Consider the following 56,752-nt stretch of genomic DNA (forward strand, 5'->3'; position numbering starts at 1 on the left):
ACGCAACGGTCGAGACCGGACGGCACATCAGGAGCGGCCAGCGACACGAACGCCGTCTCCACACCCGCGTAGCCCCGGCCCTCCCAGAACAGCCGCGCCGCCTTGTACACCTCGGCGTTGGCATCCGGGTCGGTGGAACCGCGCCCCACCAGCAGGATCGTCACCTCCGACCGGTCGGTGTCGCCCAGCACCTCGTCGACCCGCCGCTCCAGCACGTTGAGCAGCGCCGGATGCGGGCCGAGCGGGCGCCCGTAGGTGTAGGAGATGCCCGGGTGGCGCTCCTTCTCACGGCTCAGGGCCGCCGGGATGTCGCCCTTGGCGTGCCCGGCCGACACCAGCATCAGCGGGACGGCGGCGAAGCGCCTGACGCCCTGCTCGACGAGCTCGGTCACCGCGTCGCCGAGCGGGGGCGGCGACAGCTCGATGAAGCCGCCCGCGACGGCCAGTTGCGGGTTGCGGGCGCCGAGCTCGGCCACGAAGTCACGGAAGGCGGCGGCCCCGCCCTCGTCCCGGGTGCCGTGGCCGGCGATGAGCAGTGCGGGCTGGGCGGACGGGGTGATCACGGGGTCTCCTCGGTGTTCATGGGCGGCGGGAGAGAGGCGGCGGGCCGGTTCACGGGGCCGTCTCCCAGGCCGGGGCGGTCGTGGCCGACTGCCAGCGGTAGCCGCGCGGGGTGACCATGCGGCCCGCGATCTCACGGGTGGCCGTGTTGCCGACGGTGACGACGGTCATCATGTCGACCGTCGCCGGGTCCAGGGCCGCCAGCGAGGTCACCCGGCTGCTCTCGTCGGGGCGCGAGGCACTGCGTACGACCCCGACCGGCGTGCCCGGCTCCCGGTGTTCGGAGAGGATCGACAGTGCCTTGGGGAGCTGCCAGTCGCGGCCCCGGCTGCGCGGGTTGTAGAACGTCACGATGATGTCGGCCTCGGCCGCGGCCCGTACCCGACGCTCGATGACCTCCCACGGCGTGTGCAGATCGGAGAGGCTGATCGACACATGGTCGTGTCCCAGCGGGGCGCCGAGGATCGCTGCCGCCGCCAGTGCGGCCGTCACACCGGGCACACCCACCACATCGATGTCGGTACCCGCCTCGGCCAGCGCGGGTGACGCCATCGCGTACACGCCCGCGTCGCCACTGCCGATCAGGGCCACCGCATGCCCCTTGCGCGCCTCGGAGACCGCGGTACGGGCCCGTTCCTCCTCGGCACCGAGCCCCGACTCCAGAATCGTCGTGCCCGGCCGCAGCAGATCCCTGATCTGGTCGACGTACTGGTCGAGCCCGACCAGCACCGACGCCCGCCGCAGCTCGTCACGGGCGCGCGGCGTCAGCAGGTCACGTGCTCCGGGCCCCAGCCCCACGACGGCGAGCCGTCCGCGCGGTGCCCGGCGCACCACCGCGCAGGTGGCCATCGCCGCCCGCCCCTCGGGCCGCGACTTCCGCTTCGGTACGAGGAGTTCACCGCCTCCGGCGAGCGCCGAGGCCTCCGCCACCGAGGGCGTGCCGACGGCGGCGAGCGGCGCGTCGGAAGGATGCGGCACCTCGATACGGGCCAGCTCCTCGGCCGGGTACGTCCGCAGCGGCACATTGAGCCGCGCGGCGGCGGCCACGATCCCCGGCTCCCCGGCCTTCGCGTCGACGGTCACCAGCTCCGCGACGCTCAGCGGCGAGAGCCCGGCTTCCTCCAGCGTGTCCCGGATCAGCCCGAGCACCTCGTCCTCGGGTGCGTCTCTGGACGCGCCGACCCCGACGGCGAGAGAGGCGGGCCGCAACACGGCGGCCCGAGAGCCGAGTCCGACGATCCGGTCGGTGATGTGCAGCACCGCAGGGCCCGCCCCCTCGGGGCTGCCCACGTTCGGCGGCAGCGCGGGCAACGGCCACACCGCGTCCGCCCGCAACGTCACCGGCGCACCGTCCAGCACCGCCCGGGACACCGCCGCGACATCCCCTTCCACGGGGAGCCCCAGCATGTCGAGACCGGGAACGCCCACCGCGTCCGTCGCCGTCGTCACGACGGGCGCCGCGCCCAGCACCTCACCGACCGCCACCGCCAGGGCGTTCGCCCCGCCACCGTGCCCGCCGAGCAGCGCCACCGCGTGACGCCCCGCCTCGTCGACACAGACGACACCCGGGTCCGCCGCCTTGTCCACGAGCAGCGGCGCGACCAGCCGGACCACGGCCCCCGTCGCCAGGAAGCACACCAGCTGCTCGCACTCGGCGAACGCCCGCCGCACGGCCTCGCGCACCGGACCGTCGTAGACCACGGCACGGCCGCGCCAGGACGCGGCCAGCCGGTCACGGGCGACGGCGCCCGCAGCCGTCGCGGAGATCAGGCCGATCACTGGGTTGCTCCTTCATTCGCACCGGCCACGGAGCGGACGCCCCACAGCTGAGAGACCGGATCGGCCGCGGCGAGCCGGATCACGATCCGGACCGCCGGGCGCGCAACTCGGCCCGCGCCGCCTTGTCCGCCTTGCGGTACCCGTGGAAATGACCCGGGTGGTAGAGGTGCGAACGGGTACCCGACGCCGACAGAGCCGGGCCGACGAGGAAGAGCGTGTGCTTCCAGAGCTTGTGCTCCTTCACCATTGCCTCCAGCGTCTCGATCGTGCAGTGCAGGATCAGTTCCTCGGGCCATGTCGCCTGGTACGCGATCACCACCGGCGTGGAGGTCGGGTAGCCGCCCTCCAGCAGCTCCTGCGTCAGCTGACCGGACCGGGCGGCCGACAGGAACAGCGCCATCGTCGTGCCGTGCCGGGCGAACTCCCGCACCTCCTCACCGGGCGGCATCGGCGTCTTCCCACCGCCGAGCCGGGTCAGGATCACCGACTGCGCCACTTCGGGGATCGTCAGCTCGCGCTGCACGAGGGCCGCGACCGCCGAGAACGACGACACACCGGGCACGATCTCGACCGCGACGCCCAGTTCACCGCACCGGTCGACCTGCTCCTGCGTGCCGCCCCACAGCGCCGGATCGCCGGAATGGATCCTGGCGACCTTCAGCCCTTCGTCCGCGGCCCGCCGGTACACGGCGACGACCTCCTCGAGGGACATCTGCGCCGAGTCCAGGATCTCCGCACCCTCCCGGGCGTGGTCGAGCACCTCCGCCTGCACCAGGCTGGCCGCCCAGATGACGATGTCGGCGTCCGCGATGGCCCGCGCCGCCCGGAAGGTCAGCAGATCGGCGGCGCCGGGGCCGGCACCGACGAACGTCACGGTGCCGCTGGTGGGCGCGGCGGCTGCGTCGACTGCTTCGGACATGGGTCGGGTCCTTTCGGAAAAGCGGATCGGAATCACGAAGCGGAAACTTGGAGGAGAGGAGGAACGGGCTGCGGCAGCCTGCGGATGCGCGCACCGGGGTCAGTCGGCTAGCAAGAGCCCATGGCGGTGTTCGTCGCGCTCGGCGCGTTCCTGATGACCCTGGTCGGTGGCTGGGTCGCCCAGCGCGTCACCGACCGCCGCCACCTGGTGCTCGGATTCGCCGGCGGACTGATGCTCGGAGTCGTCGGCCTCGACCTGCTGCCGGAGGCCATCGAAGCCGCGGGCGGCCTCGTCTTCGGCGTACCGGCGGCCCTGCTGCTGTTCGTGGGCGGCTTCCTCTTCGCGCATCTGGTGGAGCGGCTGCTCGCCGTACGCCAGGCGGCACACGGAGCGAGCGAGGAACGGGTGCCGCAGGTCGGACTGACAGCGGCGGCCGCCATGGTCCTCCACAGCCTGATGGACGGCGTGGCGCTCGGCGCGGCCTTTCAGGTGGGCGGCGGCATGGGAGCTGCCGTCGCCCTCGCCGTCATCACCCACGACTTCGCCGACGGCTTCAACACCTACACGATCACCAGCCTGTACGGGAACGCCCGCCGCAAGGCCCTGACGATGCTGTACGCGGACGCGGCGGCACCCGTCGTCGGCGCGGCGACGACGCTCGTGTTCACCCTTCCGGAGGAACTCCTCGGCTGCTATCTCGGCTTCTTCGGCGGCGCGCTGCTCTACCTCGCCGCAGCCGAGATCCTGCCCGAGGCACACCACGACCACCCGGCCCGCTCCACCCTGCTGTGCACGGTCGCCGGAGTGGGGTTCATCTGGCTGGTGGTGGGCCTCGCGCAGTGACCGCCTCACAACTTGCCGCCCCGGCCGCCGTCGCGCGGCGCGGGCGCGATCAGCGTGGAGAGGTACGGCAACGGGCCGTCGGTCAGCTCCGCCGCCGGCCGGATCGACTCCTGCGGCAACCCGAGCGCCGAACCCCACACCGCTTCCTCGGTCCGCCCCGTCTCGCGCAGCGCCGTGGCGACCTCCTCGGCCAGCCGCCCGAACTTGTACGCGACGACGGTCCCCGGGCCCTCCAGTGCCTGCTTCAGCACCGCAGCCCCCGCCGTCACCGGCACCAGCGTCAACGGCTCGGTGCCCTCGGTCAGCACCGCGCCACTGCGCGCCGCGAGATCCTGCATCGCCGTGATCCCCGGCACCGTCACCACGGCCGTGCCCGGCAGCAGCTCACCGATCGTCTGCGCGAGATACGTGAACGTGGAGTACACGTTGGGGTCGCCGATCGTCGCGAACGCCACCGAACCGTGCGTACGCAGCAGCTCCGTGACCCGCGCACCCGCCGCGTCCCACGCCGCCTCCCGGCGCGCCCGGTCCGTCCGCTCGTTGAGCGCGAACACGACCCGCACGACCTTCTCGGCCCCCACGTAGTGCAGCACCGTCGCCTCGGCGCGCCCCTGCTCACCCGTGTCCATCACCGGCACCACGACGACCGCCGCGTCCCGCAGAGCGTTGACGCCCTTGACGGTCACCAGCTCCGGATCGCCGGGCCCGACCCCCACCCCGACCAGCGTGCTCACGCCGCTCCGACTGTCCCTCATGCCGTGCACCTCTCAACGAATCGGCGGGCCGTACCGGGAGCCGAAGCCCAATGCGTATGCAGATAACTCGCGTGCACGCCCTGCTGGACGAACCCCTCCACGCGCCGCTCCGGCTGGTGCATGCCCCAGGCGGGCGCGTCCCCGGCACCGGGCTCCAGCACGGTGCGGTGGAACTCGTGCCCGCGCATCCGTGTCCCCGTAGCCGCCAGCACGCTGTCGGAGAGCGCCACGGCGTCCCGGTAGCCGAGCGTCAGCCGCTCCGACATCCGCCCTACGGCGTCCAGCACTCCGCACATCGGCAGCCCGTCCAGTGAGCGGCCCAGATACAGCAGCCCCGCACACTCGGCCGCCACCGGCGCCCCGGAGGCGGCGAGCTCCGCGACGGCCTTGCGCAACGGCTCGTTGGCGGACAGCTCCGGCGCGTACACCTCGGGAAACCCGCCCCCGATGACCAGCCCCCGGACCCCGTCGGGCAGAGCCTCGTCCCGCAACGGATCGAACGGCACCACCTCGGCCCCGGCAGCGGTGAGCAGCTCGCTGTGCTCGGCGTAGGAGAAGGTGAAGGCCGCCCCGGCGGCGACGGCGACAACAGGAGCCCCGAAACCCGGCCCCTTCGGCGTGCTTCCCTTCGGCCCCGCCGACGTGCCTCCTGGCCCCTTCGGTGTACCTTCCAGCCCCGCCGGCATTCGAGGCGCGGGGTCCGGGGCGGAGCCCCGGTTACGGGAAGGGGCGGGGAGGGGAACAGGCCCGCCGCACGTGCCCACCGCCTCAGCCGCGCTCCACACACCCGCACCCGCACCCAGCTCCGGTGCTGACCGGGCCAACGCCATCAGCGCCCCCAGATCGCACCCCGCCACCACCTGCCCCGCCATCGCCGCGACAGCGGCCACCGCGTCACCCCGCCGCTCCGCCACCGGCACCAGCCCCAGATGCCGTGAGGGAACCGCCACCGGCGCGGCCCGCCGCAACACCCCCAGCACCGGCACCCCGGACTCGTCCAGGGCCTCCCGCAACAACGCCTCGTGCCGGTCGGAGCCGACCTTGTTCAGGATCACCCCGCCGATCCGCACCTGCGTGTCCCACGACGCGAAGCCGTGCACCAGCGCCGCCACCGACCGGGACTGCGACGACGCGTCCACGACCAGCACCACGGGCGCCCGCAGCAGCTTCGCCACGTGGGCCGTGGACGCCAGCTCGCCCTGCCCCGCAGCCCCGTCGTACAGCCCCATCACACCCTCGACCACCGCCAGGTCACAGCCCTGCGCACCGTGCGCGAACAGCGGGGCGATCAGCTCCGGCCCGCACATGTACGCGTCGAGATTGCGGCCCGGCCGCCCGGTGGCAAGGGTGTGATAGCCCGGATCGATGTAGTCGGGGCCGACCTTGTGCCCGGAGACGGCGAGCCCCCGCCCGCAGAACGCGGCCATCAGCCCCGTCGCGACGGTCGTCTTGCCGCTGCCGGACGACGGCGCGGCAATGACCAGGCGCGGAACACTCACCACTCGATGCCCCTCTGGCCCTTCTGCCCGGCGTCCATCGGGTGCTTCACCTTCGACATGTCGGTCACCAGGTCCGCGGCGTCCAGCAGCGCCGCAGGGGCGTTGCGGCCGGTGATCACCACATGCTGGTTGCCGGACCGGTTGCGCAGCACCTCGACCACCTCGTCGGTGTCGACCCACCCCCAGTGCATCGGGTAGGCGAACTCGTCGAGGACGTACAGCCGGTGCGTCTCGGCGGCCAGATCGCGCTTGACCTGCTCCCAGCCCTCCCGCGCGGCCGCCTCGTTGTCCAGCTGCTGGTCGCGCTGGACCCAGGACCAGCCCTCGCCCATCTTGTGCCAGGCGACGGACCCGCCCTCGCCGCTCGCGCCGAGGACCTTCAGCGCGTTCTCCTCGCCGACCTTCCACTTCGCCGACTTCACGAACTGGAACACCCCGATCGGCCACCCCTGATTCCAGGCGCGCAGCGCGAGCCCGAAGGCCGCCGTCGACTTTCCCTTGCCGATGCCGGTGTGCACCATCAGCAACGGACGGTTGCGGCGCTGACGGGTGGTGAGCCCGTCGTCCGGCACGGTGGTCGGCTGTCCCTGTGGCACTACGCGGCCCTCCTGTTGTTGTACTGAACGTCCTTGACCAGCCCGGCGATCGAATCTGCCCGCAGCTCGTCGAGCGTGACGGCGGTGCCGCCCAGCTCACCCGCGAGACTCCCCGCGAGCCCGAGCCGCACCGGACCCGACTCGCAGTCCACGACGACGGACGCCGTGCCCTCGGCCTCGTGCAGCCGAGCCGCCCGCGCGGCCAGCGCCACCGGCTCCGGCCCCCCGGTGGCCCGCCCGTCGGTCACCACGACGAGCAACGGCCGCCGTGACGGATCGCGAAGCCGCTCCACCCGCAGCACGTCATGGGCCTTCAACAGCCCGGCGGCCACCGGCGTACGCCCTCCGGTCGGCAGCATCTCCAGCCGCGCGGCAGCGGCGTCCACGGACGATGTCGGCGGCAGCACCACCTCGGCGTCCTTGCCCCGGAAGGTGATCAGCCCGACCTTGTCCCGCCGCTGGTAGGCATCCATCAGCAGCGAGAGCACCGCACCCTTCACGGCGGTCATCCGCTGCCGGGCGGCCATCGACCCGGACGCGTCCACGACGAACAGCACGAGATTCCCCTCGCGCCCTTCCCTCACCGCCTGCCGCAGATCGTCCCGCCGCACGACCAGACCCCGGCCCGAACGCCCGCGCGCCCGCTGATGCGGGGCGGCGGCCTGCACGGTCGCGGCCAGGTGCAGCTTGGTCAGCGCGCCCTGCGGACGCCGCGCACCGGTCGTCCGCCCGTGCTCGGTACGCGCCCGGGACCGCCGCCCCGCGGCGCCCTCGCCCAGACCGGGAACGCTCAGCATCTTCGTACGGAACGGCTCACCGGACCGTACGGGCTGCTGCTCGCCGCCGCCGGAGGACGACTGCCTCTGCGCCGGTTCGTGCTCCTTGCCCTGCTCCTTGCCCTGTTCCGGCACGGACTGCTCGGGAACGGACGGCGCGGGCGTGTCGTCGGCCCCGTCCTCGCCCTGCGGCGGCGTGTCGGGCCCGTCGCCCTCCGGCGGCCGGCCGCCGCCACCGGGGCCGTCCGGGTCCGGATCCTCGCCCTCGCCGCTGTTCTGCTCCAGCGTGTCGTCGAGCTTGTCCTCGTCCAGGCCCGGCGCGTCGAAAGGATTGCGCCGACGCCGGTGGGGGAGCGCGAGAAGGGCGGCCTGCCGCACATCCTCGGCCAGCACATCGGTCCGCCCCGCCCAGGCGGCCAGCGCCGTGGCGGTCCGGGCCATCACGATGTCGGCCCGCATCCCGTCGACCTCGAAGGCGGCACAGGTGGCCGCGATCTGGCGCAACGCGGCGTCGCCCAGACCGACTTGCGGAAGCAGCGCACGAGCAGCCACGATCCGGGCCCGCAACGCGCCTTCCTCGTCGGCCCACTTGGCGGCGAAGGCGGCCGGATCGTCGTCGTACGCGAGCCGCCGCCGCACCACCTCGACCCGCAGATCGGTCTCACGGGAGGCGGCGACCTCGACGGTCAGCCCGAACCGGTCGAGCAACTGCGGGCGCAACTCCCCCTCTTCGGGATTCATGGTCCCCACGAGCAGGAAGCGGGCGGCGTGCCGTACGGAGACGCCCTCGCGCTCCACGTAGGAGGCACCCATGGCGGCGGCGTCCAGCAGCAGATCGACCAAGTGGTCGTGCAGCAGATTGACTTCGTCGACGTACAGAATCCCGCGATGCGCATCGGCGAGCAGCCCCGGCTCGAAGGCCTTCACGCCCTCGGCGAGCGCCCGCTCGATGTCGAGCGCCCCGACGAGCCGGTCCTCGGAGGCGCCGACGGGAAGCTCGACGGTCCGGGCCGCCCGCGACACGCCGGACCCGGGCTCGTGGGGCCCGTCAGGACACGCCGGATCGGGGGAGCCGGGAGCACAGGAGAACCGGCATCCGGGGACGACGGCCACCTCGGGCATGAGCGCGGCCAGCGCGCGCACGGCGGTGGACTTGGCGGTCCCTTTCTCGCCGCGCACGAGGACGCCCCCCACGGCAGGGCTCACCGCGTTGAGAAGCAGCCCGAGCCGGAGATCATCCTGCCCGACGATGGCGGTGAAGGGGTACGGCGTACTCACGAGGCCTCCTTGGGGGACCGGTTTGTCGTCAGTCCCTCCGGCGTTTGGGGAGCGGGGGTCAGGGGGCGGAGCCCCCGGTTCGGGGAGGGGCGGGCAGGGGGAAGGCCTGCCGCAGGCGCCACGCGACGCCCGCTCACGCGTCCCCCTCCAGGTCGCCTTCGAGCTCCAGGTACGTCGCCCGCAACCGCTCCAGCGTGTCCGGGTCCGGTTGTGCCCACAGCCCTCGGTCGGCCGCCTCCAGCAACCGTTCCGAAATCCCGCGCAGCGCCCAGGGGTTGGACTTCTGCATGAACTCCCGGTTCTCCGGGTCGAAGACGTACTCCGCCGAGAGCCTCTCGTACATCCAGTCGTCGACCACGCCGGCCGTGGCGTCGTACCCGAACAGGTAGTCCACGGTCGCCGCCATCTCGAAGGCGCCCTTGTACCCGTGCCGCCGCATGGCCGCCATCCACCGCGGGTTCACGACCCGCGCGCGGAACACCCTGTGGGTCTCCTCGCCGAGCGTCCGGGTCTTCACCTGATCCGGCGTCGCCGAATCCCCCACGTACGCCTCGGGCGACTCACCGGTCAGATGCCGCACCATGGCGACCATGCCGCCGTGGTACTGGAAGTAGTCGTCGGCATCGACGAGGTCATGCTCTCTCGTGTCCACGTTCTTCGCCGCCACCGCGATCCGCCGGAACGCCGTCTCCATGTCCCCGCGCGCCGCCCGCCCCTCCAGCCCGCGCCCGTACGCGTAACCGCCCCAGACCGCGTACACCTCGGCCAGGTCCGCGTCCGACCGCCAGTTGCGCGCGTCGATCAGCGGCAGCAGCCCCGCGCCGTACGCCCCCGGCTTCGAGCCGAAGATGCGTGCCGTCGCCCGGCGGCGGTCGCCGTGCTCCGCCGTGTCCTCGTCGGCGTGCGCCCGTACGTAGTTGGCGTCGGCCGGCTCGTCCAGCTCCGCCACCGCGCGCACCGCGTCGTCGATCAACCCCACCACGTGCGGGAACGCGTCCCGGAAGAAGCCCGAGATCCGGACCGTCACATCGATGCGCGGCCGGCCCAGGTCGCTCACCGGCACCACCTCGAAGCCGGTCACCCGGCGGGACGCGTCGTCCCACACCGGGCGGCAGCCGAGCAGCGCCAGGATCTCCGCGATGTCGTCGCCCTGGGTGCGCATGGCGGAGGTGCCCCACACCGTCAGGCCGACCGACTTCGGGTAGTCGCCCGTGTCGGCGAGGTACCGGGCGATCAGCGAGTCGGCGAGCGACTGGCCGACCTCCCACGACAGCCGGGACGGAATCGCCTTCGGGTCCACGGAGTAGAAGTTGCGGCCGGTCGGCAGCACGTTGACGAGCCCGCGCGTCGGCGAACCCGAGGGGCCCGCCGGGACGAAGCCGCCGTTCAGTGCCAGCAGGATGTGGTCGATCTCGTCGGTCGTCCGGGCCAGCCGGGGCACGACCTCCTCGCAGGCGAAGCCCAGGACGGCGACGGCGTCCGGGAGTTCGAAGCCCAGCACCTCCCGTACCAGGTCCGCTGCCGCGGTCACGTCCCAGCCGCGCGCCTCCATGCCCTCCGCGAGCCGGCGGCACAGCTGCTCCAGCAGGTCGATCGTGTCCGCGCCCGTCCGCGCCGGGCCGTCCACCAGCTCACTCAGCCCGGCCGGTACCTTCACGGCCGCGCCCGGCTCGCCCAGCAGCTCCTTCTCGCTGAGCCCGAAGTGCTCGGCGATCGCGGCCCGCAGACCCGGCAGCGCGTTCGCCGTGCCGCCCCACACCTGCGAGGCACGCAGCACCGCGAGGACCAGGTTGACCCGGGCCTCGTCGACCGGGCCGCCGCCCAGGACGTGCAGACCGTCGCGGATCTGGACGTCCTTGATCTCGCAGAGGTAGCCGTCGATGTGCATGACGAACGAGTCGAAGGCGTCGTCGCCCGGCTGCTCGTCGACATGCAGGTCGTGGTGCAGCTCCGCGGCCTTGACCAGCGTCCAGATCTGCGCCCGCACCGAGGGTGCCTTCGTCGGGTCCAGGTCGCTGACCAGCGCGTACTCGTCGAGGAGCTGCTCCAGCTTCGCGAGGTCGCCGTAGGTGTCGGCGCGGGCCATCGGTGGGACCAGGTGGTCCACCACGGTGGCGTGGCCGCGGCGCTTGGCCTGGGTGCCCTCGCCCGGGTCGTTGACGATGAACGGGTAGATCAGCGGCAGTTCGCGGAGTACCGCGTCAGGGCCGCAGCCGGCGGACAGGCCGAGGCCCTTGCCGGGCAGCCACTCCATCGTGCCGTGCTTGCCCATGTGGACGACGGCGTCGGCGCCGAAGCCCCCCTCCGATGTCGCGGCCTCCAGCCAGCGGTAGGTGGCCAGATAGTGGTGCGAGGGGGGCATGTCCGGGTCGTGGTAGATCGCGATCGGGTTCTCGCCGAATCCGCGCGGCGGCTGGATGAGCACCACCACGTTTCCGAACTGCAGCGAGGCGAGGACGATGTCGTCCCCGTCCACGTACAGCGAGCCCGGCGGCTCGCCCCAGTGCTCCAGCATCGAGTCGCGCAGCCCCGGCTCCAGCTTCTCGAACCACTGCCGGTAGTCGGCCAGCGGAACCCGCGCGGGAGCCGCGGCGAGCTGTTCCTCGGTCAGCCATTCCACGTCGTGGCCACCGGCGTTGATGAGGCGGTGGATGAGCTCGTCGCCGTTGTCCGGGTGAGCGTCGACCCGGTACCCGGCGTCGCGCAGGGCGTCCAGGACACGGATCGCGGAGGCGGGCGTGTCCAGGCCGACGGCGTTGCCGACGCGGGAGTGCTTGGTGGGGTAGGCGGTGAAGACCAGGGCGAGCTTCTTCTCGGCGTTGGTCCTGTGCTTGAGAACGGCGTGGCGCACGGCGATCCCGGCGACGCGCGCGGCGCGTTCGGGGTCGGCGCGGTACACCGGCACCTCGTCCGGGCCCTGTTCCTTGAAGGAGAACGGCACGGTGATCAGCCGGCCGTCGAACTCGGGGATGGCGACCTGCATCGCCGCGTCCATCGGGGTCAGGGCCGCGTCGGACGCCTCCCAGGTGGCGCGCGAGGAGGTGAGGCAGAGCCCCTGCAGCACCGGCACGTTCAGCTCGGCGAGCGCGCCGATGTCCCAGGCCTCGTCGTCGCCTCCGGCGGAGGCGTCCGACGCGCGGGTGCCGCCGGCCGCGAGGACGGTGGCGACCAGGGTGTCGGCCCGGCCGAGGAGCCCGTACAGCCCGGCGTCCGCGCCGCGCAGCGAACCGCAGTACACGGGCAGGGCGTTGGCGCCGCGTGCCTCGACCGCGTCACACAGCACGTCGACGAACGAGGTGTTGCCGGAGAGGTGGTGCGCCCGGTAGAAGAGCACGCCGACGGTCGGGCGGCCCTCGGTGAACGTACGGCTTCCGTGGAGCCCCCACTCGGGCATCTTCTGCGGCTCGGCGAAGCCGTGCCCGGTCAGCAGGACGGTGTCGGAGAGGAAGCGGGCCAGTTCGACGAGGTTGCCCGGGCCGCCCTCCACGAGGTAGCGCAGCGCCTCGGCGACGACGCCGGCCGGTACGGACGACTCGGCCATCAGTTCCGCGTCCGGCACCGCCTCGCCGCCGAGCAGCACGGTCGGGATGCCCGAGGCCTTGAGCTTCGCGAGCCCGTCCTCCCAGGCGCGCTTGCCGCCCAGCAGGCGGACCACGGCGATGGAGGAGCCCTCGATCAGAGCGGGGAGCTCCTCGTGGACATCGATGCGGGTCGGGTTGCCGATCCGGAAGGGCGCGCCCGAGGCACGGGCGGCGAGGAGGTCGGTGTCAGCGGTCGACAACAGCAGCACGGTGGTCAGCGGGGCGGACAGCGGGGCGTTCATGCGCGTGTTCCAGGTGCTCCGGGGGCGATGAAGGGAAGTCCTGCCGGTGCACCCGACTCGATGAGCCGCCACAGCGCGTCGGTGTCCGCGTGTTCTTCGATCAGGTCGCCGAGCCGGTCGAGCTGTTCCTCGCGCAGCCCGGCGAAGCAGGTGTCGGGGGCGGGGACGAAGCGCCGGCCGGCGGCCCGCGCGATCTCCGTCAGGAAGCGCCGGCGGAACGCGTCGCTCTCCAGCGAACCGTGCCAGTGGGTGCCCCACACGGCGCCGGAGCGGCAGCCGTCGAGGCGCTGTCCCCGACCGTCGGTGAGGAACGGCTCGCCGCCGCGCACGTCCGCGATGCCGTGGTGGATCTCGTACCCCTCGACCGGGGCGCCGAGTGCCTCGCCGACCGGCCGGGCGAGGGTCTTCTCGCGGTCGAACCGGATGCGCAGGGGCAGCAGCCCGAGCCCGTCGACCTTCCCTGCGCGCGACTCGACGTCGTCCTCGATCTCCTCGCCGAGGATCTGGTAGCCGCCGCAGATGCCGAGGACCGGACGGCCCTCGGCGGCGCGCCGCCGCAGCGCGTCGGCGAGCCCGCGTTCGCGCAGCCAGGAGAGCGCCTTCACGGTGCCGCGGGTGCCGGGCACGATGACGAGGTCGGCGTCGGCCAGTTCCTCGGCACGGTCCACGAACCGCACGATGACGCCCGGTTCCGCGGCGAGAGCGTCCACATCGGTGAAGTTGGACATCAGCGGAACGGCGCACACGGCGACGCGCAGGATGTCCTCGCCGTGCGGCGGGGCGACGACCGACTCCCGTACGGTGCCGCGCAGCGACACCCGCAGGCCGTCCTCCTCGTCGATGCCGAGGCCGTGGGCGAACGGCAGCACGCCGTACGTCGGCCGTCCCGTCAGATCGCGCAGCATGTCAAGGCCGGGCTCCAGCAGGGAGACGTCACCGCGGAACTTGTTGACCAGGTAGCCGGCGATCAGCGCCTGGTCCTCGGCCGAGAGCAGTGCCGTCGTACCGAAGAACGAGGCGAAGACCCCTCCGCGGTCGATGTCTCCGACGACCACCACCGGGAAGCGTGCGGCCCGCGCGATGCCCATGTTCACGATGTCCGTGCGCCGCAGATTGATCTCGGCCGGACTGCCCGCCCCCTCGCAGATCACTGCGTCATACGTGCCCCGAAGCTGCTCCAGGCAGTCCACGACGGTGGACAGAAGTTGCTCCTGCCGGCCGCCGTGGTAGCCGCGGGCGCTCATCTCGCCCACCGCGCGCCCCATCAGGACGACCTGGCTGGAGCGGTCGCCGCCGGGCTTGAGCAGGACCGGGTTCATCAGTGCGGTCGGCTCGACCCGGGCGGCCTGGGCCTGCATCGCCTGGGCGCGGCCGATCTCCGCGCCCTCGCGGGTGACGAAGGAGTTGAGCGACATGTTCTGTGCCTTGAACGGTGCCACTTTCACACCCCGGCGCACCAGCCAGCGGCAGATGCCCGCGGTGACGACGCTCTTGCCCGCGTCCGAGGTGGTCCCGGCGACCAGCAGTCCGCCGCTCATGTCGGTCTCCGTCCTGAGAGTCGAGGCCCTGCGGTACGGGTCCCCGGGAGTCGAGTTCCCGCGGTACGGGCCCCCGTGATCCGTCGTGCCGCGAGTCCCGCGCCCAGGCGGGCCGCCACGCTCACGCCGAGGGCCAGCGCGCTCACCCGGCGCGACAGTCGTACGGCACGCTCGATGTCCTCGCTCTCCACCGCCCGGCCGGTGGCCCCGTTGAGTACGGGGCGGTGCTCGACCCGGCCGCCGTAGGCGAGCGTCCCGCCGAGCCGTACGCCGAGTGCGCCCGCGAAAGAGGCCTCCACCGGACCCGCGTTGGGGCTCGGGTGCTTGGCCGCGTCGGCCCGCCAGGCCCGGACCGCTCCCCGTGGCCGCCCCCCGGCGGCCACGGCGAGCAGGGCCGTCAGCCGGGCGCCCGGCCAGCCCGCGAGGTCGTCGAGGCGGGCCGAGGCCCAGCCGTAACGCCGGTAGCGGGGCGATTTGTGGCCGACCATCGCGTCGAGCGTGTTGGCGGCCCGGAACCCGACGAGTCCGGGGACCCCTCCCAGCGCCCCCCACACCAGGGCGCCGACGACGGCGTCCGAGGTGTTCTCCGCGACGGACTCCACGACGGCGCGGGCGATCTGCGGCCCGTCCAGGGACTGCGGGTCGCGGCCGCACAGATGCGGCAGCCGCTCACGGGCCAGGCCGATGTCCCCGGCGGCGAGCGCGCCGCCGATGGCCCGGGCCTCGCGGCCCAGCGACGTACCGCCGACGACGGACCAGGTGGCGGCGGCGGTCAGGGCGACGGACGCGGCGGGGTGGCGGCGCAGCGCACGGGTGGCCAGCGCGGCAGCCCCGGCGGCGCCTCCGGCGCAGACCAGGGTGTGCAGTGCGCCCCAGCCGCGGTGGTCGTGCCACAGACGGCGTTCGACGCCTGCCGCGGCCCGCCCGAAGGCGGCGACCGGGTGTCCCCTGCGGGGGTCACCGAGCAGCAGATCGCCGATCAGACCGGCCGTGGCGCCGTACGCGAAGATGCGATCGGCACGCACGGTTCAGCCGGCCGTTGCGCCTCGAAGGACCTTTGGACAGGCAGTTGCTGGCAGGAGCAGCACAGGACTGGACGCACGGCAGCCGGGCATGGCGGTATGTCCTCACTCAGGGTCCGCGCCCTGGTTCGACGTGACGGCGACGAGAGTCTCCTGGCTTCCGGATCCGCAGTTCCCCCGGTCTTCCAGTCCGCGTGTGGACCGTGACTTCCGTGGTGGGGGGCTGCTCCCCGGTGACAGTGGCGGGACCGCGCCGGATTCGCACCGGCTTCCTCTGCTGTCGCCGTAATGGCTCCGGCAGTCCACCACGCTCCGCGAACGCCCGTCAACTTGCCGTTGACCTGCGACGGCGCAGTGTGCTCAGACGCACATCGGGCCGGACGCACACGTGGTGCGTCCGGCCCGATGCGAAGGAGCGGGGAGTGAGTGGTGGGGCTCAGGCGACGATCAGGTAGATGCCGTAGGCCACCGCCGCGGCGCACAGTCCGAAGCAGACGTACGCGCCGGTGCGGGCCAGCAGGAGAGACCCCCCGGCCGGTCCGCCCTGTGCGGCCGGTTCCGGCTGCTTGGAGAGGCCGACGATGCCGAGGGTGAAGAGGCCCACCAGCGCGATGGTGGCGACGAGGGAGACGCCGAAGACGGTGCCGAGGGCTGCCCAGTCGATGTTCATGTGGATCTGTCCTTACCGGAGGCTCTTGGGGTCCCTGAGGGACAGTCCTTCAGACCGTGGCGGGTCGGGCCGGGTCGGTGACCGGTCCGGCCGGGGCCGGGATGGTGGCCGTGAGGTCGTGGGTCATGGCAGCCGCCGTGGGCGGCGGGCTGACGGCCGCGATTGCGGTGGTGACGACGCCCGCGGGCTCGTCGTCACCGGCCGCTGCGCCCTCGTCCTGGCCGCCGGGTGCGACATCGTCGTGCCCGACGGGCTTGCGGCGCGACAGCATCCAGATCGCACCGGAGCCCGCGATCAGCAGCGCCGCGACGACCACGACACCCCAGGTGCCCTGCTTGGTGAGGAACTCCGCGCCCGCGCCGACCAGACCTGCGGCCGGCAGGGTCAGACCCCAGGCGACGAACATCCGCGTGGCGGTGGACCAGCGGACCACGCCGCCCTTGCGGCCGAGGCCCGCGCCCATGACGGCACCGGAGCACGACTGGGTGGTGGAGAGGGAGAAGCCGAGGTGCGAGGAGGCCAGGATGACGGTGGCCGCACTGGTCTGGGCAGCGAAGCCCTGCGGCGGCTTCAGCTCGGTCAGGCCGCTGCCCATGGTGCGGATGATGCGCCAGCCGCCCAGGTAGGTGCCGAGTGCGATGGCGAGGCCGGCGCACACGATGACCCAGACCGGCGGGTTGGAGCCGGGGGAGAGGACGCCGCCGGTGACCAGGGCGAGCGTGATGATGCCCATGGTCTTCTGCGCGTCGTTGGTGCCGTGCGCGAGAGACACGAGCCCGGCCGAGGCGATCTGGCCGGCGCGGTAACCCTTCGCGGTGGCCTTCTCCTGGGCGCCGCCCGTGACCTTCCCGCCGATGCGGTAGGTCAGCTTGGTGGCCAGCAGCGCGGCCAGACCGGCGACGACCGGTGCGGCGACCGCGGGGAGCAGCACCTTGGTGACGACGGTGCCGCCGTCGACCGACGACCAGCCGGCGGACATCACCGCGGCGCCGATCAGGCCGCCGAACAGTGCGTGGGAGGAGCTGGACGGCAGGCCGACCAGCCAGGTCAGCAGATTCCACAGGATGGCGCCGACGAGCGCCGCGAAGATGACCTCGGTTCTGAGCCCGTCTTCGTTGATGATCCCGCCGGAGATCGTTTTTGCGACCTCCACCGACAGGAACGCGCCTACGAGGTTGAGAACGGCGGACATGGCCACCGCTGTCTTGGGTTTGAGTGCGCCGGTCGAGATGGTCGTGGCCATCGCGTTGGCGGTGTCGTGGAAACCGTTCGTGAAATCGAACACTAGAGCTGTCACGATCACAATCGCGAGCAGCAGCGTGATGTGTTCCATTTACCCAGGCAATCGTTCGACGTCAGTGGCACGTGGACCGTAGGCAATCCGAGTGAACGGAAGATGAACTGAGCGGGGCGTTGCGGTGACTCCAACCGGAGTCCCGCCGCCCTTTTCGCCCGCCGCGCGACGGTGGGATTCCGGCGCAGGCCGGTGTGGGCCCGGAATCCGGCGTTCGGGCGGGCCTTCGGGGGAGGGGCGGCAGCGGGCCGCTCATCCGTTGAAAGGATCTTCGTATGAGCAGCGAGTGGCGGGATTCGATCGAACGGGCCTGGGGTGCTGTCGTCGCCACCGCCCGCAGGACGGCCTCCGAGGGGCTGGTCGTGGGGACCTCGGGCAACGTCTCGGCGCGGGTCGGCGCGACCGTGCTGGTCACCCCGAGCGGAGTGCCGTACGACCGGCTCCGCCCCGAGGATCCGGTCGCCGTCGATCTGGAGGGCAACCAGGTCCTCGGCGACATGGTCCCCACCAGCGAACTCCCGCTCCATCTCGCTGTGTACCGGAACACCGACGCGGCCGCCGTCGTGCACACCCACGCGGTGCACGCCACGGCCGTCTCCACGCTCGTCGCCGAGGTGCCGTCGGTCCACTACGCCGCCGCGATGCTGGGCGGCCCTGTCCGGGTCGCCGCCTACGCCCGCTACGGCACCGACGAACTGGCCGGAAACATGCTCGCCGCCCTGCGCGACCGCACCGGCTGTCTGCTGGGCAACCACGGCACCGTCACCTACGGCGCCACCCTCGACGAGGCGTACGACCGGACCGCCCAGCTCGAATGGCTGTGCCGCCTCTGGCTCGCCGCAAGCTCCGTACCCGGCCGCACTCCTGCCCTGCTCACGCCGGAGCAGCTGAATGACGTCAAGGAAGCGCTGAAGGGGTACGGGCAGCAGCCGGGCAGATAGTCGGGCGTCCGCCGGGCCGGGTCCCGGCGGAGGCCGCGCGAGAACCGTGCGGGGAGGGGGCGGGCCACCGTACGGCCCCCGCCCGCTGGCCGTACGCGGCGCGGACCGGGAAGCTGAAGCCGTGCGCCTGGCTACAGCAACGGCAGCAGCCGTCACCACCATCCTCGGCGTCGGTGCGGCAGCGGTCGCGGCCGGCCGGTACGCCGGCGACGTCGCCCTCAGGGCGCCGTCCGGCCGCCCCCTCCCCGCCGACCGCAGACTGACCGTGCATGCGACCGCGGCCGGGCAGGTCACCCTGACCCGGTCCTTCACCTCGCTCCGGCCCGGCACCTACGGGCTGGTGGGCGACGACGTCCACGCCGTGGTGGGCCCGGTGATCGACCAGGCCCACCAGGCCCCCGACACCGTCGTACGCCGACTGGAACGCGTGAACCGCGGCACCCTGCGCCCCGGCGCCAAGGTCCGCATCACGCCCGAGCTCCACAGCGGTGACCCCTCCACGGCTCTCGGCCTCGAATTCCGCGAGGTGGAGATCCCCGGCGAACTCGGCGGTCTGCCCGCCTGGTTCGTGCCCGGCCCCCGTGACACCTGGGTCATCACCGTGCACGGCATCGGCACCACCCGGGAACACCCGCTGAACGTGACGGGCTTCCTGCACGGGCAGCAGCTGCCGGTGCTCGACCTCGCCTACCGCGGCGACCCCGGAGCGCCCCGCTCACCGGACGGGCTTTCCCACCTCGGCGAGTCCGAGTGGCGGGACCTGGACGCGGCCATCCGCTTCGCCGTGCGCTACGGCGCCGAACAAGTCGTCCTGTACGGCTGGTCCACCGGCGCCTCGATGGCCCTGCACGCCTGCGTCAACTCGGCGCTGCGGGACCGGATCTGCGGTCTCGTCCTCGACTCGCCGGTGCTGGACTGGGCCGCCACCCTGCGCGCCCTGGCCGCCGCCAGGGGGGTCCCCTCCGCCCTGCTGCCCCTCGCCGTCCGTGCCGCCCAGGGGCAGACCGGGCTGCGCGGAGCCCGGCTCCTGGACACGTCGCTGCCCCGGACGCTGCACGTCCCGACGCTGATCTTCCACGGGCCCGACGACACCCTGGCCTCCTGGCAGCCGTCCCGGGAGCTCGCCGCACGCCGCCCCGACCTGATCGCCCTGCACGCCGTACCCCAGGCTCCGCATGCGGCGATGTGGAACGCCGGCCCGGCCCGCTACGAAGAGACGCTGCGGCGCTTCCTCACGCCCCTGATGTGAGCTGATGTACCGCTTCGGCCGGTTGGTCCCGGCCGGTGCGGCCGCGCCCCCGACACCGGTGATCCAGGTTCCGTTTGGGCTTTCGGGCCGTCAGAGGCAAGACTGCTCCCCGTGACGTCCCGTACCCCGCGCGACTCCAGGCTGCGACTTGTCCGCCCGCGACCCCTCGCCACAGCTCGCAAGGCCGTGACAACCCGGCGCACCAGGCCGGCGCCCCGCCCGCCCGAGGGCACCCCGCCCCGGGCGGAACTGGCCCGTCAGGCCAGGACCGCTCTCGCCGACGCCGTACGGATCGCCCGCTGGGCGGCCGACGGTGCGAGCTCCGGCACGCCTCCACTGGCCGCCCAGGCCCTCGAACGGGCTGCGGCCGCGCTGGAGTTGTCCCCGGCCCAGGTGCGCTCCGGCTGGGACCGGGCCAGGCTCGCCGGACTCGTGGAACTGCACGGCGACACCGCTCGGCCCGGCTGGCGGCTGCGCGCCTGGGATCGCGACGACTCCGCCGTGCTCCGCGGCTGGGTGGCGCTCTTCGACGCATGGTCGCTCGTCCACCCCGCGCCGCAGGGCATCGAGTCCACCGCGGTCGCCGAGGCCGTCGAGGCCGTGCCCCAGGTGCTCTCCCTCCTTCAGCTCTCGGCGGGCCCGGTCACCGTGCCCGCCCTCCTGGACCTGCTCGGCCAGCGCGTGGCGGAGCTGCACGAGGAGCGCTGCGAGGTGCCGTACGGGCCCCAGCCGCTGCCCGCCCCCGCCGCACCTGCGCCGGCCGCCCACCCCGCCGCGCTGGTCGCCCTCCTGCTGGACTGGGCCCTGGAGGGGCTGGCCGCCGTCGGCGCGCTCACCCTCGGCGTCGGGACCGCCACCCTGACCCCGCTCGGCAACTGGGCGGTCTGGGTCAAGCTGGAGCAGATCTGCGTCGCCGCCCAGAGCCCGGCCGGGAACATCGAGCAGTCCGCCGCCGACATGCTGCTCGGCTGCGCCCGCCTCACCCCCGGACCGGCCCGTGCCGAATACCGCGCCTGGCTGGCCGCCCGCCCCGTCGGCAGCGCCGTCGCCGAACTCCTCGGTGTGGCCCGCGGTGAGGACGCCCTGCTGCGCGGGCTCGCCTTCGAGGCGCTCCGCGTCGTCGGCGCACCGGCCGAGCCCGAGGTGCGCTCCGTCGTCACCGACCCGTCGCTGCGCCCCTACGCGCTGCTCTGGCTCGCGGAGTACGACGGGGCCGACCCCGAGGACGCCCAGGAGGTCCTCAGCCGGGAGGAGGCCACCTGGCTCTGGGTCGACACCGCGGCGGCCGTCGCCGACCACGGCGAGACGGGACTGCTGGTCCGCCACCTCGACTCGGCCGTGCAGGGCACCGTCCCGGCGCTGCTGGACGAGGTACGGGCCGTCGGCCACCCCCGCACCGTCCAGGTTCTGGTGGCCCTGGCCGCCGCACACCCCGACCCCGCGCTCGCCAAAGCGGTCCGCAAGGCGGCGTTCCAGGTGCACACCGGCGGAGCCTGAACCGGCGTCGGGCCGCTGTCCGGTGGCATCCGGTTCCCCGGGGCGCCGGACAGCCCGCAGCCTCAGCCGGCGGGGACAGGTCGCGCGGACGGGCCGCCCACCTCGCCGGGCCGCCCACGCCGCCGGGCCGCCCACGGTTCCGGCCGTGGAGCCGGCCGGGCCCGTACGGCCGCTCAGCCCGCCGTCCCCGGGGCGTACGTCCCGAAGCTCCACACATTGCCCTCCGCGTCCCGCGCCATGTAGTCCCGGGAGCCGTAGTCCTGGTCGGTGGGCGGCATCAGGATCTCCACCCCGTGCTCCACCGCCCGCGCGTGGTGGGCGTCGACCTCGTCGACCACCACGTAGACGCCGGCTGGCCCCGCCCCCTGCATCGCCTTGGCGAAGACGCCCTCGCGGCCCTTGGAGCCCAGCATCACCCTGCCGTTCCCGCAGGACAGCTCCGCGTGCATCACCGTGCCGCCCTCGCTCTCGTACACCGCTTCCGCGGTGAAGCCGAGGCCCTCCGTGAGCGTCTTGATCGCGGCCTTCGCGTCGTCGTACAGAATCGTCGGATAGACCGTCGGAACGCCCGCCGTCGCGTCTGTCATCGTGCTCATCCCCTTCTTGCGCCGAACCGGGCCTGCGGCGGCCCGTCTGTGATCTGCGTCTCAGTCTTCCACCGGGCACTGACAATGCCCTGCGTGAAAACCGGCTCCGCGCGCGGACGATGTGCGAAACCGGCTCCGCGCCGTCCGCGCGGGGTCAGCGGAAGGTGTCGCAGTCGGCCATGTCGCCGCTGCGGAAGCCGGTGGTGAACCATTGCTGGCGCTGCGCGGCCGAGCCGTGCGTCCAGGACTCCGGGGTGACCCGGCCCTGGAACCTCTCCTGGATCCGGTCGTCCCCGACCGAAGCGGCCGCGTCGAGCCCGTCCCGGATGTCCGCCCGGGTGAGCTCGGTGATCAGCGGCCGGCCGGTCGACTCGTCGGGCGTGGTCGTCGCGTGGTTCGCCCAGACCCCGGCGTAGCAGTCGGCCTGCAGTTCCACCTTCACCGCGTTGCTGTTCTCGCCGGTCCGCCCGTCCTGCGAGCGGGCCAGCGTTCCCATCTGGTTCTGAACGTGGTGTCCGTACTCGTGGGCTACGACGTACGCCTCGGCGAACGGCCCGCCGCTCGATCCGAACTTGGTCCGCAGCTCGTCGAAGAAACCCAGGTCCAGGTAGACCTGCCGGTCGCCGGGGCAGTAGAACGGCCCCACGGCCGAGGTCGCCGGCCCGCAGGCCGTGTCGACCCGGTCGGTGAACAGGACCGTGCGGGCGCCCCCGTACGTGGCGTCGCGCCGCTGGAACTCCTGACCCCAGTAGTCCTGCACGCTGTTGACCACCGCGACCGTCCGGCAGTCGTCCTTGGTGTTGGCGTCCCGGCCGGTCCGGCAGTTCTGCTCGACCTGCGCGGCCGAGGAGGCGGTCGCGGTCGTGCCCGAGTCGCCGGAGGAGAGCCCGAGCTGATCGGGGCCGACCCCGAAGAGCAGTCCCAGGATCAGTGCGATGACCCCGGCGATCCCGCCGCCCACGGTGGCCCTGCCGCCCGGGATACGGCTGCCACGCGCGTCCTGGACCTCGGACGTGTCCAGATCGGCGTCGTCGTCGAACTGCATGCCACCACCCTCTGCTCCGCTCGCGGCTGCCCCACAGCTATGCGCCGAGTATCAGATAATTCACACCGCAATGCCCGTTTTTGCTCACGTGGTGGAGTGGGCCGGGCGCGCTGGGCGAGCTTCGGGCAACTGCGGTGGGAGCGGGCGGAAAAGTGGTTGGACACCGCCAGTAGACTGGTTCTCATGGCAATTCTCCTTGTGCGTGTGCGTGAGTAACGGCGTCGAGTCGTGAATCGCTAGCCGTTCCTCCGCCGTCCATACCGCTCTGGAGTTTTTCCCTTGATCACCGCTTCCGGCATCGAGCTGCGCGCCGGCGCCCGCATGCTCATCGAATCCGCCTCTTTCCGTATCGCCAAGGGCGACCGCATCGGCCTCGTCGGCCGCAACGGGGCGGGCAAGACCACCCTCACCAAGTGCCTCGCGGGCGAGGGCACCCCGGCGGCCGGCACCATCACCCGCTCCGGCGAGGTGGGCTATCTCCCGCAGGACCCGCGCACCGGCGACCTCGACGTGCTCGCCCGCGACCGCATCCTCTCCGCACGCGGCCTCGACGAGATCCTGCGCAGGATGCGGGAGAACGAGGAGCGGATGGCGAACGGCAAGGGCGCCACCCGCGAGAAGGCGATGAAGAAGTACGAGCGCCTGGAGACGGAGTTCCTCACCAAGGGCGGATACGCGGCCGAGGCCGAGGCAGCCACCATCGCCGCGGCCCTCAGCCTTCCCGACCGGGTGCTCGCCCAGCCGCTCCATACACTCTCCGGTGGTCAGCGCCGCCGTGTCGAGCTGGCCCGGATCCTCTTCTCGGACGCCGACACCCTGCTCCTCGACGAGCCCACCAACCACCTCGACGCAGACTCGATCGTCTGGCTGCGGGACTACCTCAAGAGCTACCGCGGTGGATTCATCGTGATCTCCCACGATGTCGAGCTCGTCGAGACGGTCGTCAACAAGGTCTTCTACCTCGACGCCAACCGCTCGCAGATCGACGTCTACAACATGGGCTGGAAGCTCTACCAGCAGCAGCGCGAGGCCGATGAGAAGCGCCGCAAGCGCGAGCGTCAGAACGCCGAGAAGAAGGCCGCGACGCTCAACGCCCAGGCCGACAAGATGCGCGCCAAGGCCACCAAGACCGTTGCCGCTCAGAACATGGCCAAGCGCGCCGACCGGCTGCTCTCCGGGCTGGAGGCCGTCCGGGTCTCCGACAAGGTCGCCAAGCTGCGCTTCCCGGACCCCTCGCCGTGCGGCAAGACCCCGCTGATGGCGGAGGGCCTCTCCAAGTCCTACGGGTCGCTGGAGATCTTCACCGACGTCGACCTGGCGATCGACAAGGGTTCCCGGGTCGTCATCCTGGGCCTCAACGGTGCGGGCAAGACCACCCTGCTCCGTCTCCTCGGCGGCGCGGAGAAGCCCGACACCGGCGACATCATCGAGGGCCACGGGCTCAAGCTCGGCTATTACGCCCAGGAGCACGAGACCCTCGACCCGAACCGCACCGTCCTGGAGAACATGCGCTCCGCGGCGCCGGACCTCGACCTCGTGGCGGTCCGCAAGACCCTCGGTTCGTTCCTCTTCTCCGGGGACGACGTGGACAAGCCCGCAGGGGTGCTTTCCGGCGGCGAGAAGACCCGGCTCGCCCTGGCGACGCTGGTGGTCTCCTCTGCCAACGTGCTTCTTCTGGACGAGCCCACCAACAACCTCGACCCGGCCAGCCGCGAGGAGATCCTCGGCGCGCTGCGCACGTACAAGGGTGCGGTCGTCCTCGTCACGCACGACGAGGGTGCGGTCGAGGCGCTCCAGCCCGAGCGGATCATCCTGCTGCCGGACGGCGTCGAGGACCTGTGGGGTGCGGACTACCGGGACCTGGTCTCGCTGGCCTGACCCGGCCGGCTGCTGCCCGGGGCCTGCCCCGGCCGCCGGCCCCGCGCGCGGCGGCCGCTTCCCGGCCGCCGCGGCCCGCTGATCCACTCGCACTGGATCATTCGGCCTACGCGTGATCCATCATCTGTGTGAGGACGTCTCGTACCTCGGCGCGGCACCCGGCAGATACCTGTCGGGTGCACGCATGAGGGGCCTCGATCCCCGTGCGGCCCTGACCTGGACGTTCCTTCGGCACTGTTCCCCCGCTGCCCCCACAGTCCTGCGGAATGCCTGATTCCGGTCATGCCGGTGTCCTCCCGGGGCGCCGATCCGCTTGCACGGACCTTGCCGAATGGGTGGCCAGGACGGCCCCGAGGGGTGATCATGAGAGTCCAGAGCGCACTTCCCACGAGGAGGCACGGGTGGCCGAGACTCTGAAGAAGGGCAGCCGGGTAACCGGCGCCGCGCGCGACAAGCTCGCGGCAGACCTGAAGAAGAAGTACGACTCCGGTGCGAGTATCCGGGCGTTGGCCGAGGAAACAGGCCGCTCCTACGGATTCGTCCACCGGATGCTCAGCGAGTCCGGAGTGACGCTGCGGGGACGTGGCGGAGCGACACGAGGCAAGAAGGCCGCGGCGGCCTGACGGGCATCCGCGGATCGGGCCAGGTCGTACGACCCGGCCCGGGGCTCACCGGTTTCGGCGGTGGCCACCCGGTCGATCGTGCGGTCGATCGGGTGGTTACTGTTCAGTCACTTAGCTCTGTGCTGACTGTACTGACTGCACCCCGATCCGGAGGCGCTCCATGACCTCGCTCGACACTGTGCTCGACAAGGACGGCGTACGACTCACCGTCGACGACGCGGTTGCCACGGTGACCCTCACCAATCCGGCCAAGCGCAACGCTCAGTCCCCCGCTCTGTGGCGGGCGTTGACGGAGGCCGGACGGGCTCTGCCCGGCAGTGTGCGGGTCGTCGTGCTGCGCGGCGAAGGTGTGTCCTTCTCTGCCGGTCTCGACCGCCAGGCATTCACCCCCGAGGGGTTCGACGGTGAGCCGTCGTTCCTCGACATGGGGCGCGGCCCGGAGGCCGAGCTCGACGCGGTCATCGCCGAGTACCAGGAGGCGTTCACCTGGTGGCGCCGCAACGACATCGTGTCGATCGCGGCCGTCCAGGGGCATGCCATCGGCGCGGGCTTCCAGCTCGCCCTCGCCTGCGATCTGCGGATCGTCGCCGAGGACGTGCAGTTCGCCATGCGCGAGACCAGCCTCGGGCTGGTGCCCGACCTCACCGGCACGCACCCCCTGGTGCACCTGGTGGGGTATGCGCGCGCGCTCGAGATCTGCGCCACCGGCCGCTTCGTGCACGCCGCCGAGGCCGAGCGCACCGGCCTGGCCAACCTCGTAGTGCCCGCCTCGGAGCTCGAAGGAACCGCCCGTGATCTGGCCGGCGCCCTGATCGCCGCGCCGCGCGACGCCGTCATCGAGACCAAGGCCCTGCTGAGCGGTGCCGTCTCCCGTACGTACGAGGAGCAGCGCGTCGCCGAGCGTGCCGCGCAGGGCCGTCGGCTGCGTGACCTCTCGGGCACGCTCGACTGACAGCGCACCGCCACTGAACAGCGCGCCGTCACTGACAGCAGCACCGTCACTGAACAGCGCAACCGCCACTCACGCGACACCGGGCTCCCGGGCACACTGCCGGGAGCCCGGTGCCACGTCAGCCGGCCGACGGGACCTCTGGCCCCGGTCCCTCCGTCACCGCCGTGACCAGCACCGCGACCGGCGGATGCCCGTCCACCGCCTGCGTCACCGCCGCCCGCACCGCGCGAGCCACGTCCAGCGCCCGGTGCCCGCCGTCCGTCGCCAGCTCGACCCGTACGTGGTCCGGGCCCGTGTGCACGGATGCGCCCAGCACCCGCGTCAGCGTCGCGACCCCCGTCACTCCAGCGGCCGCACGACCCGCCACGCCCTCCGGATCCGCCGGGCGCACCTCGACAGGGGGCGGTTCGGCCCGTTCCGGTTCGGTCTCCAGCAACTCCGCCACCTGGACATCCACCTCGTCGACCACGAGCCCGAGCCGCCGCGCGGCAGCCGTCAGCAGAGCGGAGCGCAGCGCCGCGGCGGCGGCCGGAATCGGCTGGTGCGCCGTCGCGGCCACCATGGCCTCGATGCGCAGCGGGCCCGGCGGCAGGGCGCTCGGGGGCGGCGGCACCTGCGGGGCGGGAGCCGCCTCGGCATCGGCCACGGCGATCCGCAGCTCCAGCAGAACCGGCCCAGGACCGCCCACCGCCCGGCGCAGCACGCCGGTCGCGGCCCGTTCCGAGATCCAGGCCCCGTCCGCCGGACCACCCAGCGGGAGCAGCCGGCCCAGACCGAGCCGTTGCCGGACCGCGGCCGTCCATCCTTGGGCTCTCTGCGAGCCGTCAGCCGTCGTCATTGCCTCAGCCTGCCGCATCCACGGCGCGAGACGGGGCAAGCGCACCCACGACCTCACCCGCGATTGCCGGCGTCGCGGCGGCCGGGACCACCGTCTCCCGCGTTGTCGTCGGTCGGGATGGCTCAGCCATCCCTCCCTCCTCCGTCCTGGATCCGGAGGCCCCGGACACCGCTCCTTCTCCCGCTGGCAATCGCGGGTGAGGTCGTTAATGTGGGCGAGGAAGTCCAACCTGTCCTGAAGGGAAGAACGGCGATGACCGATACCCCACAGCGGAACCGGCCCGAGAGCCTCGACAAGGACTCGACCGGCGGCGACAGCAGGAGCAACCAGCTGACCAAGCGCGGCGGGGGAGACCCCGCCACCCGCGGCCGTACGACGATCGCCGACGGAGTCGTCGAGAAGATCGCCGGAATGGCGGCACGCGACGTGGTCGGCGTCCACGCGATGGGCAGCGGACTCTCCCGGACGTTCGGCGCGGTGCGTGACCGGGTCCCCGGCGGCTCCAAGTCCGTCACCCGGGGTGTGAAGGCCGAGGTGGGCGAGTCCCAGACGGCCCTCGATCTGGAGATCGTCGTCGACTACGGCGTGTCGATCGGCGACGTCGCCCGTGATGTACGGGAAAACGTTGTCGCGGCAGTCGAGCGGATGACGGGTCTCGAAGTCGTCGAGGTCAACATCGCGGTGAGCGATGTGAAGCTGCCCGACGAGGACGACGACGAGGACCAGCCCGAGCCACGACTCCAGTAGTCCTCCCGTCAAAGGCAGTTGAGGAGCGCAGATGAGCATGGCTGTGGTCGGCATGGTGGCCGGCATGGCGCTCGGGTTCGCCGGGTACTTCGGTGGGTTCGGTGCCTTTCTGCTGGTGGCCGCGCTGGGGGCGATCGGCTTCATCGCCGGTCGCTTCCTCGACGGTGACCTGGAGCCCGGCGACTTCTTCCGGAGTCGCGATCGCGGCGACCGCCGGCGGTGACGGGGGTGCCGGGGGCGGATGGCCGGGTTGCCGCCGCGGAGCGCGGGGAGACCCGGATCGCCGACCGGGTCGTCGCGAAGATCGCCGCGCAGGCGGCGAAGGAGGCGGTCGACGAGCCCGCGAAGGACGCCGCCTCGCCGCGGGCGACGGTCACGGTGCACCGTGACACCGCTCGCGTACGGGTGAGTCTGGAGCTCGGATATCCCAGTGACATCGGGCACCAGTGCGGCGCGGTGCGTCGGCGGGTCGCCGAACGGGTAGAGGCGTTGGCGGGGATGGAGGTGCCCGAAGTGGCCGTACAGGTCGAGCGCCTGCACCCCTCAGGAGCGAGCCTCGCGGCGCAGGGGAGGATCCGATGACCGAGCCCCAGAACCCGGAACACGGCACGCAGCGTCTGCCCACCGCCGAGCCGGTGGAACACGGAGACGTGCTCGAACTGGACCAGTCGGCGTCGTCCGCGGCATACGACCCGGTCCCGGCCAAGGAACGGAGCGAGGGCGGAGCGGGCCGCTTCTGGTCCGCCCGCCGCATTCCCGCGGGCATCACCGCCCTGGTGGTCCTGGGCGGCGCGGGACTGCTGCTCTACGACGTCGCGGCGGTCCGTGCCGACCACCCGGCGATGCGGTGGCGCCGCTCGCTGGCCGACGAACTGGCCGAGCGCCGGCTGGACGACGTCTGGGTGCTGACGGGCGCCTCGGTCGCGGTGGCGGTCGGCCTGTGGCTGATCGTCCTCGCGCTCACGCCCGGACTGCGTGATCTGCTGCCGATGCGCCGGGACCGCCCGGGTGTACGTGCCGCCCTCGACCGGACCGCGGCGGCCATGGTCCTGCGCGACCGGGCCGTGGAGGTGTCCGGTGTGCAGTCGGTCCGGGTCCGGATGGGCCGGGGCAAGGTGGGAGTGCGGGCCGTCTCGCACTTCCGTGAACTCGACGACGTACGGGCCGATCTGGACACCGCGCTCTCCACCGGCATCAAGGAACTCGGGCTGGCCAGGCAGCCGAGCCTGTCCGTCCATGTCCGCCGACCGGCGAAGAAGGGGTGAGCGGCGTGCTCAGGACCGTCAACCGGGTACTGCTCGGCCTGGCCGGACTGGTGCTGGTCTGCGTGGGCGGCGGGGTACTGGCCGCGGCGCTCGGGCTCTCCGTACCGTCCTGGTGGCCCTGGTACGGCAAGCACGACGTACTGCTCAGTGAGGCGGACCGGGACCGCTGGCGCTCCGAGGGCTGGTGGTGGCCGGTGGTGATCGCGGTCCTCGCGGTCCTGGTGGTGCTCGCGCTGTGGTGGCTGCTGGCCCAGCTGCGCCGGGCCCGCCTCTCCGAAGTGCTCGTGGACAGCGGCGACGGCGAGGGCGCGCTGCTGCGCGGCCGCGCCCTGGAGGGTGTGCTCGCGGGAGAGGCGGGTGCCCTGGACGGGGTGGCCCGCGCCCAGGTCGTCCTGACCGGCAGGCGCAGTGCTCCGCAGGCCCGGATCCGGCTGCTGATGGAACCGCACGCCGCACCCGACGAGGCGCTTGGCCGGCTCACCGACGAGGCGCTGGCCCATGCCCGGGACTCGGCCGGCCTGGCGCAACTGCCCGCCGAGGTGCGGCTGAAGGCGGTCAAGCACCGTGCGGAACGCGTGAGCTGAAGCGCCGTACGCGACGCCGGAGGGGCCGGACAACGACGGTTGTCCGGCCCCTCCGGCGTGCCGCGCGTGGCTCAGAAGCCGTGCCGGGACCCGCCGTCGACCGGCACCATGATGCCCGTCAGATAGGAGGCGGCAGGCGAGAGCAGGAACGCGGCGGTCCGGCCGAACTCCTCCGGGGTGCCGTAGCGGCGCAGCGGGATGCGCGCCTCGTTGGCCGTGCGCGCGGCCTCCGCGTCGCCGGACAGCGCGTCCAGTTCACGTACCCGGTCCGTGTCGATGCGGGCAGGGAGCACGCCCACCACCCGGATGCCCCGCGGGCCGAGCTCGTCCGCGAGCGACTTGGCGAAGCCGGCCAGACCGGGGCGCAGCCCGTTGGAGATGGTCAGTCCGGCGATCGGCTCGTGGACGGAGCCGGAGAGCACGAAACCGATGACCCCGCCCTCGCCGAGTGCCGCGGCCGCCGCCCGGGCCAGTCGTACCGCACCCAGGAACACCGACTCGAAGGCCGACTGCCACTGCTCGTCGGTGTTGTCCGCGAGGAAGCCCGGCGCCGGACCACCGACGCTGATGAGAATGCCGTCGAGCCGGCCGAACCCCTCCTGCGCGGCCTCCACGAGCCGCTGCGCCACACCAGGGTCGGCGTTGTCGGCGGCGAGCCCGACGGCGTCCGGGCCCAGCTCGTCGGCGGCCTGCCGGACGCTCTTCTCGTCGCGGCCGGTGATGATCACCTTCGCGCCGTCGGCGACCAGCGAGCGTGCCGTGGCGTTGCCGAGCCCCCGGGTCGCTCCGGTGACGATGTACACACGGTCCTTCAGTCCAAGATCCATGGCCCTATCCTGCCGCGTCGTCCCGGGCCACGTCTTCGGCGGCCTGCGCCTCGGCCAGCGCCACCGCCGTACCGACCAGACCGATGTGGCTGAACGCCTGTGGGAAATTGCCCAGTTGGCGCATGCCCGCGGTGTCGTACTCCTCGGCGAGCAGCCCCACGTCGTTGCGGAGCGCGAGCAGTCGCTCGAAGAGTTCGGTGGCCTCCTCGGTGCGGCCCGTCATCCGCAGCGCGTCCGCCAGCCAGAACGAGCAGGCGAGGAACGCGCCCTCACCGCCCGGCAGCCCGTCGATCGACGTGCCGTCCGTGCTGTACCGGCGCACCAGCCCGTCGCTGCCCAGCTCGTCCCGCACGGCGTCCACCGTCCCGATGACGCGCGGGTCGTCCGGCGGCAGGAATCCGGTCCTGGCGATCAGCAGCGTCGCGGCGTCCAGGTCCCGTGACCCGTACGACTGGGTGAAGGTGTTGCGCACCGGGTCGTACCCCTTCTCGCACACCTCCCGGTGCACGGCGTCGCGCATCGCCCGCCAGCGGTCGGGGTCGCCGGTCAGTGACGGGTCCTCCTCCAGGCTGCGCACCGCACGGTCCGCCGCCACCCAGGCCATCACCTTGGAGTGCACGAAGTGGCGGCGCTGGCCGCGGATCTCCCAGAGCCCCTCGTCCGGCTCGCGCCAGGTGGACTCCAGGAAGCCGAGCAGACTGAGCTGCAGGCTCCAGGCATGCGGCTTGTCGTCGAGACCGGCGTCCCGGGCCAGCCGGAGCGAGTCGATGACCTCCCCGTACACATCGAGCTGGCGCTGTCTGACGGCGGCGTTGCCGATCCGGACCGGGGCGGAGTGCTCGTAGCCGCGCAGCCACGGCAGCTCGGACTCCGGGAGCCGACGCTCGCCCGCGAGCCCGTACATGATCTGCAGATCCGCCGGGTCCCCGGCCACCGCGCGCAGCAGCCAGTCCCGCCAGGCTGCCGCCTCCTCCAGATAGCCGGCCGAGATCAGCGCGCCGAGGGTGAGGGTGGAGTCCCGCAGCCAGCAGAAGCGGTAGTCCCAGTTCCGTACGCCGCCGATCTCCTCCGGGAGCGAGGTGGTGGGGGCCGCCACGATGCCGCCCGTCGGGCCGAAGGTGAGCGCCTTGAGAGTGATCAGCGACCGGATCACGGCTTCCCGGTAGGGCCCCTCGTACTTGCAGCGGGCGGACCAGTCGGCCCAGTCGGACAGCGTGTTCTCCAGCGCCTCGTAGGGGTCGACGAGGTCGGGCCGGGGCGAGTGCGAGGGGTGCCAGGTCAGGACGAAGGCCACCCGCTCCCCGGCGGAGACGCTGAACGACGAACACGTGGAGAACTGCTGGCCCCAGGTCTTGACCGGCGGTTCGCTGCGCAGCCACGCCGAATCCGGCCCCGCGACCGCCACCCGGTGGCCGTCCGAGCGGCGCATCCACGGCACCACGGAGCCGAAGTCGAAGCGCAGCCGGATCACCGAGGCCATGTCGACGGTGCCGCTGACTCCCTCGACGATCCGCATCACATCGGGCTCGTGGTCGCGTTGCGGCATGAAGTCGATGACCTTGACCGTGCCGGTGCGGGTCTCCCAGAACGTCTCCAGGACGAGGGAGTCGCCCGCGTACGCACGCCGGGTGCAGGTGTCCGCGCCCTTGGGGGCGATGCGCCAGTGGCCGTTGTCCTCGTCGCCGAGCAGTGCGGCGAAGCAGGCGCCCGAGTCGAAGCGGGGCAGACAGAGCCAGTCGACAGAACCGTTCCTGCCGACCAGGGCGGCTGTCTGGAGATCGCCGATGAGGGCGTAGTCCTCGATGCGTGGGGTCACGTTGTGGCGTGTTCCCGAACCTGGTCCCGGTTAAGCAGACTCGGTGTCAGGAGAGGCGGGAGTCACCCCGGCGGACGGCGGTCCGGACGTGCCGTCAGGCCTTCACGGGCTCGGGTTCCGCCGCTTCGGTCTGTCCGGCGGCCGTGGCCGCCGCTGCCGCCCGGTCGCGCTTCTCCCGGCGGGCCAGCACCACATAGCCGACCGGGACTCCGGCGGCGAAGAGCCACCACTGCACGGCGTACGCCATGTGCGGGCCGATGGAACCGTCGTCGGGAGCCTCGATCAGCTCGGGGGTGTCGCCCTTCGGCTCCGGTCCCGTCTGCTCGATGTAGCCGCCGAGCACCGGCCGGGACAGGAGCTTCGCCTGCTGGGAGCTGTTGATCAGCATCACCTGGCGGTCCGGCAGGTCCGAGAGGTCCTTGATGCCGCTGGCACCGGTCGTCTCGTCGGCCTTGAGCCGCCCGGTGACGGTCACCTCGCCCGTGGGCACGGCCGGAACGTCGGGGAAGGCGTACTGGTCGGAGGCGGAGGGGACCCAGCCGCGGTTGATCATGACCGTGCCGCCGCCCTTGAGGTCGAACGGGATCAGCACATGGACGCCGATGGAGCCGTCGGTCGCGGTCCGGCGGCGCACGACGACCTCGTGCTTCTCGTCGTACGTCCCGGTGGCGCTCACCGCACGCCAGTAGTCGGAGCGCGGAACGGTGTGACCGGGGGAGGTGAGCGTGGCGACCGGAACGGGCTCCGCCTTGAGGTTCCGCGAGATCAGGGCGTTCTGCGCGACCTTGTGCTCATGCCGGTGCAGCTGCCAGAAGCCCAGCTCGACCATCGTGGGAATGAGTACGAGGGCGATGAGGGCGAGAATCAGCCACTGCCGGGTCAACAGGAAGCGGTACACCCCATGACGGTACAACTGCGTCATGGGGTGCATTGCGGAGGGGGTGGGGGAAGGGGCGCGGCGCCCGGTGTTCAGACTTTGTCGATGATGCCCACCTTCCCCTCCGCGCGGGCGCAGTGGCCGCCGCAGAACCAGTGCCCGTCGACCTCGACACCCTGGCCGATGACCTGGACCCGGCAGTGCTCACAGATGGGCGCCATGCGGTGAATGGCGCAGGAGAAGCAGTCGAAGACGTGAATCGCGCCCTGCGCGTGCACCTCGAAGGACATCCCGTAGTCGTTTCCGCATACTTCGCAACGTGCCATGCGCCACAGGGTGGGACGCTGGGATGGTGGCGGGCGAGCGGCGGGCGGGCGAGTCGCCCCCGGTTCACTCCGATGACGGCGTCGGAGCCGGTACCTCACGGCCTCGTTCGCGAGGGCCGGCGGGAGCGCCGCCGGTGGCCGCCGCGGCCACATCCCTCAGAAGATGGGTGAAGGCGCTCTCGTCGAGGATCGGGGTGCCGAAGGACTTCGCCTTCACCGTCTTCGACGTCGCCGCGTCCGGGTCGTTGGTGACGAGCAGGCTCGTCAGCCGGGAGACGCTCGTCGCGACATGCATACCCGCCTCCACGGCCCGGTCCTCCAGGAGCTCGCGGTCGACGGAGGTGTCCCCGGAGAACGCCACCCGCATGCCCTGCATGAGAGGTTTGTCCTTCTCGTACCGCCCCGGATTCGGATGCGGGCAGGCCGGGCGCTTGCGCGAGGGGCGCCAGCTGTTCTGTGCGCTGTGCGAGGACTGGTGACCGATCCGCGGGGTGACGGGGGAGTCCGACCACTCGGTCAGCGGCCGGCACTCCAGCAGCGGCAGCCGCACCCCGCCCCGCGCGGCCGCGTGCAGGCTCGGGCGGAACGCCTCGGCGAGCACCCGGGCGTCGTCCAGCGCATGGTGTGCACGCTCCTGCACCACGCCGAAGTGTGCGGCCAGCGACTCCAGCTTGTGGTTGGGCAGCGGCAGCCGCAGCTCCTTGGAGAGCGCGATGGTGCACAGCCGCTGCTGCACGGGTGCGACGACCGAGGCACGCGCGTACTCGCGGGCGAGCATCGACCAGTCGAAGGCGGCGTTGTGCGCGACGAGCACGCGGTCGGCGAGCCGCTCGGAGAGCTGGGCTGCGACCTCGGGGAAGAGCGGGGCGCCTTCCAGGACATCGCTCGTCAGCCCGTGGATCCAGACGGGACCGGGGTCGCGCTTCGGGTTGACGAGGGTGTACCAGTGGTCCTCGACATTGCCCTGCGCGTCCAGGCGGTAGACGGCGGCGGAGATTATCCGGTCGTCCCGTGCGAGTCCGGTGGTCTCCACGTCGACGACCGCGTACCCCTGCGGGTAGGCGGTCGGCCACGGTGCTGCGGTCTGGCGGTCGTCGAGCATGGTCACAGAGAATACGGGCCGCGACCGACAGTCCCCTATTCGGCCGTCACCCGGGACCGCCCCGCACGGCACGCCCTATCCCCCGCGGGCGGCCAGCAGCCCGTCCACCAGGGCCCGCAGGGACGTGACGAACAGCCGGTCCTGGTCGGCCGGCCGGGCCAGCGCCCGAGCCAGTGCCGGGTCGCCGCCGGCCGTCTCCGCACTCCACAGATCACCCTCGGCCGGTGACTGGACAGGGGACCGCTCCCGGTTGCGCTCGACGAGCAGGAAGCCGACGGTGTGGAACTGCACCGCCCGCACCGCGGCGGCCGCCCGGGCGCCGCGCAGGCCGGCGGCGTGCACCTCGTGGGCGAGCGCCTGCTGGGCCGGCAGGAACATCCGTTCCGTCAGTCCCCGTTCGTGGACCATCGCGATCAGATGCGGCCGGGCGCGCAGTTCCCGGCGGAGCCCGCGCGCCACGGAGACGATCCGGGTGGCCGGGGCGCGGCCGGTGGGGCGCAGGGTGCCCATCTCCTGGACGGTCCGCTCGACGAGGGCGTCCAGCAGCGACTCGCGGTTGCCCACGTGCCAGTAGATCGAGGTGACGGCGGTGCCCAGCTCGGCGGCCAGCTTGCGCATGGTCAGGGTCTGCGGGCCGTGCTGCCGCACGAGTCCCGCAGCGGCCGCGAGGACCTCCTCGCGCGTCAGCGACGATCGAGCCACATCTCCTCCAGACTCCGGAACTCCGTTACACGCACGGCTATTTACCCTTCACGAGCTCCGGTGTAACTGTGTTACAGAACCCGGCACGGACAACCGAGAAGGGTGGCACCGCATGGCACGTGTACGGTACGGCGCGCGCACCGAGGCCGAGATCGCGGCGGCCCGCGAGGCCCGCTCCCGGCTCCCCGACATCTGGTCCACCGGCGTGAGCGCCGTCTGGGAGAGCGACCCCGACGCGGTGGCGGCCGTCCTCCCGCCGCCCCTGAAACCCTCCGGACGTCCGCTCGTCCGGGCGAGCATCAGCAAGGTGGACCTCCCCGGCTACCCCCTCGGCGCGGGCTCCGTCGCCGTCGCCGCCGTCCATGACGGGCACGAGGGCTGGTACCCGCTGGTCATGCCGATGACCCACGAGCGGGCCCTGACCGGCGGCCGTGAGGTGTTCGGCGAGCCGAAGAAGCTCGGCGAGGTGAGCGTGGAGCGCGACGGACTCGTCGTGCACGCCTCGCTCACCCGCCACGGCATCGCCTTCGTCGAGATACGCGGCGCGGTCGGCGAACCGCTCCCGCTGCCCGAACCGGCCACCAAGCTCGACTTCTACTTCAAGTTCCTGCCCGCGGTGGACGGCGATGGTTTCGACGCCGACCCCGTCCTGATCCACTGCACCCGCCACGAGAAGGTCCGCCGGCTGGAGCGGATCACCGGCGACGTGGTGCTGCGCGAGTCCGTGTACGACCCGGTCGCCGACCTTCCCGTGCTCCGGGTCGTCGACCTCACCATCGGCGAGAAGACCAGCGACCAGCAGGGCCGGGCCGTCGAGCGGGTGAGCGCAGACGCGCTGCTGCCGTACATCCACCAGCGCTACGACGACCCGCAGCAGATCCACGACGGCCCGCCGCGGGGGAGTGTCCGATGAGGCTTCAGGAGGGGCAGGTCGCCGTCGTCACCGGCGCCGCGAGCGGCATCGGGCTCGCGATGGCGCGCAGGTTCGCGGCCGAGGGTCTGAAGGTCGTGCTCGCCGACGTCGAGGAAGGCGCACTCGACAAGGCGGCCCGCGAACTGCGCCGGGACGGTGCCCAGGTGCTGGCCGCGGTCGTCGACGTCAGCGAACGCGACTCCGTCACCGCGCTGGCCGACACCGCTTACGACGCCTTCGGCGCCGTCCATGTGCTGTGCAACAACGCCGGCGTCGGCTCCGGCGCCGAGGGCCGGATGTGGGAGCACGACCCGAACGACTGGAAGTGGGCCTTCGCCGTCAACGTGTGGGGCGTCTTCCACGGCATCCAGGCCTTCCTGCCGCGCATGCTGGCGGACGGTACCCCCGGACACGTCGTCAACACCTCGTCCGGTGACGGCGGGATCGCCCCGCTGCCCACCGCATCCGTGTACGCGGTCACCAAGTCCGCCGTCGTCACGATGACCGAGTCGCTGTACGCACACCTGAGGGCGGAGGGCGCGGCGGTCGGCGCCTCGGTGCTCTTCCCCGGCCCGCACATGCTGCGCACCGGACTGTGGGAGTCGCACCGCAACCGGCCCGAGCGGTACGCCAAGGAGCGCCCGCGCCGGACCCCTTACCGCAGCCTCGACCAGTGGGAGACCGCGATGAGGTCGGCCGGCCACGAGGTGGAGTTCACCCCGGTGGAGGAGGTCGCCGAGACCGTCGTGGACGGGATACGCGCCGGCCGCTTCTGGATGCTGCCCGACAGCGAGCACAGCGACCGGCAGATCCGGGCCAGGTCGCGGTCGATGCTGGAGCGGGCCAACCCGTCGTACCTGGAGAGCTTCGTACTCGACTGAGGAGCTGGGATCTAGCGATGACTGACGACCCGTACCTGATCGTCTCCTCCGACTGCCACGCCGGACTGCCCACCGAGGAGTACCGGCCCTACCTCGACAGCCGCTACCACCGGCAGTTCGACGAGTTCCTGGCCGGCCGTGACCGCCGTCGTGAGGAGATGACCCGGCTCGGCGTACGCAACGAGGCCTTCGCCGACAAGTGGTTCCACGACAACGAGGAAGGGCTGAAGGGCGGCTGGGACACCACCCAGCGGCTCAAGGAGCTCGACGGCGACGGAGTGGCGGCCGAGGTCGTCTTCCCCGACGCGGACGCCGTCGACAGCCGCACCGCCGCCCCCTTCGGGGTCGGCCTCGGCCTCTCCGGCGACCAGGACCCCGAGCTGGGCATGGCCGGTGCGCAGGCCCACAACCGCTGGCTCGCCGACTTCGTCTCGCAGCACCCCGAACGCCACTGCGGCGTCGCCCTGCTGCCCGTCACCGGGGACGCGGACCGGGTCGTCGCCGAGATCCACCGGGCGAAGGAGTCCGGCCTCGGCGCCCTGATGATCCCCTCCATGTGGGTGGACAAGGCCCCGTACCACGACCGCCGTTACGACCCCGTGTGGGCGGCCGCCGCCGAGACCGGGATGCCGGTCGTCACCCACTCCGGGGCGGCGCCGCGCCACGAGTACGGCGACCACCTCGGCATCTACGTCTCCGAGGTCACCTGGTGGCCCTCCCGCCCGCTCTGGTTCCTCCTCTGGTCGGGCGCCTTCGAACGTCACCCCGGCCTGAAGTTCGGCGTCGCCGAGTCCGGCTGCTGGTGGCTGCCGAACCTCCTGTGGTTCATGGACCGGCTCTACCTCGGCGCCCACGGCGGCAAGAAGCTCTCCCCGTTCGCCGAACTGAAGCGCCCGCCGCACGAGTACCTCGACCGCCAGGTCTTCATCTGCGCCACCAACACCAAACGCCGCGAGCTCGCCCAGCGGTACGAGATCGGCGTCGGCAACATCCTGTGGGGAAGCGACTTCCCGCACCCCGAGGGCACCTGGCCGAACACCGCGAACTGGCTGCGCAACACCTTCCACGACATCCCCGTCGCCGAGACCCGCGTGATGCTGGGCCTCGCCGCAGCCGAGGTCTTCGGCTTCGACACCGACAAGCTCGCCCCCATCGCCGCACGCATCGGTCCCACCCCCGCCGACCTGGGCCAGAGCACCGACCAGAGCGCCGTCGAGGCATCCTGGGCCCGATCGCGCGAGGTCGGCCGGCACTGGCTGACCGACCACGACTTCCCGGTCCTGGGGGCGTCATGACGGACCGCTACACCGTCATCTCCGCCGACTGCCACGCCGGCGCCGACCTCCTCGACTACCGGCCCTACCTGGAGTCGAGGCACCACGAGGACTTCGACGCCTGGGCGGCTGCCTACGTCAACCCGTACGAGGATCTCGTCGCCGACACCGCCGACCGCAACTGGAACTCGGAGCGCCGCCTCGCCGAACTGGAGGCCGACGGCATCGTCGCGGAGGTCGTCTTCCCCAACACCATCCCGCCCTTCTTCCCCTCCGCCTCACTGATGGCTCCGGCCCCCTCCCGGCAGGAGTACGAACAGCGCTGGGCGGGGCTCCGCGCCCACAACCGCTGGCTCGCCGACTTCTGCGCGGCCGCACCCGGCCGGCGCGCGGGCGTCGCCCAGGTCCTCCTCAACGACCCGGCCGAGGCGGTCCGCGAGGTCCGCCGCACCAAGGAGGCGGGCCTGACCGGCGGCATCCTGCTGCCCGGGGCACCGCCGGGCAGTGGCATCCCGGAGCTGTACTCGCAGGTGTACGACCCGCTGTGGGCGGTCTGCGAGGAGCTCGGCGTACCGGTCAACCACCACGGCGGCTCCGCCTCCCCGCCGCTCGGCGACGAACCGGCGGCCCGCGCCGTCTTCATGGTCGAGACCACCTGGTTCTCGCACCGCGCGCTCTGGCACCTGATCTTCGGCGGCGCCTTCCGCCGCCACCCCGGTCTGAAGCTGGTCCTCACCGAACAGGGCTCCGGCTGGATCCCGGGCATCGTGGAGATGCTGGACTACTACCACGGCCGGCTCGTCGCGGCGGCGACCCGCGCGGCCACCGCCGAGTCCAAGTTCGGTGCGGGGCTGTCGGCTTCGATGGGCGCACGCCCCAGCGAGGTCTGGCGTGACAACTGCTTCGTCGGCGCCAGCTTCATGCGCCCGCACGAGGTGCCGCTGCGCGACCGGATCGGCCTCGACAAGATCATGTGGGGCAGCGACTACCCGCACGACGAGGGCACCGCCCCGTACTCGCGAGAGGGCCTGCGGATCGCGTACGCGGGACTGCCGCCGGCGGAGATCGCGGCCATGACCGGCGGAAACGCGGCCCGTGTCTACGGCTTCGACCTGGCGGCGCTGGACCGTGTCGCGGCGGAAGTGGGCCCGACGGTCGAGGAGATAGCCGAACCCTTGAAGGAGGTACCGCGGGACGCCACCAGCCCGGCCTTCGCGCCGGGCGGGTCGGTACGCGTCTGGTGACGCCGAGGGTCCTTCACCGCGAAGGACCCCAAAGGTGAGACCATCCCCGGGTGACGGACACTCAGGCGCACCACGAACCGCACGGCAACGGTCTGGGCGCGCGGCTGAACTGGCTGCGCGCCGCAGTGCTCGGGGCCAACGACGGTGTGGTCTCCACCGCGGGCCTCGTCGTCGGCGTCGCGGGCGCGACCGGCGACCGGGGCACCCTGCTGACGGCAGGGCTGGCCGGGCTGCTGGCCGGGTCCATGTCGATGGCGGCCGGCGAGTACGTGTCGGTCTCCACCCAGCGTGATTCGGAGAAGGCCGCGCTGGCGACGGAGAAGCGGGAGCTCCAGGAGACCCCGGAGGCGGAACTCGCCGAGCTCACCGGGCTGTTGGAGGGCAAGGGGCTCAGTCGGGAGGTGGCCCGCGAGGCCGCCGTCCAGCTCACCGAACGCGACGCGCTGCGCGCCCACGCCGAGGTCGAGCTGGGCATCGACCCGGACGACCTGACGAACCCCTGGCACGCGGCAGGCGCCAGCTTCCTCGCGTTCACGGTGGGCGCGCTGCTGCCCCTGCTGGCGATCGTGCTGCCGCCGCAGTCGGTCCGCCTCCTGGTGACCGTGCTGTCGGTGCTTGCGGCGCTGGCCCTGACGGGCTGGTGGAGCGCCCGGCTGGGGGACGCGGCGGTGAGCCCGGCGGTGCTGCGGAACATGGGCGGGGGAGCGGTGGCGATGGCCGTGACCTATGCGGCGGGGGAGCTGCTGGGGGCGGCGGGGGTGTAGGGCGTGTTCCTCAGTGCAGGCGCACGATTCGTTCGGGCGGGAAGAGTTCGGTGCCGATGGCCGGCACGTTGTGGCCGAGGGCGATCGTGAGAGTGCCGAGACCGGCCAGGGGGGTCAGGTCGTACCCGCCCGTCTCTGGCTGGATATACAGCTCGAGCCGTGTCAGCGCGGGCAGCTCTCGCAGCGGCGCCAGCCCCTGAGGTATGTGACAGCGAAAGAGGGTGAGCCGGCTGAGGGTGGAGTGACCGGCGAGCATGGACAGGTCCAGGTCGTCCAGCCAGTCGAGGGTGAGCCGGCTGATCCGGTGCACGTCCGGTGACGCGCAGAGTTCCTGAAGCTGGGGCACGCTGTTCAGGCCGAGCTCTTCCAGCTCGCCGCACTGTTCGAGTCCCTCCAGCCTCAGGGATCCGGCCGCCCGGAGAAGAGTCAGCGACTTGAGGCGTCGACTCAGCGCCAGTTCGCCGATGCTGCCGACCCGGAAGGGGTGGCCCAGGGTCAATGTGCGTACGTCTGTGAACGGCTTCAGATGCTCTGCCGGCAGGTCGGCATGCAACCGGTTCAAGGTGAGCCAGGTCAGCGGCAGGTCCGCGAGCGGGCTCAGATCACGGACTCCCGGGCACAGGCTGAGACCTACTTCCGTGAGTGATCTCATCGACGCCACGGGGGTGATGTCCGTGAGTGCCTTGTTGTCGTAGACGAAGAGCTTCGCCATCCCCCGGCGCTGGATCAGCGATGACAGATCCTCGTGATCACCCACCAGCCGGACCCCGCGGGACTCAGGTACGTACCGCAGGGCCGCCACCTGGTCGGCGCTCGACGCAGTGACGCTGACGCTGCCCCAGGTCTGCGCCGTGAGGATCTCCCGGGCGTACGTCTCGGTCTCGAACGAGTCCCACGCGTCGGCCAAGTGGACTATCACCCATTGCCGCTCGTCGTCCCGGTAGCGCTTGACCACCTCCAGGGCCGCCTCGCCGCCCACCTGGGCTGCGGTCAGCACCACGTAGCCCGCCTCGTACTCGCCTTCCACCTCTTCCGGTCCAGGCAGCAGTTCGAGGACCAGTTCGCCGGCCCCGGCCAGTTCCTCCGCCTCCGCCCGGCTGCGCGGCGGCAGCAGGTCCGCAGTCTGCCGCTGGACCTCGGCCCGCACGGCGGGATCCAACTCCGGCGCGTGCTCCAGGCTCGCCGCCGCCAGCAGCACCAGCCGGTGCCGGTGCTTGCGGGTCTGGTCTGCCCGCTTCAGTAACTGCCTCAGCAGTCTGGCTCGTTCCTCCACGCGGGCATGCCCCACAGCCATCTGCACCACGTCGTGCCACTGGTCGTCGTGTGCGTTCTTGATCAACACCCCGAAGTCGCGGGCCTCCACTGCCGCCTTCGCCCCGAGGTAGTCCTGGAATGTCCGGTGCACGAACCCAACCGTGCCCGGTGCGGGCTCCAGGAGCAGCCCGCTCCTGATGAGGAGATGCGCGAACACGTGCTCGGCGGGCCCCTGGACCTGGGACATGGCTGTCAGCCACTCGGCCACCATGGCCAGGACCTCGTCGTGGCCGGCCTCCGCCTGCCCGTTGCGGATCAGCCAGTACGCCAGCCGTTGCAGCAGCGCCGTCTGCTCGTCGCGGGTCAGGTCGACGCCCTCGACCCCCACGATGTCGCGTTCTGTGTCCCGTCGTACGAGCAGCATGTCCAGCGCGGCGTCGTACAACTCCTTGCGGGCACGGGGCAGCTGCATACGGCGGTCCCGGTTCAGCGCGCACAGCAGTGCGCACATCAGGGGGTTCGTCGCCATCCGGCCGAGATCGTGCCGCGTCGCCACGGCGCGCCGCAGAGAGGCTTCGTACACGTCGAGCTGCTCCCGCTCTTCAGCGGAGACGCACTCGGAGCGGGCGGCCGTATGCCAGTGGTCGATGAAGGCGCGGATGTCCTTCCCGTTCATCGACAGCATCGAGTGCGACTCGAATCCGGAGCCGGACAACCAGCTTCCCGAAACGGCGGACGGCCGGGTCGTCACCACGTACCTGGCCTGCGGGTAGGCCACGATCAGGTCCTTGAGCCAGCGCTCCGTCCGGTGGCGCAGCCGCGTCGGGACCTCGTCGACACCGTCCACCAGCACCAGCGCCCGGCCCTGCGACAACAGCCGGTCCGCCCAGCCTGCGGGCGCCGCGCCGTGCAGGGGGACGCCGGCCGCACGAAGGAAGTCCTCCGGGCCGGGCAGTTTCTCGTCCGACGTGAACGCGCGCAGTCGCAGGACGAACGGCACGCAACGGTTCCAGTCCGCCAGGTCGCCGCCGAACGTCTGCCGCGCGGCGTTTACTGCCAGCCACTGCATCAGGGTGCTCTTGCCCGAACCGGCCGGTCCGCGCAGCAACAGCCGCTCCGTCCCGGACAGCGCCTGCTCGATGGGGACCGTCACCGCGGCCGGGTGCTCCACTCCGTCCTGCCGGACGGCGTCGCTGGTCACCGCCAGACTGATGTACGCCGTCTCCAGCGGCCACTCACCCGCCGACCGCCCCAGCGTCAGCCCGAACAGCCCCATCCGGCTGTGCGTCGCCGCCACGAACTGGGTGTACCGCCGCTCGAAGTCCAGCGCCGCCGCGTCCGGGTGCGGGCCGACCCGTTCCCGTACGTCCGCCACCAGCTCCCGCGTCCGCTCTGCCGCGCCCACCTGCTCCACCGCCGCCCGTGCCATGAACGACGGCTCGGCGGTCAGCTGCTCCACGACGTGCGCGCAGCAACGGTCCAGCAGCTCCCCGTACAGCCCGGCCGCCCGGTCCGACAGCCCGGCCGGTGGCGCCGACAGTTCGGCGGACAGCCGCCCAGGATCCAGGTTCAGGCCGAACAGCCGGCCGGCCGTCAGCGCGCCCGCCGCGGCGAAGGTGTCCCGGACCGCTTCCACGGCGGCCAGCCGCTCGTTCTCCGGCAGCCCGGCGTACGACTCCTCCAGCCGGCCGCCGAGTACCCGCGCCAGCCGGCCGGGCTTCGCCGGCCTGGGGAGCGGGCGGACCGGGTCCAGGACCAGACCCGCGCCGGGCTTCGGCGCGACGAGTGATTTCGCCACGGCGCCGAGCACCGTCGTCGCGAGCCGGACCAGCGCAACTTCGAGACCCTGCACGGCAGTTCCTCCCCCTGTCGAACCCCGGTGAAGGGATCGTACGACGGCCGTGCTGTCAGAAGTCACCAAAGATTGCTGACAGCGCGTCTCGCATACTTGTTGGTAACAACATCTGGTGGTGTGCCGACCTGCGGCTCTACGGTGCTGACATGCCGACGAACCTGCCCGATGTAGTGCTCTGGTCCATACCGGCCTTCGTCCTGCTCACCGTTCTGGAAATGGCGCTCCACCACTTCCACCCCGACGAGGACGCCGCCGGGTACGAGGCGAAGGACGCCACCACCAGCATCACCATGGGGCTGGGCAGCCTGGCCTTCGACCTGCTGTGGAAAGTACCCATCGTCGCGATCTACACCGCGGTGTACGAGCTGACCCCGTTCCACATCCCCGTCCTGTGGTGGACCGTCCCGCTGATGCTGCTGGGGCAGGACTTCTTCTACTACTGGTCCCACCGCGGCCACCACGTCATACGGATCCTCTGGGCCTGCCACGTGGTCCACCACTCCAGCCGGAAGTTCAACCTCTCCACCGCGCTGCGCCAGCCCTGGACCTCGCTGACCGTCTGGCCGTTCTACCTCCCGCTGATCGCCTGCGGCGTCCACCCGGCGGCACTGGCCTTCTGCTCCTCGGCCAACCTCGTCTACCAGTTCTGGGTGCACACCGAACGGATCGACAAGCTGCCCCGGCCCTTCGAGTACGTTCTGAACACGCCCTCCCACCACCGTGTGCACCACGCCTCCCAGGGTGGCTACCTCGACCGGAACTTCGGCGGCATCCTGATCGTGTGGGACCGGTGGTTCGGGTCCTTCACCGCGGAGACGGAGCGGCCCGTGTTCGGACTCACCAAGAACATCGACACGTTCAACCCGCTGCGGGTCGCCACCCACGAGTACGCCGCCATCGCCCGCGACGTGCGCGCGGCGGGCAGCTGGAGCGAGCGGGCCGGGCGGGTCTTCCGCGGGCCCGGCTGGCAGCCGGCCGGGGCCATGTCAGGCAGCGGCAAGGCCGTCACGGCCGCCCCCGTGCGCGAGCGCACCGGATGAGCGCCGACCCGCTCCCGGGCGGCCGGCGGGAGCGTTTTGTACGTCCCCTGCTCATCGCCTTCCTCGTCGCGTGCGCCGCCGACCTCGCCGGGGTCCTCGCGGACAGCGATGTCCTCCACCTCGTCGCCAAGCCGCTGCTGATGCCGCTGCTCGCCGCTTACGCCGTCGCCCGGCGCGGGCCCCGGCTGCTGATCGCCGCACTGCTCTGCGGCTGGATCGGCGACGTGTTCCTGCTGGCCGACGCCGACCTCGCCTTTCTCATCGGCATGGGCGGCTTCGCCGCAGGACACCTCTGCTACCTGCGGCTCTTCGGGCGGGCCCGCGGCGCACTGCTTCCCGGGATCGGGTACGTGGTCGTCCTGACGGCCTTCACCGTCCTGATCTGGGACGGGCTGCCGGCCGGATTGCGGGTTCCGATGGCCTGCTACAGCCTGCTGCTGACCGCCATGGCCTACCGTTCCGGCGTCCTCGGCCGGTACGCGGCCACCGGAGGCGCGCTCTTCCTGCTCTCCGACGCGCTGATCGCCACCGGCATCGCCGACTGGCCGCAGCTGCCCGCTCCCGACTTCTGGGTCATGCTCACCTACGTGGTGGCGCAGTTCCTGCTGACCCTGGGCGTCCTCGCGCCGGGGGCGAAAGGGGCCGGTGCGGTCCTCGGGGCGTACCGTGAGCGGAGTATCAGCATCTGAGACCAGCAAGGACCCCACGCATGCGCGCCACCGTCATCCACGCCCCCCACGACATTCGCGTGCAGGAGGTCCCGGACCCGGTGATCCAGCAGCCCACCGACGTGGTGCTGCGGGTCCTGCGGGCCTGCATCTGCGGCAGCGACCTGTGGGCCTACCGCGGCGAGTCCGCCCGGCAGCCCGGCCAGCGCATCGGCCACGAGTTCCTGGGGATCGTCGAGGAGACGGGCTCCGAGGTCAACGGCTTCTCCGCCGGCGACCTCGTCGTCGCCCCCTTCGTCTGGTCCGACGGCACCTGCACCTACTGCGCCGAGGGCCTGACCACCTCCTGCCCGCAGGGCGGCTTCTGGGGCTCGGTCGGCTCCGACGGGGGGCAGGGCGAGGCCGTGCGTGTCCCCTTCGCCGACGGCACGCTGGTCAAGCTCCCCGCCGCCGCGGCATCCGACGACCACCTGCTCACCGCGCTCCTGGCCCTCTCCGATGTTCTCGGCACCGGCCACCACGCGGCCGTCGGCGCCGGTGTGAAGCCGGGCTCCACGGTCGCCGTCGTCGGTGACGGCGCCGTCGGCCTGTGCGGTGTCATCGCCGCCAAGCGGCTCGGTGCCGAGCGGATCATCGCGCTCGGCCGCCACCGGGCGCGCACGGACATCGCCCGCACCTTCGGTGCCACGGACGTCGTCGCCGAGCGCGGCGAGGCGGCCGTCGCCGCCGTACGGGAGCTGCTGGGCGGAGACGGCGCGCAAGCGGTCATCGAGGCCGTCGGCACCGAGCAGTCGATGCGCACGGCGGTCGACATCACCCGCGACGGCGGCTCCATCGGCTACGTCGGCGTGCCGCACGGCAGCGGCACCGGACTGGACCTCGGCGTCATGTTCGACCGGAACATCGCCCTGCGCGGCGGGGTCGCCCCCGTCCGCACCTACATCCCGGAACTGCTCCCCGACGTCCTGTCCGGCACCATCGACCCGTCACCCGTCTTCGACCTGGCCATCGGCCTCGACGAGGTACCGGCCGGCTACAAGGCGATGGACGAGCGCACGGCGCTGAAGGTCCTCATCAAGCCGTGAGCCACGCGGCCGCGTCCGCTCCCAGTCTGCCGGGCGGACGCGACCAGCCGGCCGGTGCCCCGTCGAAGGCGACCGGCGGCAGCGCATGGCGCAGGCGTCCCAACGGGCTGCCGGTCTCGGTGAGCCACTTCTCCGGGTCGTACGTGCCGTCCTGCGCCGCTTGGTCCGGCGGCGCCGGGATCTCGTCGGTCAGCCAGGCGGCGGTACGGGCGAGAGAGAGCGTGGCCAGCCGCGAGCCGCCCTCGTCGTGCTGCTCGGTCAGTGCCCGCAGTACGGCCCCGGCCAGCAGATAGCCCGTGCCGTGGTCCAGTGCCTGGGCCGGCAGCGCACCCGGCGGTCCTTCCGCTCCCGGCTCGGTTTCGGCCACCGCGATGCCGGTGGCGACCTGCACCAGGCTGTCGAAACCGCGCCGCCGGTCCCACGGGCCGTGCCCCCAGGCCGACAGCCTGCCGATGACCAGCCCCGGCCTGCGCGAGGCCAGGGACTCCGGTGTCAGCCCCAGCCGCTCCAGCGCACCGGGCCGGTATCCGGTGACGACCACGTCCGCCCCGGCCAGCAACTCGTCGAAGACGCCGAGGCCGGCATCGCTCGTCAGGTCGATGCTCACCGACCTCTTCCCGAACCCCGTGTCGCTGTGCGCGTCCTGGCTCTCCGGGAGCTGCGGGGCGTCGATGCGCAGCACGTCCGCGCCGAGCAGCGCGAGCGTACGGGTGGCCACCGGCCCCGCGAGGACCCGGGAGAGGTCCAGGACGCGCAGCCCGGCAGCCGGCCGCAGCGGTGTGCCGGTGAGCGGAACGGTCCGGCGCACCGGAGCGGCGTCGATCCGCTCCCGCTCGACCAGCGGCACGTCGCGGAGTGCGAGGCGGCGCGGGTCGGCGGCCCATTCCCCGGGTGTCCTGGCGGCGACGGCCAGGCCGCCCGCCGCGTACACCGTCTCCTCGATCTCGGACCCCCGGCGCCCCGCGAAGGACGCGGCCGCGGCCTCGACGGCCACGTCGTCGGCGGTGTCCGCGGACAGTCCCAGCGTGCCCAGCAACCGGGCCCGGTGGTGCGGGTAGTTGGCGTGGGTACGGACCCAGCCGTCGGCCGTGCGCCAGAACCGGGACAGCGGGGCGAAATTGGTCGGGGCGCGGCCGTCGACGCGCAGATGGCGCTCGCTGACGAACGCGGTGGCCACCGCCCCGTCGTCGATCGGGACGCGGGGTACGGGTCCGCCGGTGCGGCGGGCCGCGAGCTCGGCGGCGGCCAGGGAGCAGACCGCGACAGCGGCGCGGGCCAGCTCCCGCACGGGCAGCCGGGAGGGCAGCAGCCCGGCTGGTCCCGAGGTCCCGATACGGCCGAGCAGCGCGGGGTCACCGCCGAGAGCGGCCCAGGCCTGCTCGGTGGCGGAGGTGGGGGCAGACGTCATCCCCGCACTATGGCACCGAGTGCCAATCGCAGGGTAGGGGCCGGCCGGCGTGAGCCCGGCACGGCCCCGTGCCCCCGCTCGGTGCGGGGGCCGGAACGTCCCGGCCCCCGCACCGACCGGCCGCTACCAGCGCACCGCGTCCAGCGCGTCCACCACTCCGGCCCCGTAGAAGCCGTTACGGTTCTTGCCGCCCTCGCAGACCGCGTCGATCTTGCCGTCACCGTCGATGTCGTACGGCTCACCGCACGCCTTGGCATCGGCCTCGAGTGTCAGCAGGGCCTTGACCGCGGCAGCCGACGCGTACGGATGCGTCGACTTGATCAGGGCCACGACCCCCGCGACGTGCGGGGAGGCCATCGACGTACCGCCCTTGTAGCCGTACTTGCCACCCGGCAGCGTGGAGAGGATCAGACCGCTCGTCGCCGGCGGTTCGGGTGCCTGGTAGACAGTCGAGTCACCGCCCGGCGCGGCCACGTCGATGACGCCGTTGCCGTAGTTCGAGTACGAGGCCTTCAGCCCCTTCGCGCCCGTCGCCGAGACCGTCACGACACCCGGCAGCATCGTCGGGATGTCGAAGCACTGCTTCGGGTCGATGGTCCGGGCGGCCGGGGTGGTGTCGTTCGGGCTCGTCATGTCCTCCAGCGTGTCGGCCGCGAGGTCCTCGGCCGAGTTGCCCGCCGCGGCGACGTTGACCGTGCCCTTGCGCTCCGCGTACTGCGTGGCCCGGGCGACCGCCTCGACGAGTGCGGCCTGGTCCGGGTCGTTCTTGCAGTTGTACAGCCACGGGTCCGTGTAATAGCTGTTGTTGGTGACGTCGACGCCGTGCTCGGCAGCCCAGACGAAGCCGCACACGACGGACTCGGTGTAGAAGAACCCGCTCGGGGTCGACACCTTGATACCGGCGACCTTCACACCCGGTGCGACGCCCGTCACCCCGATACCGTTCTTCGCTGCGGCGATCGTGCCCGCGACATGCGTGCCGTGGTCGCTCTCACCGGCCGCCGGACGCCAGGCGCCCTCCGTCGTGTCCGGGGCGCCGGACACACAGCTCGCCGAGGCGGAGCGGTCGAAGTTCGGGGCGAGGTCCGGGTGGGTGTCGTCCACGCCCGTGTCGATGACCGCGACCGTGACCCTCGGGCTGCCCAGCGACTTCTCGTGCGCCTTGTCCGCCTTGATGGCGGGCAGGTCCCACTGCAGCGGCTCCATGGGGTCCTGGCCCGCCGTCGCCTGCGCCGCCGCGGTCCGCTCCTGCTGCGCGGTCAGCGGCTGCTCGACCCCGATGTCCTTGGTGGCCTGCGGGACGATCGGGTTGGTACGGGTGGCGCCCGCCGAATCGACGCCTTTGACGCGGCGCATCGACTGCGCGAACTGCGGGTTCTGCGAGTGGGCGACGATGACCCCGATCCGGTCATAGGCGATCACCACCGTGCCGCCGGCCCGCTCGATCGCCTTGCGCACCTGCTTGACGGTGCCGTGACCGCCGCGAGTGTTGACCACGTACGACAGCTTCGGGCCGTCCGTCGACACCGCTGCCGAGGGCGTGTCCTCCACCTGAGCGGCGGAGGCGGGGCCCGTCGGCAGGAAGCCGAGCGATGCGGTGAGGGCCAATCCGACGGGCAGCGTCAGCGCGCGCTTCCGTCTGGATCCCAGATGAGCCATGGGGTCTCCACTTCATCCGTGTCAGTCGACCGGCCACGAGGCGTGTCCAGTCGCGTACATGACGAGTGAAGCTATCGCTGATCATCCCCGCTCATCAATGAGTTCGAGAGATCCGATTCCCGCCGGAGCGTCCGAAGGGGTGACACGGAGAAGGCGGAAACCGTGGTGAACCGCTTCGCCGCGCGCTGCGTGCCGTTGTCAGGGGAGGCGCATTACCCACCCCCCGATATCGAGGTCCCCAGTGAAATCCACCGTCCCCACCACCACCGCACCCGCGTCGCGAGGAGATTCCGTGGCTACCGATGCACCGCCGCCCGAGGGCAGTACGGAGACCGGCCCCGCCCAGCCCACCACCGAGGCGTTCGTCGCGGAGCAGGCGAGTCAGGAATTCGGCGAACTGCGCCGCTCGTACCGCTCGTTCGCCTTTCCGCTGACCATCGCCTTCGTCCTCTGGTACCTGCTGTACGTGCTGCTCTCCAACTACGCCGGCGGTTTCATGGGCACCAAGGTGTACAGCAACTTCAACGTGGCCTTCGTCTTCGGCCTGGCCCAGTTCCTCACCACCTTCCTCATCGCCTGGTTCTACTCGCGGCACGCCAACGCGAAGCTCGACCCGAAGGCCGAGGCCATCAAGTCCCGTATGGAGGCCGACGTATGAGCGCCGCGTACCACTCCCACACCGTCGTGACGCTCGCCGCCTCGTCCACCAGCGAGCACCGGCCGCTGATCATCTCGCTCTTCGGGATCTTCGTCGCCGCGACCCTCGGCATCACCGTCTGGGCCGGCCGCCAGACCAAGAGCGCTTCCGACTTCTACGCGGGCGGCCGCCAGTTCACCGCCTTCCAGAACGGCCTCGCGGTCTCCGGCGACTACATGTCCGCCGCCTCGTTCCTCGGCATCGCCGGAGCCATCGCCCTCTTCGGCTACGACGGCTTCCTCTACTCGATCGGTTTCCTCGTCGCCTGGCTGGTGGCGCTGCTGCTGGTAGCCGAACCGCTGCGCAACTCCGGCCGCTACACCATGGGCGATGTTCTCGCCTACCGGATGCGCCAGCGCCCGGTCCGTACCGCCGCGGGTGTTTCCACCATCATCGTCTCGATCTTCTACCTGCTGGCACAGATGGCGGGCGCGGGAGTTCTGGTCTCGCTGCTCCTCGGGATCACCAGCGACGCCGGAAAGATCCTCATCGTTGCGCTGGTCGGCGTACTGATGATCGTGTACGTCACCATCGGCGGCATGAAGGGCACCACCTGGGTGCAGATGGTCAAGGCCGTGCTCCTCATCGCGGGCGCCATCCTGATGACCTTCATGGTGCTGTGGAAGTTCGACTTCAACGTCTCCGACCTGCTGGGCACCGCCGCCGAGAAGAGCGGCCACGGCGCCTCGTTCCTGGAGCCCGGGCTGAAGTACGGCGCCACCGGCACGTCGAAGCTGGACTTCCTCTCCCTCGGCATCGCCCTGGTGCTGGGCACCGCCGGTCTGCCGCACATCCTGATCCGCTTCTACACGGTGCCGACCGCCAAGGCGGCCCGTAAGTCGGTCAACTGGGCCATCGGCATCATCGGCGCCTTCTACCTGATGACGATCGCGCTCGGATTCGGCGCCGCGGCCCTCATCGGCCCGGACGAGATCAAGGCGAAGAACCCGGCAGGCAACGCGGCGGCCCCGCAGCTCGCCGAGTATCTCGGCGGGGTCGGCACCACCGGCGGAGCCGTCATGCTCGCCGTCATCTCCGCGGTCGCCTTCGCCACGATCCTCGCCGTCGTCGCGGGACTCACCCTCGCCTCCTCGTCCTCCTTCGCCCATGACATCTACGCCAACGTCATCCGCAAGGGGAAGGCCACCGAGAAGGAGGAGATGCGAGCAGCCCGCTGGGCCACCGTCTTCATCGGTGCGGCCGCGATCCTGCTGGGCGCCTTCGCGCGCGACATGAACGTCGCCGGCCTGGTGGCGCTCGCCTTCGCCGTCGCCGCTTCGGCCAACCTGCCGACGCTCCTCTACAGCCTCTTCTGGAAGCGGTTCACCACCCAGGGCGCGCTGTGGTCGATCTACGGCGGCCTCGCCAGCTCGGTGATCCTGGTGCTGTTCTCGCCGGTCGTCTCCGGAAACGCGAAGACCTCGATGTTCAAGGGCGTCGACTTCGCCTGGTTCCCGCTGGAGAACCCGGGCCTGATCTCCATCCCGCTGGGCTTCCTGCTCGGCTGGATCGGCTCCCTCCTGTCGAAGGAGGAGCCGGACAAGGGCAAGTACGCCGAGCTGGAGGTCAAGTCCCTCACCGGCATCGGAGCCCACTGAGAGCAGAAGTTCACAGAGGAGTCGGGTACCCGCACCACTCCGTCGCCGCGGCCGCGTCGTAGAGTCCTACGACGCGGCCGCGCCGCTCCTCGTGTCAAACGGTCCCCTCCGCTGTCACAGGTCTCGCGTAGTCTCGGAAGAGTCAGATACCGCAACCGGGAAGTCACCGGAGGGAGGGGGCGCACCATGCTCATCGACACCTACGACCGGGTCGCCACCGACCTGCGTGTCTCGCTGACCGACCGCTGCAATCTGCGCTGCACCTACTGCATGCCCGAAGAGGGCCTGCAGTGGCTGGCCAAGCCCGACCTGCTGAGTGACGACGAGATCGTCCGGCTCGTCCGCATCGCCGTCACGCAGCTCGGCATCACCGAAGTCCGTTTCACCGGCGGAGAGCCGCTGCTGCGTCCCGGACTCGTCTCCATCGTCCAGCAGTGCGCGGCCCTGACACCCCGCCCGAAGATGTCGCTCACGACCAACGGCATCGGACTGAAGCGGACCGCCGCGGCGCTCAAGGCCGCAGGCCTGGACCGGGTCAACGTCTCCCTGGACACCCTGCGCCCCGACGTGTTCAAGACCCTCACCCGCCGCGACCGCCATCACGACGTCCTGGCCGGACTCGAGGCCGCGCGCGACGCCGGCCTCACCCCCGTCAAGGTCAACACCGTCCTGATGCCGGGGCTCAACGACGACGAGGCGCCCGAGCTGCTCGCCTGGGCCGTGGCCAACGAGTACGAGCTCCGCTTCATCGAGCAGATGCCGCTCGACGCCCAGCACGGCTGGAAGCGCGACGGAATGATCACGGCAGGCGACATCCTCCAGTCGCTGCGCACCCGCTTCGCCCTCACCGCCGAGGAGGACGGCGAGCGTGGCTCCGCCCCCGCCGAGCGCTGGCTCGTGGACGGCGGACCCCACCGGGTCGGCGTCATCGCCTCCGTCACCCGCCCGTTCTGCCGGGCCTGCGACCGCACCAGGCTCACCGCCGACGGGCAGGTGCGCACCTGCCTGTTCGCCCGCGAGGAGACCGACCTGCGCGGCGCACTGCGCTCGGAGGCACCGGACGAGGAGATCGCCCGGCTCTGGAAGCTCGCCATGTGGGGCAAGAAGGCCGGATCCGGCCTCGACGACCCGTCGTTCCTCCAGCCGGACCGCCCGATGTCGGCGATCGGCGGGTAGCGCCCGAGTCGTTACGCGGGGGGCGGCGAGTCCGACGACTCCCACTCGGCCAGTGTCACCACGTCCTTCAGGAAGCCCCGCACCCCCAGGAACGAGGAGAGATGCTCCCGGTGCTCGTCACAGGCCAGCCAGGTCTTGCGGCGCTCGGGGGTGTGCAGCTTCGGATTGTTCCAGGCCAGCACCCACACGGCATCGGTGCGGCAGCCCTTGGCCGAACAGACGGGGGCGGTGGCAGCACGCTCGGCCGCGGAATCGGATTCGGGGGAGTTCACGGACTCAACCCTAGGGCCTGAGCCGGAGGGCAGGCCCTGCGGCATCCCCGCCGGAGAAATGGCGACGCCGAGCAGCCACGGGGGGAGCTGCCCGGCGTCGGTCCGTCGCTCCGACGGGGGATGCGGAGCGCTAACGAAGTATGTCACGCAGACCAGGGTGCGGTGCACTGGAACTTCATGATTGATCTGAGCTTTTCTTGAGCTTGGGCCGCTGTAGGGCTCAGCTGTGCTCCTGCGGATCCGGACTGCGGAAGACGTGTCCGGTCTCCGGACCGGGCTCCGCCGGACCGGCCACCGGAGCGGCGTCCAGAGCGAGCCGCGTCGGCGCCGGCACGAAGGTCGAGGGAATCGAAGGACTGTTCTCGCGGCCCGCGTTGGCGATGACGACCGCGACGTACGGGAGCAGAACCCCCAGCGCGAGCGCCACGATCGCCACATGGCGCTCCACGTTCCACAGGACCGCGGCGGCGACCACCGAAACCGTGCGCACGGACATCGAGATCACATAGCGCCGCTGCCTGCCGCGCACATCCTCCGCGAGCCCCTGCCGCGCCCCAGTGATCCGGAAGACCTCTGCACCGCTCTGCTTCCCCAACACGTCTCCACCAACCTTCCCCGAGCTCATGACGAACTGGGGGAGACCCCGTTCCTGCGCCGGACGCTCCCCGGACCGGACCGGATCCACGGTACGCCCGGCCTCCCCCAGGTTCGAGACCGGGGCGCGCCGCATACGTACGCAGTGTCGCCCCGCCGCACGTACGGCCCTGTCCGGCATGCGGCGTACCGACCCAGGACCGAGACTGGGCGGACATGCGCGACACCGCGTCGCACAAGGAGGCGACATGAGCTGGTTGTGGGCAATCATCGTGGGCCTGGTGCTCGGTCTGATCGCGAAGGCGATCCTGCCGGGCAAGCAGGAGATCCCACTCTGGCTGACGGTCATCTTCGGCATGATCGGCAGCATCCTCGGCAATGCTGTCGCCACCTGGATCGGTGTCAACGACACCAAGGGAATCGACTGGACACGTCATGTGCTCCAGCTGATCGGAGCCGTGGTGGTGGTCGGTGTCGGCGACATGCTGTGGGCTTCGATCCGGGGCAGCAGGCAGAAGACCTGACCCACGTGCAGGACAGCGATACGGCGGGGCACGCATGATGCGTGCCCCGCCGTATCGCTGTCCTGCACGTTCTTACGGCTCAGCCGGCCGTGACCTCGATCGCCGCGAGGTTCTTCTTGCCCCGGCGCAGCACCAGCCAGCGCCCGTGCAGCAGCTCCTCGCGGGCCGGTGCCACCTCACCGTCGAGGGCCTTCACGTTGTTCACGTAGGCGCCGCCCTCCTTGACCGTGCGCCGGGCACCCGACTTGCTCGGCGCCAGACCGGCCTCGACCAGCAGGTCGACCAGCGGACCGAGCTCGGTGACCTGGGCGTGCGGCACCTCGGACAGTGCGGCACTCAGCGTCGCCTCGTCCAGCTCGCCGAGCTCGCCCTGACCGAACAGCGCCTTCGACGCGGCGATGACAGCGGCGCACTGGTCCGCGCCGTGCACCAGCGTCGTCAGCTCCTCGGCCAGCGCACGCTGCGCCGCCCTCGCCTGCGGACGCTCCTCGGTGGCCTTCTCCAGCTCCTCCAGCTCGGCAGGGGTCTGGAAACTGAGGATGCGCATGTAGCGGGAGACGTCGCGGTCGTCCACGTTCAGCCAGAACTGGTAGAACGCGTACGGCGTGGTCATCTCCGGGTCGAGCCAGACGGCCCCGCTCTCGGACTTGCCGAACTTGGTGCCGTCCGCCTTCGTCATCAGCGGCGTCGCCAGCGCGTGGACCTCGGCGCCCGGCTCCAGGCGGTGGATCAGGTCGAGACCCGCGGTGAGGTTGCCCCACTGGTCGCTGCCGCCCTGCTGAAGGGTGCAGCCGTGGCGGCGGTACAGCTCCAGGAAGTCCATGCTCTGGAGCAGCTGGTAGCTGAACTCGGTGTAGCTGATGCCCTCGTCTGACTCCAGCCGCCGGGCGATGGACTCCTTGGTGAGCATCTTGTTGACCCGGAAGTGCTTGCCGATGTCCCGAAGGAACTCGATCGCGGACATGCCCGCGGTCCAGTCCAGGTTGTTCACCATGACCGCCGCGTTCTCGCCCTCGAAGGACAGGAACGGCTCGATCTGGGACCGCAGCCGCGACACCCAGGCGGCGATCGTCTCCGGGTCGTTCAGCGTGCGCTCGGCGGTCGGCCGCGGATCACCGATCTGGCCGGTGGCCCCGCCCACCAGGGCGAGCGGCCGCAGACCGGCCTGCTGGAGCCGGCGCATGGTGAGCACCTGCACCAGATGACCGACGTGCAGACTCGCCGCGGTGGGGTCGTAGCCGCAATAGAACGTGACAGGACCGTCCGCGAGAGCCTTGCGCAGTGCGTCCTCGTCAGTGGACTGGGCGAACAGCCCGCGCCACTTCAGCTCGTCGACGATGTCCGTCACGGTTCCGTGTCTCCTCAGCTACGTGTGTCGATACGTGTATCGAAAGGCAACAGTCAGTCTAGGCGGGTCATACGCCGGGGCTCACCGAGCTCATGTTGAAGTCCGGGATGCGCAGCGCGGGCATCGCGGCCCGGGTGAACCAGTCGCCCCACTCGCGCGGCAGCGTCTTCTCCGTCCGGCCCGCCTCGGTGGCCCGCGACAGCAGGTCCACCGGGGACTCGTTGAAGCGGAAGTTGTTCACCTCGCCGACGACCTCGCCGTCCTCCACGAGATACACCCCGTCGCGGGTCAGCCCGGTCAGCAGCAGCGTCGCCGGGTCGACCTCCCGGATGTACCACATGCAGGTCAGGAGCAGTGCGCGGCCGGTCGTCGCGGCCACCATCTCCTCCAGGGACCGCTCACCGCCGCCCTCCAGCACCAGGTTGTCGATCGCCGGAGCGACCGGCAGCCCGGTCAGGCCCGCCGTGTGCCGGGTCGTCGTCAGCTGTTCCAGCCGGCCGTCCCTGATCCAGTCGGTCCGGCCCAGCGGCAGCCCGTTGTCGAAGACCGAGCCGCCGTCCCCGGAGGAGTGCGCGATGACGAACGGCGCTGATTCGAGCCCCGCCACGTTCGGGTCGCTGCGCAGGGTCAGCGGCAACGGGGACAGGGTCTCGCCGAGCCGCGTCCCGCCGCCCGGCTTGGAGAACACCGTCCGGCCCTCGACGGCGTCCCGCGCGGTCGCCGACCACAGCTGGTAGATCAGCAGGTCGGCGACGGCGGTCGGCGGCAGCAGCGTCTCGTACCGCCCGGCGGGCAGCTCGATCCGGCGCTCCGCCCAGGCCAGCCGCTGCGCGAGCCCGGCGTCCATCTCCGCGGGGTCGACGTCCTTGAAGTCACGGGTCGAGCGTCCGGCCCAGGCCGAACGCGACCGGTCGGGCGACTTGGCGTTCAGCTCCAGCGTCCCGTTCGGCTGGTCGTGGCGCAGCCGCAGCCCCGTCGACGTACCCAGGTACGTCGAGGTCATCTCGTGGTTGGCGAAGCCGTACAGCTCACGGCCGCCGGAACGGGCCCGGGCGAAGGCGTCGCCGAGCGCGGGGGCGAAGGCCACGAAGACGTCGGAGCCCGTCTCCGCGGGCGCGTCCGTGAAGTCGGGGGATTCCGGCACCCCGGTGACCAGCGGCTGTGCGTCCTCGGCCGGGCCGGCCCCGCGCGCGGCGGCCTCGGCGGCCCGCACCAGCGGCTCCAGATCGGCCGCGGTGACGGCGGACCGGGACACGACACCGGAGGCGGCGCCCTCGGCACCGTCGACG

The 56,752-nt window shown here is 71.7% G+C and carries 52 protein-coding genes and 1 riboswitch (2 of these 53 only partly in view); of the genes, 24 read left to right on the plus strand and 28 right to left on the minus strand.

Annotated elements, in window-relative coordinates; genetic code table 11:
• The 3 genes from ACIOEW_RS37010 to cobM all read right to left on the minus strand — a co-directional run.
• A protein-coding gene (locus ACIOEW_RS37010) for a sirohydrochlorin chelatase (RefSeq protein ID WP_401969690.1) crosses the window boundary here: on the minus strand, window positions 1–560 show its 5' portion. The gene continues 349 nt to the left of window position 1, outside the view; only the first 560 of its 909 coding nucleotides appear in the window; the start codon lies at window positions 558–560; its stop codon lies beyond the left edge, outside the window.
• A 52-nt stretch (window positions 561–612) separates the two neighbouring features.
• Window positions 613–2,340 (minus strand): precorrin-3B C(17)-methyltransferase, encoded by a 1,728-nt coding sequence (gene cobJ, locus ACIOEW_RS37015; RefSeq protein ID WP_401969618.1) that lies wholly within the window; start codon window positions 2,338–2,340, stop codon window positions 613–615.
• A 79-nt stretch (window positions 2,341–2,419) separates the two neighbouring features.
• Window positions 2,420–3,259 carry a precorrin-4 C(11)-methyltransferase gene (gene cobM, locus ACIOEW_RS37020; protein WP_401969621.1) on the minus strand — a complete coding sequence of 280 codons (840 nt, stop codon included), beginning with the start codon at window positions 3,257–3,259 and terminating at the stop codon, window positions 2,420–2,422.
• Between the two features lie 120 nt (window positions 3,260–3,379).
• Here cobM and ACIOEW_RS37025 point away from each other — a divergent pair, with 120 nt between their 5' ends.
• Window positions 3,380–4,102 carry a ZIP family metal transporter gene (locus ACIOEW_RS37025; RefSeq protein WP_351003152.1) on the plus strand — a complete coding sequence of 241 codons (723 nt, stop codon included), beginning with the start codon at window positions 3,380–3,382 and terminating at the stop codon, window positions 4,100–4,102.
• A gap of 5 nt (window positions 4,103–4,107) precedes the next feature.
• Here the strand turns inward: ACIOEW_RS37025 and cobI are convergent, their stop codons facing one another.
• The 9 genes from cobI to ACIOEW_RS37070 all read right to left on the minus strand — a co-directional run bounded on the left by cobI (window position 4,108) and on the right by ACIOEW_RS37070 (window position 17,392).
• Window positions 4,108–4,857, minus strand: coding sequence for a precorrin-2 C(20)-methyltransferase (cobI, locus tag ACIOEW_RS37030; RefSeq protein ID WP_362546935.1), 750 nt, complete (start codon window positions 4,855–4,857; stop codon window positions 4,108–4,110).
• A complete protein-coding gene (locus tag ACIOEW_RS37035) occupies window positions 4,854–6,359 on the minus strand; it encodes a cobyrinate a,c-diamide synthase (RefSeq protein ID WP_401969623.1) in 1,506 nt (501 codons plus the stop codon). Before ACIOEW_RS37035 ends, cobI begins: the two co-directional genes overlap by 4 nt.
• Entirely contained in the window at window positions 6,353–6,952 is a 600-nt protein-coding gene (gene cobO / locus ACIOEW_RS37040; RefSeq protein WP_401969625.1) for a cob(I)yrinic acid a,c-diamide adenosyltransferase, read from the minus strand. The genes ACIOEW_RS37035 and cobO overlap by 7 nt, the downstream gene beginning before the upstream one ends.
• The gene (locus ACIOEW_RS37045; RefSeq protein WP_401969626.1) at window positions 6,952–9,006 is read right to left on the minus strand and encodes a putative cobaltochelatase; all 2,055 of its coding nucleotides are present in this window, start codon (window positions 9,004–9,006) and stop codon (window positions 6,952–6,954) included. Before ACIOEW_RS37045 ends, cobO begins: the two co-directional genes overlap by 1 nt.
• Before the next feature lie 133 nt (window positions 9,007–9,139).
• Window positions 9,140–12,805, minus strand: coding sequence for a cobaltochelatase subunit CobN (gene cobN, locus ACIOEW_RS37050; protein WP_401969693.1), 3,666 nt, complete (start codon window positions 12,803–12,805; stop codon window positions 9,140–9,142).
• A 20-nt stretch (window positions 12,806–12,825) separates the two neighbouring features.
• Complete coding sequence (locus tag ACIOEW_RS37055) at window positions 12,826–14,367, minus strand: cobyric acid synthase (RefSeq protein ID WP_401969628.1); 1,542 nt, start codon at window positions 14,365–14,367, stop codon at window positions 12,826–12,828.
• Window positions 14,364–15,392, minus strand: coding sequence for a cobalamin biosynthesis protein (locus ACIOEW_RS37060; protein WP_401969629.1), 1,029 nt, complete (start codon window positions 15,390–15,392; stop codon window positions 14,364–14,366). The genes ACIOEW_RS37055 and ACIOEW_RS37060 overlap by 4 nt, the downstream gene beginning before the upstream one ends.
• Before the next feature lie 143 nt (window positions 15,393–15,535).
• Window positions 15,536–15,665: riboswitch (cobalamin riboswitch) on the minus strand.
• 160 nt (window positions 15,666–15,825) lie between these two features.
• A complete protein-coding gene (locus ACIOEW_RS37065; protein ID WP_362546955.1) occupies window positions 15,826–16,059 on the minus strand; it encodes a hypothetical protein in 234 nt (77 codons plus the stop codon).
• A gap of 49 nt (window positions 16,060–16,108) precedes the next feature.
• Complete coding sequence (locus ACIOEW_RS37070; protein WP_401969631.1) at window positions 16,109–17,392, minus strand: anion permease; 1,284 nt, start codon at window positions 17,390–17,392, stop codon at window positions 16,109–16,111.
• A 236-nt stretch (window positions 17,393–17,628) separates the two neighbouring features.
• Here ACIOEW_RS37070 and ACIOEW_RS37075 point away from each other — a divergent pair, with 236 nt between their 5' ends.
• The 3 genes from ACIOEW_RS37075 to ACIOEW_RS37085 all read left to right on the plus strand — a co-directional run bounded on the left by ACIOEW_RS37075 (window position 17,629) and on the right by ACIOEW_RS37085 (window position 21,040).
• A complete protein-coding gene (locus ACIOEW_RS37075) occupies window positions 17,629–18,294 on the plus strand; it encodes a class II aldolase/adducin family protein (protein WP_362546961.1) in 666 nt (221 codons plus the stop codon).
• A gap of 121 nt (window positions 18,295–18,415) precedes the next feature.
• Window positions 18,416–19,543: a hypothetical protein gene (locus ACIOEW_RS37080; RefSeq protein WP_362546964.1), complete on the plus strand. Its 1,128-nt coding sequence runs from the start codon at window positions 18,416–18,418 to the stop codon at window positions 19,541–19,543.
• Window positions 19,544–19,729: 186 nt separating this feature from the next.
• Entirely contained in the window at window positions 19,730–21,040 is a 1,311-nt protein-coding gene (locus ACIOEW_RS37085; protein ID WP_362547040.1) for a hypothetical protein, read from the plus strand.
• Between the two features lie 173 nt (window positions 21,041–21,213).
• Here the strand turns inward: ACIOEW_RS37085 and ACIOEW_RS37090 are convergent, their stop codons facing one another.
• Both ACIOEW_RS37090 and ACIOEW_RS37095 read right to left on the minus strand, forming a co-directional pair.
• Window positions 21,214–21,627 carry a VOC family protein gene (locus ACIOEW_RS37090; RefSeq protein ID WP_401969695.1) on the minus strand — a complete coding sequence of 138 codons (414 nt, stop codon included), beginning with the start codon at window positions 21,625–21,627 and terminating at the stop codon, window positions 21,214–21,216.
• Window positions 21,628–21,781: 154 nt separating this feature from the next.
• Window positions 21,782–22,672, minus strand: a complete 891-nt coding sequence (locus ACIOEW_RS37095) for a neutral zinc metallopeptidase (RefSeq protein ID WP_401969635.1) — start codon at window positions 22,670–22,672, stop codon at window positions 21,782–21,784.
• 279 nt (window positions 22,673–22,951) lie between these two features.
• Here ACIOEW_RS37095 and ACIOEW_RS37100 point away from each other — a divergent pair, with 279 nt between their 5' ends.
• The 3 genes from ACIOEW_RS37100 to ACIOEW_RS37110 all read left to right on the plus strand — a co-directional run bounded on the left by ACIOEW_RS37100 (window position 22,952) and on the right by ACIOEW_RS37110 (window position 26,125).
• Window positions 22,952–24,550, plus strand: coding sequence for an ABC-F family ATP-binding cassette domain-containing protein (locus ACIOEW_RS37100; protein WP_362546969.1), 1,599 nt, complete (start codon window positions 22,952–22,954; stop codon window positions 24,548–24,550).
• Window positions 24,551–24,951: 401 nt separating this feature from the next.
• Entirely contained in the window at window positions 24,952–25,173 is a 222-nt protein-coding gene (locus tag ACIOEW_RS37105; protein WP_007263382.1) for a helix-turn-helix domain-containing protein, read from the plus strand.
• A gap of 160 nt (window positions 25,174–25,333) precedes the next feature.
• A complete protein-coding gene (locus ACIOEW_RS37110; RefSeq protein WP_362546972.1) occupies window positions 25,334–26,125 on the plus strand; it encodes an enoyl-CoA hydratase/isomerase family protein in 792 nt (263 codons plus the stop codon).
• Between the two features lie 118 nt (window positions 26,126–26,243).
• On the opposite strand, the gene ACIOEW_RS37115 is transcribed toward ACIOEW_RS37110, so the two are convergent.
• Window positions 26,244–26,963, minus strand: coding sequence for a hypothetical protein (locus ACIOEW_RS37115; RefSeq protein WP_362546975.1), 720 nt, complete (start codon window positions 26,961–26,963; stop codon window positions 26,244–26,246).
• 252 nt (window positions 26,964–27,215) lie between these two features.
• Between ACIOEW_RS37115 and ACIOEW_RS37120 the strand changes: the two genes are divergently transcribed.
• Genes ACIOEW_RS37120 through amaP form a run of 5 tightly spaced genes read left to right on the plus strand, consistent with a single transcriptional unit; the run spans window position 27,216 to window position 29,559 of the window.
• The gene (locus ACIOEW_RS37120) at window positions 27,216–27,710 is read left to right on the plus strand and encodes an Asp23/Gls24 family envelope stress response protein (RefSeq protein ID WP_351002974.1); all 495 of its coding nucleotides are present in this window, start codon (window positions 27,216–27,218) and stop codon (window positions 27,708–27,710) included.
• 31 nt (window positions 27,711–27,741) lie between these two features.
• Window positions 27,742–27,933, plus strand: a complete 192-nt coding sequence (locus ACIOEW_RS37125; RefSeq protein ID WP_136330255.1) for a hypothetical protein — start codon at window positions 27,742–27,744, stop codon at window positions 27,931–27,933.
• The gene (locus tag ACIOEW_RS37130) at window positions 27,930–28,292 is read left to right on the plus strand and encodes an Asp23/Gls24 family envelope stress response protein (protein WP_362546979.1); all 363 of its coding nucleotides are present in this window, start codon (window positions 27,930–27,932) and stop codon (window positions 28,290–28,292) included. Before ACIOEW_RS37125 ends, ACIOEW_RS37130 begins: the two co-directional genes overlap by 4 nt.
• Window positions 28,289–28,975, plus strand: coding sequence for a DUF6286 domain-containing protein (locus tag ACIOEW_RS37135; RefSeq protein WP_401969639.1), 687 nt, complete (start codon window positions 28,289–28,291; stop codon window positions 28,973–28,975). Before ACIOEW_RS37130 ends, ACIOEW_RS37135 begins: the two co-directional genes overlap by 4 nt.
• Complete coding sequence (gene amaP, locus ACIOEW_RS37140) at window positions 28,972–29,559, plus strand: alkaline shock response membrane anchor protein AmaP (protein WP_362546985.1); 588 nt, start codon at window positions 28,972–28,974, stop codon at window positions 29,557–29,559. Before ACIOEW_RS37135 ends, amaP begins: the two co-directional genes overlap by 4 nt.
• A 71-nt stretch (window positions 29,560–29,630) precedes the next feature.
• Here the strand turns inward: amaP and ACIOEW_RS37145 are convergent, their stop codons facing one another.
• From ACIOEW_RS37145 to ACIOEW_RS37170, 6 genes are all read right to left on the minus strand, one after another.
• Window positions 29,631–30,386, minus strand: coding sequence for an SDR family oxidoreductase (locus ACIOEW_RS37145; RefSeq protein WP_362546988.1), 756 nt, complete (start codon window positions 30,384–30,386; stop codon window positions 29,631–29,633).
• Window positions 30,387–30,390: 4 nt separating this feature from the next.
• Entirely contained in the window at window positions 30,391–32,202 is a 1,812-nt protein-coding gene (locus ACIOEW_RS37150; RefSeq protein WP_362546991.1) for a glycoside hydrolase family 15 protein, read from the minus strand.
• Between the two features lie 94 nt (window positions 32,203–32,296).
• Window positions 32,297–33,100 carry an SURF1 family protein gene (locus ACIOEW_RS37155; RefSeq protein WP_401969697.1) on the minus strand — a complete coding sequence of 268 codons (804 nt, stop codon included), beginning with the start codon at window positions 33,098–33,100 and terminating at the stop codon, window positions 32,297–32,299.
• A 71-nt stretch (window positions 33,101–33,171) separates the two neighbouring features.
• Window positions 33,172–33,405, minus strand: coding sequence for a hypothetical protein (locus ACIOEW_RS37160; RefSeq protein WP_073735263.1), 234 nt, complete (start codon window positions 33,403–33,405; stop codon window positions 33,172–33,174).
• Window positions 33,406–33,469: 64 nt separating this feature from the next.
• On the minus strand, window positions 33,470–34,513 hold the full coding sequence (locus ACIOEW_RS37165; RefSeq protein ID WP_401969642.1) for a DEDDh family exonuclease: 1,044 nt from the start codon (window positions 34,511–34,513) through the stop codon (window positions 33,470–33,472).
• A gap of 69 nt (window positions 34,514–34,582) precedes the next feature.
• On the minus strand, window positions 34,583–35,209 hold the full coding sequence (locus ACIOEW_RS37170; RefSeq protein WP_401969644.1) for a TetR/AcrR family transcriptional regulator: 627 nt from the start codon (window positions 35,207–35,209) through the stop codon (window positions 34,583–34,585).
• Between the two features lie 112 nt (window positions 35,210–35,321).
• On the opposite strand from ACIOEW_RS37170, the gene ACIOEW_RS37175 reads away from it, so the two are divergent.
• The 5 genes from ACIOEW_RS37175 to ACIOEW_RS37195 are packed head-to-tail and all read left to right on the plus strand — an operon-like array spanning window position 35,322 to window position 40,285.
• Complete coding sequence (locus tag ACIOEW_RS37175; protein ID WP_401969646.1) at window positions 35,322–36,122, plus strand: acetoacetate decarboxylase family protein; 801 nt, start codon at window positions 35,322–35,324, stop codon at window positions 36,120–36,122.
• Window positions 36,119–37,003, plus strand: a complete 885-nt coding sequence (locus tag ACIOEW_RS37180) for an SDR family NAD(P)-dependent oxidoreductase (RefSeq protein ID WP_401969648.1) — start codon at window positions 36,119–36,121, stop codon at window positions 37,001–37,003. The genes ACIOEW_RS37175 and ACIOEW_RS37180 overlap by 4 nt, the downstream gene beginning before the upstream one ends.
• A gap of 17 nt (window positions 37,004–37,020) precedes the next feature.
• On the plus strand, window positions 37,021–38,298 hold the full coding sequence (locus ACIOEW_RS37185; RefSeq protein ID WP_362547005.1) for an amidohydrolase family protein: 1,278 nt from the start codon (window positions 37,021–37,023) through the stop codon (window positions 38,296–38,298).
• Window positions 38,295–39,521 (plus strand): amidohydrolase family protein, encoded by a 1,227-nt coding sequence (locus ACIOEW_RS37190; RefSeq protein ID WP_362547008.1) that lies wholly within the window; start codon window positions 38,295–38,297, stop codon window positions 39,519–39,521. The genes ACIOEW_RS37185 and ACIOEW_RS37190 overlap by 4 nt, the downstream gene beginning before the upstream one ends.
• Before the next feature lie 50 nt (window positions 39,522–39,571).
• Entirely contained in the window at window positions 39,572–40,285 is a 714-nt protein-coding gene (locus ACIOEW_RS37195; RefSeq protein WP_362547010.1) for a VIT family protein, read from the plus strand.
• A 10-nt stretch (window positions 40,286–40,295) separates the two neighbouring features.
• Here ACIOEW_RS37195 and ACIOEW_RS37200 read toward each other — a convergent pair whose 3' ends face one another.
• The gene (locus tag ACIOEW_RS37200; RefSeq protein WP_401969649.1) at window positions 40,296–43,391 is read right to left on the minus strand and encodes an NACHT domain-containing protein; all 3,096 of its coding nucleotides are present in this window, start codon (window positions 43,389–43,391) and stop codon (window positions 40,296–40,298) included.
• Window positions 43,392–43,540: 149 nt separating this feature from the next.
• On the opposite strand from ACIOEW_RS37200, the gene ACIOEW_RS37205 reads away from it, so the two are divergent.
• The 3 genes from ACIOEW_RS37205 to ACIOEW_RS37215 are packed head-to-tail and all read left to right on the plus strand — an operon-like array spanning window position 43,541 to window position 46,187.
• Window positions 43,541–44,434 carry a sterol desaturase family protein gene (locus ACIOEW_RS37205; protein ID WP_401969651.1) on the plus strand — a complete coding sequence of 298 codons (894 nt, stop codon included), beginning with the start codon at window positions 43,541–43,543 and terminating at the stop codon, window positions 44,432–44,434.
• Window positions 44,431–45,123 (plus strand): lysoplasmalogenase, encoded by a 693-nt coding sequence (locus ACIOEW_RS37210; RefSeq protein WP_401969652.1) that lies wholly within the window; start codon window positions 44,431–44,433, stop codon window positions 45,121–45,123. Before ACIOEW_RS37205 ends, ACIOEW_RS37210 begins: the two co-directional genes overlap by 4 nt.
• Window positions 45,124–45,143: 20 nt before the next feature.
• The gene (locus ACIOEW_RS37215) at window positions 45,144–46,187 is read left to right on the plus strand and encodes a zinc-dependent alcohol dehydrogenase family protein (protein WP_401969654.1); all 1,044 of its coding nucleotides are present in this window, start codon (window positions 45,144–45,146) and stop codon (window positions 46,185–46,187) included.
• Here ACIOEW_RS37215 and ACIOEW_RS37220 read toward each other — a convergent pair.
• Window positions 46,177–47,595 carry a CoA transferase gene (locus ACIOEW_RS37220; protein ID WP_401969657.1) on the minus strand — a complete coding sequence of 473 codons (1,419 nt, stop codon included), beginning with the start codon at window positions 47,593–47,595 and terminating at the stop codon, window positions 46,177–46,179. The genes ACIOEW_RS37215 and ACIOEW_RS37220 overlap by 11 nt on opposite strands.
• 123 nt (window positions 47,596–47,718) lie before the next feature.
• Window positions 47,719–49,254, minus strand: a complete 1,536-nt coding sequence (locus ACIOEW_RS37225) for a S8 family peptidase (RefSeq protein WP_401969659.1) — start codon at window positions 49,252–49,254, stop codon at window positions 47,719–47,721.
• 292 nt (window positions 49,255–49,546) lie between these two features.
• On the opposite strand from ACIOEW_RS37225, the gene ACIOEW_RS37230 reads away from it, so the two are divergent.
• The 3 genes from ACIOEW_RS37230 (at window position 49,547) to moaA (ending at window position 52,725) form a co-directional block, all read left to right on the plus strand.
• On the plus strand, window positions 49,547–49,912 hold the full coding sequence (locus tag ACIOEW_RS37230; RefSeq protein WP_328948045.1) for a DUF485 domain-containing protein: 366 nt from the start codon (window positions 49,547–49,549) through the stop codon (window positions 49,910–49,912).
• Window positions 49,909–51,549, plus strand: coding sequence for a cation acetate symporter (locus tag ACIOEW_RS37235; protein WP_362557172.1), 1,641 nt, complete (start codon window positions 49,909–49,911; stop codon window positions 51,547–51,549). Before ACIOEW_RS37230 ends, ACIOEW_RS37235 begins: the two co-directional genes overlap by 4 nt.
• Window positions 51,550–51,735: 186 nt before the next feature.
• Complete coding sequence (gene moaA / locus ACIOEW_RS37240) at window positions 51,736–52,725, plus strand: GTP 3',8-cyclase MoaA (RefSeq protein ID WP_362557174.1); 990 nt, start codon at window positions 51,736–51,738, stop codon at window positions 52,723–52,725.
• An 11-nt stretch (window positions 52,726–52,736) separates the two neighbouring features.
• Here the strand turns inward: moaA and ACIOEW_RS37245 are convergent, their stop codons facing one another.
• The gene (locus ACIOEW_RS37245; protein WP_401969662.1) at window positions 52,737–52,997 is read right to left on the minus strand and encodes a hypothetical protein; all 261 of its coding nucleotides are present in this window, start codon (window positions 52,995–52,997) and stop codon (window positions 52,737–52,739) included.
• A 220-nt stretch (window positions 52,998–53,217) separates the two neighbouring features.
• Window positions 53,218–53,595 carry a DUF3099 domain-containing protein gene (locus ACIOEW_RS37250; protein WP_362557178.1) on the minus strand — a complete coding sequence of 126 codons (378 nt, stop codon included), beginning with the start codon at window positions 53,593–53,595 and terminating at the stop codon, window positions 53,218–53,220.
• Between the two features lie 244 nt (window positions 53,596–53,839).
• On the opposite strand from ACIOEW_RS37250, the gene ACIOEW_RS37255 reads away from it, so the two are divergent.
• Window positions 53,840–54,115 (plus strand): GlsB/YeaQ/YmgE family stress response membrane protein, encoded by a 276-nt coding sequence (locus tag ACIOEW_RS37255; protein ID WP_148016000.1) that lies wholly within the window; start codon window positions 53,840–53,842, stop codon window positions 54,113–54,115.
• Between the two features lie 79 nt (window positions 54,116–54,194).
• On the opposite strand, the gene tyrS is transcribed toward ACIOEW_RS37255, so the two are convergent.
• Window positions 54,195–55,463 (minus strand): tyrosine--tRNA ligase, encoded by a 1,269-nt coding sequence (tyrS, locus tag ACIOEW_RS37260; protein WP_401969665.1) that lies wholly within the window; start codon window positions 55,461–55,463, stop codon window positions 54,195–54,197.
• Between the two features lie 67 nt (window positions 55,464–55,530).
• Window positions 55,531–56,752: the 3' portion of a metallopeptidase TldD-related protein gene (locus tag ACIOEW_RS37265; protein WP_401969668.1), read on the minus strand. Its footprint extends 173 nt past the window's final position; the window shows 1,222 of its 1,395 coding nt (coding positions 174–1,395); its start codon lies beyond the right edge, outside the window — the gene reads right to left on this strand; it ends in the stop codon at window positions 55,531–55,533.

Source organism: Streptomyces sp. NPDC087901 (assembly GCF_044742205.1).
In the GTDB taxonomy this organism is placed as follows: Bacteria; Actinomycetota; Actinomycetes; order Streptomycetales; family Streptomycetaceae; genus Streptomyces.

What these genes read in the sequence shown, in the direction of transcription:
- cobM (WP_401969621.1), bottom strand. Translation starts at nt 3,259, where the DNA reads ATGTCCGAAGCAGTCGACGCAGCCGCCGCGCCCACCAGCGGCACCGTG.
- ACIOEW_RS37025 (WP_351003152.1), top strand. Translation starts at nt 3,380, where the DNA reads ATGGCGGTGTTCGTCGCGCTCGGCGCGTTCCTGATGACCCTGGTCGGT.
- cobI (WP_362546935.1), bottom strand. Translation starts at nt 4,857, where the DNA reads ATGAGGGACAGTCGGAGCGGCGTGAGCACGCTGGTCGGGGTGGGGGTC.
- ACIOEW_RS37055 (WP_401969628.1), bottom strand. Translation starts at nt 14,367, where the DNA reads ATGAGCGGCGGACTGCTGGTCGCCGGGACCACCTCGGACGCGGGCAAG.
- ACIOEW_RS37065 (WP_362546955.1), bottom strand. Translation starts at nt 16,059, where the DNA reads ATGAACATCGACTGGGCAGCCCTCGGCACCGTCTTCGGCGTCTCCCTC.
- ACIOEW_RS37070 (WP_401969631.1), bottom strand. Translation starts at nt 17,392, where the DNA reads ATGGAACACATCACGCTGCTGCTCGCGATTGTGATCGTGACAGCTCTA.
- ACIOEW_RS37075 (WP_362546961.1), top strand. Translation starts at nt 17,629, where the DNA reads ATGAGCAGCGAGTGGCGGGATTCGATCGAACGGGCCTGGGGTGCTGTC.
- ACIOEW_RS37090 (WP_401969695.1), bottom strand. Translation starts at nt 21,627, where the DNA reads ATGACAGACGCGACGGCGGGCGTTCCGACGGTCTATCCGACGATTCTG.
- ACIOEW_RS37095 (WP_401969635.1), bottom strand. Translation starts at nt 22,672, where the DNA reads ATGCAGTTCGACGACGACGCCGATCTGGACACGTCCGAGGTCCAGGAC.
- ACIOEW_RS37110 (WP_362546972.1), top strand. Translation starts at nt 25,334, where the DNA reads ATGACCTCGCTCGACACTGTGCTCGACAAGGACGGCGTACGACTCACC.
- ACIOEW_RS37115 (WP_362546975.1), bottom strand. Translation starts at nt 26,963, where the DNA reads ATGACGACGGCTGACGGCTCGCAGAGAGCCCAAGGATGGACGGCCGCG.
- ACIOEW_RS37120 (WP_351002974.1), top strand. Translation starts at nt 27,216, where the DNA reads ATGACCGATACCCCACAGCGGAACCGGCCCGAGAGCCTCGACAAGGAC.
- ACIOEW_RS37125 (WP_136330255.1), top strand. Translation starts at nt 27,742, where the DNA reads ATGAGCATGGCTGTGGTCGGCATGGTGGCCGGCATGGCGCTCGGGTTC.
- ACIOEW_RS37135 (WP_401969639.1), top strand. Translation starts at nt 28,289, where the DNA reads ATGACCGAGCCCCAGAACCCGGAACACGGCACGCAGCGTCTGCCCACC.
- ACIOEW_RS37145 (WP_362546988.1), bottom strand. Translation starts at nt 30,386, where the DNA reads ATGGATCTTGGACTGAAGGACCGTGTGTACATCGTCACCGGAGCGACC.
- ACIOEW_RS37160 (WP_073735263.1), bottom strand. Translation starts at nt 33,405, where the DNA reads ATGGCACGTTGCGAAGTATGCGGAAACGACTACGGGATGTCCTTCGAG.
- ACIOEW_RS37175 (WP_401969646.1), top strand. Translation starts at nt 35,322, where the DNA reads ATGGCACGTGTACGGTACGGCGCGCGCACCGAGGCCGAGATCGCGGCG.
- ACIOEW_RS37180 (WP_401969648.1), top strand. Translation starts at nt 36,119, where the DNA reads ATGAGGCTTCAGGAGGGGCAGGTCGCCGTCGTCACCGGCGCCGCGAGC.
- ACIOEW_RS37185 (WP_362547005.1), top strand. Translation starts at nt 37,021, where the DNA reads ATGACTGACGACCCGTACCTGATCGTCTCCTCCGACTGCCACGCCGGA.
- ACIOEW_RS37190 (WP_362547008.1), top strand. Translation starts at nt 38,295, where the DNA reads ATGACGGACCGCTACACCGTCATCTCCGCCGACTGCCACGCCGGCGCC.
- ACIOEW_RS37205 (WP_401969651.1), top strand. Translation starts at nt 43,541, where the DNA reads ATGCCGACGAACCTGCCCGATGTAGTGCTCTGGTCCATACCGGCCTTC.
- ACIOEW_RS37210 (WP_401969652.1), top strand. Translation starts at nt 44,431, where the DNA reads ATGAGCGCCGACCCGCTCCCGGGCGGCCGGCGGGAGCGTTTTGTACGT.
- ACIOEW_RS37215 (WP_401969654.1), top strand. Translation starts at nt 45,144, where the DNA reads ATGCGCGCCACCGTCATCCACGCCCCCCACGACATTCGCGTGCAGGAG.
- ACIOEW_RS37220 (WP_401969657.1), bottom strand. Translation starts at nt 47,595, where the DNA reads ATGACGTCTGCCCCCACCTCCGCCACCGAGCAGGCCTGGGCCGCTCTC.
- ACIOEW_RS37225 (WP_401969659.1), bottom strand. Translation starts at nt 49,254, where the DNA reads ATGGCTCATCTGGGATCCAGACGGAAGCGCGCGCTGACGCTGCCCGTC.
- ACIOEW_RS37235 (WP_362557172.1), top strand. Translation starts at nt 49,909, where the DNA reads ATGAGCGCCGCGTACCACTCCCACACCGTCGTGACGCTCGCCGCCTCG.
- moaA (WP_362557174.1), top strand. Translation starts at nt 51,736, where the DNA reads ATGCTCATCGACACCTACGACCGGGTCGCCACCGACCTGCGTGTCTCG.
- ACIOEW_RS37255 (WP_148016000.1), top strand. Translation starts at nt 53,840, where the DNA reads ATGAGCTGGTTGTGGGCAATCATCGTGGGCCTGGTGCTCGGTCTGATC.